Origin of the sequence: Peribacillus acanthi (genome assembly GCF_003073175.1) — a bacterium.
GTDB lineage: Bacteria > Bacillota > Bacilli > Bacillales > DSM-1321 > Bacillus_BN > Bacillus_BN acanthi.
The window spans coordinates 254,786-299,603 of sequence record NZ_QBBX01000002.1 but is presented as its reverse complement, the minus strand read 5'-3'; the positions used below and the strand labels follow the sequence as shown (position 1 = coordinate 299,603).

Here is a 44,818-nt window from a genome sequence, read left to right as displayed (position 1 = left end):
AGCAGCTGGATGCCGTTTTATGGCTGCATACCCAATTACTCCTGCATCAGAAATTATGGAATATCTTATTAAAAAGCTCCCTCCAGTTGGTGGAACAGTAATCCAAACTGAGGATGAAATCGCAGCAGTTACTATGGCTATCGGTGCAAACTATGCGGGTGTTCGTTCTCTGACTGCTTCTGCTGGGCCAGGTCTTTCATTGAAAATGGAAGCTATAGGCTTAGCTGGTATTACTGAAACGCCAATCGTAATCGTAGATACTCAACGTGGTGGTCCTTCTACTGGTTTACCAACAAAGCAAGAGCAATCTGACTTGATGGCTATGATTTATGGAACACACGGTGAAATACCTAAGATAGTTATGGCACCAAGCACTGTAGAAGAGGCTTTCTATGATACGACTGAAGCGTTTAACCTAGCTGAAGAATATCAATGCCCAGTAATTGTCTTATCAGATCTACAGCTGTCTTTAGGAAAACAAACTGTAAATCCACTTGATAATTCAAGAGTTGAAATCAGAAGAGGGAAGCTTGTAAAAGGTGATTTACCTGAAACTGATGAGTATTTCAAACGCTATGAAGTAACAGAAGATGGAGTATCTCCACGTGTAATCCCTGGCATGAAGGGTGGAATCCACCACGTGACAGGTGTTGAACATGATGAGTCAGGAAAACCGTCTGAGAGCGCTGCTAATCGTATTGCACAAATGGATAAGCGTATGAGGAAAATTGAAAACATCCGTTTCAATACTCCAGTGCATAAAGATGCAAAGCATGAAGAAGCTGACCTATTAATCGTGGGCTTTAACTCCACTCGTGGTGCTATTGAAGAAGCAATGACTCGATTAGAGAATGATGGTCTAAAAGTGAATCATGCTCATATACGATTGATTCATCCTTTCCCTACAAATGAAATCCTACCATTAGTGACGTCTGCTAAAAAAGTGGTAGTGGTTGAAAATAATGCGACAGGGCAGTTAGCCAATATCATGAAAATGAATGTTGGTCATGTCAATAAAATTAAGAGCCTCTTAAAATATGACGGAAACCCGTTCTTGCCGCATGAAATTCATTCACAATGCAAGGAGTTGTTCTAAGATGGCTACGTTTAAAGATTTTCGCAATAATGTAAAACCAAATTGGTGTCCTGGATGCGGAGACTTTTCAGTACAAGCAGCCATTCAAAGAGCAGCTGCTAATGTAGGTTTAACGCCTGAAAACTTAGCGGTTATTTCAGGGATTGGTTGCTCCGGACGTATTTCTGGTTACATTAAGTCATATGGTTTCCATGGAATTCACGGACGCTCACTTCCAATCGCACAAGGTGTGAAAATGGCTAATCGTGACTTGACGGTCATTGCATCTGGTGGAGATGGTGATGGTTTCGCAATCGGTATGGGTCATACCATCCATGCGATTCGCAGAAATATTGATGTCACTTACATTGTAATGGATAATCAAATCTATGGTTTAACTAAGGGACAAACATCCCCTCGTTCTGCTGCTGGTTTTAAAACTAAATCGACTCCTCAAGGTTCTGTAGAACAAGCTATTTCTCCAATGGAATTGGCTCTTTCTGCAGGAGCTACATTCGTGGCACAAAGCTTTTCAACAGATTTGAAGGATTTAACAGCCATCATTGAAGCTGGATTAAATCATAAAGGCTTCTCATTAATCAATGTATATAGCCCATGTGTTACATACAACAAGGTTAATACGTATGACTGGTTTAAGGAAAACCTTACAAAACTAAGTGATGTAGAAGGATATGATTCTTCAAACCGCGAACAAGCTATGCAAACACTAATGAAGTACAATAGCCTTGTCACTGGTATCATCTATCAAAATCAAGACCAAAAATCCTATCAAGAACTAATTCATGGATACAGCGATCAACCTTTAACAGAAGCAAACTTGGATCTTTCACAAGAAAGCTTTGATAAATTAGTTGCTGAGTTTATGTAAAACCAAAACCCGTCAGACTAAGTTTGACGGGTTTCTTGCTGTATTTATAGAGTATATCTATTCTACAGCTATCGGTTTATCTTTCAGAACTTTCGACGATTAGATCCAGCTCCAGCAGCATCTGCGGCGTCTGTCATCTCTTCTGTCGTCTCTTCTGTCATCTCTTCTGTCATCACGAGCACCAGCGACTAAATCCTCACGTACGCAACGATTAACAGCGCGGCAGAAATCGTTTCTGTTGATTGAAATTCTAGCATCAAGGACAACATCTCTGTTTCTGTCTCTGTCAGTAACGCCTAATACATCGCCATTATCACTGTTTCTCCAGCATCTATCAGAAACTCCTAATACGTTGTTCCCGTTTCCATTGTTACGGCAGCATCCCATTTCATTCACTCCTTTTTGTTCTTATTTAACTACACAACATCATATGTAACTGCGGGACAAGCGTGCGAGGTAAAAACCTAATTATTAATAGAATGTGTGTTAAACTAAATTATGAAAAAAACGATGTGTGAACAATTTCTAACAATTACTATCATAGAGGCGGTTCTATTGTTTCTTGTTACTAAAAGCTTTATACTATTGTAATGTGTACGTATTTTATTCACAGAAGTTAAATAGAGTAACAGATAAATCTTGAATTCGTAATGTCCGTTGCAGGAAGGGGTATATGAATGAACGAAAAGCAACGTTTAGAAAGCCAACAGGCTCAAACTATAAATTCATCAAATCAAAAATCTGAAAAAGATTTCAGTAAATACTTTGAAAAAGTCTACGTTGCACCTTCTTTACAAGATGCAAAAAAACGTGGAAAAGAAGAAGTAAAATACGAAAATGATTTTGCAATTCCAGTAGAGTTCCAGGGCATGGGGAATGGAAGAAAGTTTTTTATCCGCACCTATGGCTGTCAAATGAATGAACATGATACGGAAGTAATGGCTGGAATTTTTATGGCCCTTGGGTATGAAGTGGCAGAAAGTGTTGAAGATGCTAATGTTATTTTACTTAATACATGTGCCATTCGAGAAAATGCAGAAAACAAAGTGTTCGGTGAACTTGGACATCTAAAAACCTTAAAGAAAAACAGACCTGATTTGCTATTAGGTGTATGTGGATGTATGTCTCAAGAGGAATCGGTTGTAAATCGGATTTTGACGAAACATCCATTTGTAGACATGATTTTTGGAACACACAATATTCATCGTTTGCCCAATATCTTAAATGAAGCCTACCTCTCTAAAGAGATGGTCGTAGAAGTATGGTCAAAAGAGGGAGATGTCATTGAGAACCTTCCTAAAGTTAGACGAGGTAATATTAAGGGTTGGGTAAACATTATGTATGGTTGTGATAAATTCTGTACGTATTGCATTGTCCCTTATACCCGAGGCAAGGAAAGAAGTCGTCGACCTGAAGAAATAATTCAAGAGGTTAGGCAGTTGGCAGCTCAAGGATACCAAGAAATAACGTTATTAGGTCAAAACGTGAATGCTTATGGAAAAGACTTCTCTGACATGAAATACGGTCTTGGTGATTTAATGGATGAAATTAGAAAAATTGATATTCCTAGAATTCGATTCACTACAAGCCATCCTAGAGATTTTGACGATCATTTAATTGAGGTCCTTGCAAAAGGTGGAAATTTAGTCGAACATATTCACTTGCCAGTACAGTCTGGTAGCAGTGAAACATTAAAAATCATGGCACGTAAATACAGTCGTGAACGATACTTAGAGCTCGTACAAAAGATAAAAGCAGCAATTCCGAATGTTGCTTTGACTACAGATATCATTGTAGGTTTCCCGAATGAAACGGAAGAACAATTCGAAGAGACGATATCTTTATATCGTGAAGTAGGCTTTGATGCTGCTTTTACATTTATTTACTCACCACGTGAAGGTACACCAGCAGCAAACATGATAGACAATGTACCAATGGAAGTAAAAAAAGAGCGCCTTCAGCGTCTTAATGCAGTTGTTAATGAATTATCTGCCCTAAAAATGAAGGAGCATGAAGGACAAATCGTTGAAGTATTGGTTGAAGGGGAAAGTAAAAATAACCCGGATGTCCTTGCAGGATATACAAGAAAAAGTAAGCTGGTAAACTTTGTCGGACCTAAAACAGCGATTGGTAAATTAGTGAAGGTAAAGATTACAAACGCAAAAACTTGGTCATTAAACGGAGAATTGGTTGAAGAAACTGTAGAGGTGAACTAACATGGCAAAATATACAAAAGATGATTTATTAAAAAAAGCGGAAGAACTTGCAGCAATGATTGCTGAGACGGAAGAAGTAGATTTCTTTAAACGTGCAGAAGCACAAATCAATCAAAATCAAAAAATTCGGGAAATGATCGCAAGTATGAAGAGTCTTCAAAAACAAGCCATCAATTTTGAACACTATGGTAAAGAGAAGGCTTATGGACAAGTGCAACAAAAAATTGAAGCTCTTGAAGAAGAATTAAACAATATTCCGATTGTCCAAGAATTTAAGCAAACGCAAATTGATGTTAACGATATTCTTCAAATGGTAGCATCTGCTGTGTCTAACAAAGTAACTGATTTAATCATTGAATCCACTGGAGGAGACGTTCTTCGTGGAGAAACGGGTTCCAAAGTTAACGCTGGTGGAAGCAGCTGTTCTTAATATTCATAAAAAACCTTGCCCTTGGGTAAGGTTTTTTTTATTTTACTTTCGGATCGGATCTTGTATAAATCGGGTTACAGCCTTGAAACTCTCTACATTCATTCATCGATTAATATTTTTCAACGGAATGTAAAGAGTACTTTTGATTTTTAAGCACTATGCCCAGGCTATATGCATAAAATGTTTACATAAATACTTTTCTATTCCTTTTAAGTGCACAAATTCTTATCACACTAGTTATTTGTACCGCATAAGATGAATTGAAACTGAATGAGGAGGGTTCGCTCACATGTCATATTATAGAGAAATAATCACCCGGGCTGTGGTAGCAAAAGGACGTAAATTTACAAAGTCCACTGATATCATTTCCACGGATCATCATCCTTCCAGCATTCTTGGTTGTTGGATTATAAACCACTCTTACACAGCAAAAAAGGTCGGTAAAAAAGTTGAAGTATGCGGCAGTTATGAAGTGAACGTTTGGTATTCTTACAATAAAAATACTAAAACAGCCGTAAAATCTCAAAGAATCCACTATAAAGACGAAATAAAGCTGAAGTATAGAGATCCAGAAGCATTTGATGACCAAGAAATCATTGCGAAGGTAGTACAACAGCCAAACTGCATTGAAGCATGTATTTCAACATGTGGCAGCAAGATTGAAGTACAGGTAGAAAGAGAATTTTTCGTAGAAGTAATCGGTGAAACGAAAGTCTGTGTAGCAGTAAATCCAGATGGATGCTGTGATGACGATAATTGGTTCAACGATTTAGATGACGAAGAATTTGAAGATATTAATCCTGATTTTATTGTGGAATGTGAAGATGAATAAAAGTGCCATTAAAGACTAGGAATTATTCTTCCTAGTTTTTTTCTATTCTATTATTTACTGGAATATTTGCTTACCTGTTTAGAAAATCGGTACTATGTTATAATGGACAGGATATGAATTTTGTATTGAAAGGTTTGAATTTATGGCAACTTATACGCCTATGATACAGCAATATTTAACGATTAAGGCAGACTATCAAGATGCCTTTTTATTTTTTCGATTAGGTGATTTTTATGAAATGTTCTTTGATGATGCACTTAAAGCTTCACAAGAATTAGAAATAACATTAACAAGCCGTGATGGTGGTGGTGTCGACCGTATCCCGATGTGCGGGGTACCTTACCATTCAGCTGCAGGCTATATAGAGACATTAATTGAACGTGGATATAAGGTTGCGATCTGTGAACAAGTGGAAGATCCTAAGCAAACTAAAGGGGTCGTAAAGCGAGAAGTCGTCCAATTAATAACACCAGGGACTATCATGCAAGGAAAAGGAATTGAGGATAAAGAAAACAATTTTATCGCCTCCATTTCACTTTTTGATAATGGTTCAATCGGATTAGCCTATAATGATTTATCGACTGGCGAGAATAAAGTAACAGCTCTCACTGGTGGTTTTAATGAAGTAGTCAATGAATTGGCGTCGATCGGTGCTAAGGAAGTGGTAGTCGGTGACAACCTTCCAGATTCATTTATTACTGAATTAAAAGAGAGGTTCTCAATGGTCATAAGTATAGAGAATAACGATAATGTGATGGATCGTTTTTCTCCTATTTTATCTAAGATACACGATGACTCACTAATTAGGACAATGAGTAGGCTTCTAAATTACCTCTTTAAAACACAAAATAGGAGCTTAGATCACCTACAAGAGGCTACAACTTATGAATCTAATCAATTCTTAAAAATAGATTATCATTCGAAAAGAAACCTAGAAATAACAGAAACAATACGTACAAAAGGCAGGAAAGGCTCATTACTGTGGTTATTAGATGAAACAAAAACAGCCATGGGAGGGAGAATGCTAAAAAGTTGGATGGACAAGCCACTTGTTAATCTCCGTGAAATTGAGAGACGACAATCCATCGTTGAAAGCTTGATAGCACATTACTTTGAGCGTCAAGATTTAAGAGAAGCATTACAAAATGTTTATGACTTAGAAAGGCTTGCAGGAAGAGTCGCATTCGGAAATGTGAATGCCAGAGATTTGATGCAATTGAAAAAATCTTTATTACAAGTCCCTTATTTAATTGAGAATTTAAGGCTGTATGATAATCCTAATGTTTCAGAATTGGTAGAAGTGATTGATCCATGTGTAGAGCTTACAGACTTATTAGAAAATGCTATTGTGGACAATCCTCCATTATCTATAAAGGACGGAAGCATTATTAGAGATGGCTTCAATAAGGAGCTCGATCAATACCGTGATGCTAGTCGAAACGGAAAAACCTGGATAGCTGCACTGGAACAGCAGGAACGTGAACGTACTGGGATTAAATCATTGAAAATAGGATATAACCGTATTTTTGGTTATTATATTGAGATTACTAGAGCGAATTTAGGTAATCTTGAGGAAGGTCGCTATGAAAGAAAGCAAACCTTGAGCAATGCCGAAAGATTTATCACACCTGAACTGAAGGAAAAGGAAACGTTAATCCTTCAAGCGGAAGAGAAAATAGTGGATTTAGAATATCAATTATTTTTAACTATAAGAGAAGAGGTTAAAGGCTATATCCCTAGACTTCAAAGGTTAGCACGTACAATTAGTGAAATTGACGTACTACAATGTTTTGCAACTATTAGTGAGACGAGGAAGTATGTTAAACCAACTTTTACAGATGACCGGACCATTTTTATTGAAGAGGGCAGACACCCTGTTGTGGAAAAAGTCATGAAATCACAAGAGTATGTACCTAACGATTGTTATATGGACAGTGAACGCGACATACTTCTGATTACAGGTCCTAATATGTCTGGAAAAAGTACATTTATGAGACAAGTAGCTTTAACTGCGATTTTGGCTCAGTCAGGTTGTTTTGTACCTGCAACTAGAGCGGTTCTTCCAGTGTTTGATCAAATTTTTACGCGGATAGGAGCAGCTGATGATTTGATTGCTGGACAAAGCACGTTCATGGTTGAAATGTTGGAAGCAAAAAATGCAATTATTCATGCAACGAAGGATAGTTTAATTCTTTTTGATGAAATTGGAAGAGGAACCTCAACATATGATGGTATGGCACTTGCACAAGCCATCATTGAATACATCCATCAAAATATTGGAGCAAAAACTTTATTCTCAACTCATTACCATGAGTTGACGGATTTAGAAATTAAATTGGAAAGAGTTCATAACATTCACGTTAGTGCAGTGGAACAAAACGGTACCGTGGTTTTTCTTCATAAGATAAAAGACGGTCCGGCGGATCAAAGTTATGGAATTCATGTAGCTCAACTCGCGGAACTACCAGATTCATTGATTATTAGAGCAAAGGAAATTTTAATCCAACTAGAGCAATCAGAAGGTAAAGAGAAACCTAACATTCCTGCAATAGAAAGCAATTCAATCACGAAGGAAGATCAATCTCAATTATCTTTCTTTGACCAAGAAAAGATACAAGGAAATGAAACGAAGCATGAAAAGAAAATCCTTCAAGAATTAATAAAGCTCAATATTGTAGAAATGACACCAATGGATGCGATGAATACACTATATAAAATTCAAAAGGAACTTAAATCTAGATGACCTGAAAGCAGGGGGTGAAAATTTGGGGAAAATCATTCAACTCGATGATTCATTATCTAATAAAATTGCAGCTGGAGAGGTTGTAGAACGCCCAGCATCCGTTGTAAAAGAACTTGTAGAAAATTGCATTGATGCTAAAAGTACGATTATAGAGGTTTTTATCCAAGAAGCGGGACTGCAAAGCATCAGGATAGTAGACAATGGGGAGGGTATCGAGGATGATGATGTCTTAAAGGCATTCGATCGCCATGCTACAAGTAAAATCAAGGACGAAAATGACCTCTTCCGAATTCGAACCCTGGGTTTTCGTGGCGAAGCCTTGCCAAGTATAGCGTCGGTATCCTGTATTGATATTAAAACAAGTACTGGAAGCTCAGCAGGTGTACATCTTCAAATAGAAGGTGGAAAAGTGCTTCATCATGGAAAGACAACGGCGAGGAAGGGAACAGATATAACGGTTTCCGATTTGTTTTATAATACTCCAGCAAGGCTCAAATATGTAAAAACAGTTCATACCGAGCTTGGGAATATTAGTGATACTATGAATAGATTGGCTTTGTCACATCCCGAAATCTCATTCAAACTTATTCATCACGATAAAGTATTGCTCCACACAAATGGTAATGGAGACGTAAGGCAAGTGATGTCTGCAATATACGGGATGGCCGTGGCAAAGAAAATGGTTAGAATCGAAGGAACTAGCCTTGATTTTACTGTTGAAGGGTATATTTCACTCCCAGAAGTTACACGCGCAACAAGAAATTACCTATCAATTATGATTAATGGAAGATTTATTAAAAACTTTGCTCTAACTAAAGCAGTTTTAGAAGGGTATCATACGCTACTTCCAATTGGAAGATTCCCTATTGGATTAATAAGTATTTCAATGGACCCTATATTAGTAGATGTCAATGTCCATCCTTCTAAAATGGAAGTTAGACTAAGTAAAGAAACTGAATTGAATGGTCTTGTCACATCTATAATAAAAGAAGCATTTTCCAAGCAATCCCTTATTCCTTCTCAAAGGACTGTGATTGAGAAGGTAATCAACCCTGTTTCGGAACAACCTAGTTTTGATTTATCAAGGGTGGAGCCTGTATCAGCCGTAGTGATGGATTCAGCCATTCAAAAAGAATACGTACCAAAAGTGGAAAAACGTTTTGAAACTACTGTATTTGAAGAATGTACTGAAATGGATGAATTAGTTGAACAGTCTATATCACAAGATGGTGAAGTAATTAATTCTCAAGTGGAAGACACAAAGACATGTTCAAGGATTCCACCTTTATATTATATCGGTCAGATGCATGGGACGTATATTATGGCACAGAATGAAAATGGCCTATATATCATAGATCAGCATGCTGCCCAAGAACGCTTGAAGTACGAATATTTTAAAGAAAAAGTCGGTAAAGTGGAAAATAATCTCCAGGAATTACTCGTCCCAATGACATTATATTATTCAAGCGATGAAGTCATTAAAATTAATGAATATACTCATGAGTTGGAAAAAGTTGGTGTGTTTTTAGAGGAGTTCGGGAACAATGCTTATCTAGTCCGATCACATCCACAATGGTTCCCTAACGGAATCGAACAAGAAATAATCGAAGAAATGATTCAACAACTTCTTCAAATGAAAAAAGTAGATGTGAAAAAACTTCGAGAAGAGGCAGCAATTCTGATGAGTTGTAAAGCTTCGATTAAAGCGAATCATTATTTAACGAAACAAGAAATACAAGTGCTATTGGATGATTTAAGAGCTTGTAGTGATCCATTTACATGTCCACACGGTAGACCTATCATCGTACATTTTACAACGTACGAAATGGAAAAGATGTTTAAACGAGTGATGTAAACATATGTAGAGGCTTTTTATCTCAATGTAAAGGTTTGAGATAAAAAGCCTTTATTTGAATTTATTATCATGCTAGGTAAGAGTATAAAATAGGGGTTAATAACCAATAATGGTTAGATGTTCTCCTGTATTTGTGAAAATTATGGTAGTATTAAAAATGGTGTGTGATTTCGTAATGATTTAGAACAATGTTTCAAACAGAACTGATTAAATGTAGCAGGTAAGGCAGTGAAAGAAATGGTGGAAAAACAAAAATTAATTGTCATAATTGGACCAACTGCAGTAGGGAAGACGAAGTTGAGTGTGGAACTAGCACAACGTTTTAATGGTGAGGTTATAAGTGGTGATTCCATGCAAATTTACCGTGGTTTAGATATCGGAACTGCAAAAATCACTACTGAAGAAATGGATGGAGTACCACATCATCTGATTGATATTAAGGATCCCAAAGAGTCATTTAATGCAGCTGAATTTCAAGAGCTTGCATCGAATGTAATTCGTACTATCGCTCAAAGGGGAAACATCCCAATCATAGCGGGTGGAACAGGCTTATACATCCAATCACTCTTGTATCAATATGAATTTTCAGAAGCAGTTTCAGATCAAGAATTCAGACAAGAATGGGAGCAATTAGCTCAAAATATGGGTGAGGAATATGTTCATAACAGGCTTAGCGAAATTGACCCAGAAAGTGCTTCAAGAATCCATCCAAACAATACACGAAGAGTCATCCGTGCCTTGGAAATTTTCCACTTAACGGGTGTTACGATGACGGATACATTGAAAGCCCAGACAATGCAATCAAGATATGATTTTATCTTAATAGGTTTAGATATGAATCGAGACTTGTTATACGAGAGAATCAATAAACGAGTAGATTTAATGATTGAACAAGGGCTAATTAATGAAGTAATGGAACTTTACAACCAAGGAATTCGGGACGTACAATCTATCCAAGCTATTGGATACAAAGAAATTTATGAATACTTGGATGGTAAGTGTACATTAGATGTGGCAGTTGAGAAGTTAAAGCAAAATTCAAGAAGATATGCAAAGCGACAGCTTACATGGTTTAGAAATAAGATGAACGTAAATTGGTTCGATATGTCAAATGTCCAAGACTTCGAAAAAAAAGTTAGTGAAATCTCATATTTTATAGAGGGAAAGCTACACTTGAAATCGAATACATAACATATCACCGAGTAGAATGTTTCACATTCAAAAGGTTGGGTAAATCATAAGATGCTTTCGGATTTGCTATTAAAGATCCGATTATGCAGGTAATAACCTTAGAGATATAGAGGAGGAAGAAAAATGAAACAATCTGTAAATATCCAAGACCAAGTTTTGAACCAGCTAAGAAAAGATAATACATATGTAACGGTCTTCTTATTAAATGGTTTCCAAATTAGAGGCCAAATCAAAGGCTTCGATAACTTCACAGTTCTTTTTGAGAGTGAAGGTAAGCAACAACTAGTATTTAAACATGCGATTTCAACATTCGCGCCACAAAAAAATGTTCAAATCGATTTTGAAGGAAAAGAATAAGGAATTTAACAGGTCGGATTTACCGGCCTGTTTTTTATTTTTTTAATAGGTCTTTAAAAATAACGACTGTAATGCAGGAAAATTGAATATACATAGTTTGAAGGAAATATTTCTTGGGAAAGCGCAATAACTGACAAAAGTCTTAGAACAACAACGTTTTGTGTCGGATAGTGTTACAAAAGGTCGCAATATCCTATTTTTTGTATCGATTGAAATAGAAATATAGAGAATCTATTTTTTCTTAGAGTTCCTAAAAGCAAAGAGGTGACATCTTTGGAGCAACCATTTCACATGAATAGCAATGGAAGTGGAAAAATAAACATAGTCCTGAGTGGACAAAAGCGGAAAAATATAAAAAAGGATCCCCCTCTTAAGGAAATATATGAAAGGGAGATACCGTCCCACCATCTTGCATTGAAAGAAATTGAAGCAGAACTCGAGCAGTTGGTGGGGATGGAAGAAATGAAACAGACCATTAAACAAATATATGCGTGGATTTATGTAAACAAAAAAAGGGAAGAACAAGGATTGAAAGCTGGTAAGCAAGCTTTGCATATGATGTTTAAAGGTAATCCTGGAACGGGTAAAACCACAGTAGCAAGATTAATTGGCAAACTCTTTTTAAAAATGAATGTGCTGTCTAAAGGTCATTTGATTGAAGCTGAAAGGGCTGACCTAGTAGGAGAATACATTGGTCATACCGCACAAAAAACAAGAGATCTAATTAAAAAGGCGATTGGCGGAATACTTTTCATTGATGAGGCCTACTCATTGGGGAGAGGGGGAGAAAAGGACTTTGGAAAAGAAGCAATCGACACATTAGTAAAGCACATGGAAGACCGTCAGCATGAATTTATTCTAATTCTAGCAGGCTATTCAAGAGAGATGGATCATTTCTTAACCCTCAATCCTGGATTGCATTCCCGATTTCCGATTGTTGTTGATTTTCCGGACTATTCCATTCCGCAACTAATGGAGATTGCACAACGGATGTTAAAAGAAAGGGAATATGGTTTCAGTACAGATGGAGAAAGAAAGGTAAGGGAACATTTAGCCTATTTAAAAACAACCTGGAGTCCTATTAGTTTTTCGAATGGACGATATATTCGTAATTTGATTGAAAAGTCAATTCGTGCTCAAGCAATGCGGCTATTATTGCATGATGTGTATGATCGACATGATCTTATTACTATAAGAAGCCAAGATATATTATTTGATGAAGATGAAACAACTTTGCCATGATAAGGAGGAATTTTTTATGAATAACATAACAATATATACAACAAACACTTGCCCCTATTGTATACAAGCGAAAAACTTTTTAAATTCACAAGGTTTAAAATTTCAAGAGATTAATGTCCAACAGAATCAGGATGCTGCCCAAAAATTGGTCGAGGAAACTGGACAATTAGGTGTCCCTCAAATCAATATAAACGGAAACTGGGTCCTGGGTTTTGATCCTCAAGCTATTTTAACCTTTACAAATCAAGGAAATATTTTTAAATAATAAAAGGAGGCGAATAATTCGTCTCCTTTTGTGTTGACTTTAGTTTTCAAGTTTTCTTAATGGTCTATTTGGCAACCGCCATTTATAAGTATACGATAGGATTCTTAAAAGTGTAATGATGATAAATAGGCTATACATCTCTAATTGAGTATCCGTAAATCCCCACCCGACAAATAATCCACAGAGTATTGCCCAAACGGCATAAATTTCATCTTTAAAAACGAGTGGTTTTCTTCTAGCAAGTAAATCACGTACAATTCCACCACCGCTTCCTGTAAGAAGAGCTGCAAAAATCACAGCACTAATGGGATGATTCATTTCCGCAGCATATAGGGCACCTTGGATTGCAAATGCAGACAATCCGATTGCATCAAAGAAGTTCCCCCATTTATTCCAATGCTTCAAAAGGTTATTTGGAAAAAGAAAAACGGCTGTTATAGAAAGAATCGCAATGGTAAAGAACATACTTTGCCCCCATAGGGCTGAGACAGGAACTCCAATTAATAGATTTCGTATCGCTCCACCACCAAAAGCTGTAACGAGTCCTAGAAAATACACACCTAAAATATCGTATTCCTCTTCCATCGCAACAATTGCACCACTGACTGCAAACGCGATAGTTCCAATAATTGTCATAAGTTCCCAGCTAAATTCAGTCATAGTTAAAACACCTTCCATTAATGCTCTACAATGATGTTTGTAAAGGTTTACACAATAGGATATTGTATCATGCTAGAGGTTAAAAGTGATGATTTTTTTAAAATATTTTTCTTTTAATTTATTGCTAAACACATAACCATTAATAAGGAAGCATCTTAACATTCTGTTCAGAAATTCAGAAGAATGGTATGATTTCAATTGATATTGAAAGTAAAGCTAAGTTTTACACATCCATGAGATTTAATATAAAGGAGAATCAACATGTTTCAAAAATTATCTAACGGAGACTTGCTAAAACAATTAACGGAAGAAATTGAGTCGAAAATTGCCCCATTTCATAAAAAAACAGATCAAATGATTGAGACGAACCAATATCGGGTATTGGAAAGCTATAGAAAACATCGAGTGAGTGATTCACACTTCATTCCTACTACAGGATATGGATATGATGACAATGGTCGAGATACTTTAGAAAGTATTTATGGAGAAGTATTTGGAGGAGAGGCAGGTTTGGTGAGGCCTCAAATTATTTCAGGTACACATGCCATTTCCATTTCCTTATTTGGTGTGTTACGACCAGGAGATGAATTGATCTACATAACAGGAAAGCCGTATGACACCTTAGAAGAAATTGTTGGTATTAGAGGCACGGGTAACGGCTCTTTGAAGGAGTTCAATATTGACTATAAAGCGGTTCCTTTGACGAATGAAGGAAAAGTGGATTTTAATGCTGTAAGCGATGCAATCTCTCCAAAGACAAAAATGATTGGGATTCAACGGTCAAAAGGTTATGCTAACAGACCATCTTTTACGATATCGGAAATTAAAGAAATGATTGATTTTGTAAAAGAGATTAAATCTGATGTAATAGTATTTGTCGACAATTGTTATGGAGAGTTTGTTGAGGAACAAGAACCATGCCATGTTGGCGCTGATTTAATGGCAGGATCGCTTATCAAAAACCCTGGTGGTGGACTAGCTAAAACGGGTGGATACATAGTAGGGAAAAAGAAATGGGTGGAATCGTGTTCTTATAGATTGACATCTCCAGGAATAGGCAGTGAAGCTGGGGCATCTCTCTATAGTCTTCAAGAAATGTATCAAGGATTTTTCTTAGCACCGCACATAGTTGGTCAAGCATTAAAAGGTGCTATGTTTACATCAGCATTGCTTGAAAGGGTAGGAATGAACACGCACCCTAAATGGAATGCCTATCGAACAGATTTAATTCAATCCGTTGAATTCAACGACAAGGACCTTATGGTTGCATTTTGCCAAGCTATCCAGTTTGCATCACCGATTAATTCACATGTTACGCCATATCCTGCTTATATGCCTGGGTACGAAGATGATGTCATTATGGCGGCAGGAACATTTATTCAGGGAGCGAGTATGGAATTGACGGCAGATGGACCGATTAGGCCACCCTATGTAGCCTATGTGCAAGGTGGATTAACATACTCACATGTGAAAATAGCAGTTCTAACAGCTATTAGCCATTTAATGGATAAAGGATTATTGAAGTTGTAAGCATAAAAAGAAGCCTCATTTTGAGGTTTCTTTTTTATAAGCTACGTTAATGCACCATTATTGACTGAAGTGGGAAGCCAATGTCTCTCTGAAAACAAGAACAAACCTATTACATCGTATTAAACCAACAATCTATGCGAAAAAAGGTTTGAAAATAGAAGTTAAAAAATCATGTTAGAAAATATAACATTAGTTTGACATTATTTCTGACATTGCATATAATGTGTCTATAGAGTTAAAGGAGGATGTGCTGATGAGCGGCAGTAATATTCGAAGATCCATGCCACTCTTTCCAATGGGGATTGTCATGCAGCTAACAGAATTGACAGCAAGGCAAATTCGCTATTATGAAGAGCATCAATTAATCACTCCAGCTAGAACAGACGGTAATCGAAGACTTTATTCTCTAAATGATATTGATATATTGCTAGAGATTAAGGAATTGATTGAACAAGGTGTGAACCTTGCCGGCATCAAAAAAATATTTACTGTTAAACAAGAAGCTACATTAAGTGCATTAGCACCTGAGATGCAAAAAGATAAAGGCAAACCCGAATTAACTGACTCAGAATTGCGCAAGCTACTTCGGTCAGAACTAATTCATAATAATAAAAATCGTCCATCTTTGCGTCAAGGTGATATGTCACGCTTCTTTCATTAAAAAAAATAATAATCAATGATTAACAGGGAGGAATTTTTGTATGGGTAAGTATACTCGAGAAGACATTACACGTTTAGCTAAGGAAGAGAATGTTAAGTACATCCGTTTACAGTTCACTGATATTCTAGGAACAATTAAAAACGTTGAAATCCCTGTTAGCCAATTAGAAAAAGCATTAGATAACAAAATGATGTTTGACGGTTCTTCTATTGAAGGATTTGTACGTATCGAAGAATCAGATATGTTGTTATATCCTGATTTAGACACTTGGGTAGTATTCCCTTGGACTGCAGAAAAAGGAAAAGTTGCTCGTTTAATCTGTGATATCTACACTCCAGAAGGAACTCCATTCGAGGGAGATCCGCGTGCAAACCTTAAGAGAGTTCTAAAAGAGATGGAAGAGCTTGGATTTACAGATTTCAACCTAGGGCCTGAGCCAGAATTCTTCTTATTCAAACTTGATGAAAAAGGCGAGCCTACTCTTGAGCTGAACGATAAAGGTGGATATTTTGACCTTGCTCCAACGGACTTAGGGGAAAATTGCCGTCGTGATATCGTATTGGAGCTTGAAGAAATGGGCTTTGAAATCGAAGCATCTCACCACGAAGTGGCACCAGGTCAACATGAAATTGACTTTAAATATGCTGATGCTATTACAGCTTGTGACCACATTCAAACATTTAAGCTTGTTGTTAAGACAATTGCTCGTAAACACGGCTTACACGCAACATTCATGCCAAAACCATTATTCGGGGTAAATGGATCTGGAATGCACTGTAACGTTTCTTTATTCAAAGGTAAAGAAAATGTATTCTATGATACTCAAGGACAATTAGAACTTAGTGATACTGCTCGTCAATTCATCGCGGGTATCATCAAGCACGCTCCAAACTTTACAGCAGTAACAAATCCTACTGTAAATTCTTATAAGCGTCTTGTTCCTGGTTATGAAGCTCCTTGTTACGTAGCTTGGTCAGCTCGCAACAGAAGTCCACTAATCCGTATCCCTGCATCTCGTGGTTTAAGCACGCGTGTTGAGGTTCGTAGTGTAGACCCTGCAGCAAATCCATACTTGGCAATGGCTGTATTATTAAAAGCTGGTTTAGACGGAATCAAAAACAACTTGACTCCACCAAAACCAGTTGACCGCAACATCTACGTTATGACTAAAGAAGAGCGTGTAGAAGAGGGAATCGTTGATTTACCAGCTACTCTTTATGCGGCACTTGAAAACCTTAAGTCAGACGAAGTAATCAAGAGCGCACTTGGAGAGCACTTATTAGAGCACTTCATTGAAGCGAAAGAAATTGAATGGGATATGTTCCGTACTCAAGTTCATCCATGGGAACGCGAGCAATATATGAGCATGTACTAATCATGGGGAACCCTCGACACTTTTAGTGTTGAGGGTTATTTTTTTACTTTTTTAAAAAATTGGACAGAAATGAGGATATTCAATATAGTGGCTAATTTTAGGAATAAAGCGCATAACTGCAACTAGGAAATTGCTGGGTGCTTAGGCATAGTACTGGTTAAGATTTATTATGTATAATTTTGTGTTAAAGATATTTTAGTCAGGAGATTTAAATAAATCGAGAATGTTTGTCCGAAAATACAAAAAAAGCGCCTAGGGCGCTTTTTTAATGGATTTCTCTATATAATCCTATAACCTTACCTAAAATCGATACATTTTGAAGAATGATAGGTTCTAGACTTGAGTTTTCAGGTTGTAGTCTAAAATAGTCCTTCTCTTTGAAGAAACGCTTTACTGTTGCTTCGTCTTCTTCTGTCATGGCAACAACGATATCCCCATTATTAGCGGTTTTCTGTTGTTTAACGATGACATAATCTCCATCATGAATGCCTGCTTCAATCATACTATCACCCATAATTTCAAGCATGAATACTTGCTCATCATGACCAGCAGCCAAGTGTTCTGGCAAAGGAAAGTATTCTTCGACATTTTCAATGGCTGTAATGGGTTGACCGGCAGTTACCTTCCCAATGAGAGGGACATTAATGACGTTTGGTCGAGGAATAGATAGCTCTTCTTCCAATTCTAAAATTTCAATCGCTCTTGGTTTTGTTGGATCTCTTCTAATCAGGCCTTTGCTTTCCAATCTGGCAAGATGACCGTGAACAGTAGAGCTGGAAGCCAGGCCAACTGCTTCTCCAATTTCTCGAACGGAAGGTGGATAGCCTTTTTTTCTAACTTCATCCTTAATGAATCCAAGAATGTCCTCCTGACGTTTCGACAATTTGTTCATAGTCGCACCCCATCTCTTAATCTTAAGAAAATTATAGCATGTCTATAAAAAAGATACAAACATATGTTTGAATTTCTGTTGACACAAACAAATGTTCTTATTACAATGAATTTATAAAACAGAACATATATTCGCGAATTAGGAGATGACATAAAATGTTAAAATCTTTATTAGATCGCTATTCTTTCACATTAATATTATTAGGTGTTTCTTTTGTTTTATCAATTGTTACTCTATTTCATTTAGCAAAATCACCAAATGAAGAGTTTCTATCAGTAACGGTTGCTAAAGGTGATACCATTTGGGATTTAGCAAATCAATATGAAACGGAAGATTTATCAAAGCAAGACATAATCTCATGGATTGAAAAACATAATGAAATCAACATCAATGAAATAAAGCCTGGACAATCCATTGTGTTACCGATAAAGTCATCGATGTATGAAAATCAATATGCGAGTAAATAAAAAGGGATGAAAGATATGAAAGCTGTCATTTATTGCCGAGTGAGTACTGAGAAGGAAACACAAGAAACCTCATTAGTTCGACAGGAATTGGAGCTTGTGGAATTGGCAAAGGCTCGAGGGATGAATGTCATTCAATCAATTAAAGAAAAAGCGAGTGGGTTTGAAATAGATAGGGAAGGAATCCTTGAGGTATTAGATTTAATTAAGGACCAAAGTGTTGACGCCTTATTAATACAAGATGAAACAAGACTTGGAAGAGGAAATGCAAAGGTAGCACTTCTTCACTTTTTGCTGAAAAACGGTGTAAAAATCTATACAATTTCCCACAAAGGTGAATTCGAGCTTTCTGAATCGGATAGTATGGTCCTTCAAATAGTAGGAATTGTTGAAGAATATCAAAGAAAGCTCCATAACTTAAAAATAAAGAGAGGAATGAAAAGAGCAGTTGAACAAGGTTACCGCCCTGAAAAAAATATAAAGAACCAAGGGGCCTACGGCGGAAGAGAAAAGATTGTTGTCCCCACTGAAGAAATAGTGCGTTTGAGGAAAAATGGACTTACTTTTCATGAAATTGCAGCCACTTTAAGAGGGTTCGGATATGATGTGTCCAAAGCTACTGTCCATAGAAGGTATGTAGAATTTGAACAAACTACCAATGAGAAATAATGCTTTTATCTTGTAAACTATTTCATTTTTATATAACATGACAGTATTGAACTATCTCTGATAAGGAGCGTTAACATGCTGTCAAAAGAAAAATTAGCAAGAATAAATGAGTTATCAAAAAAATCAAAGTCCGTTGGCTTAACTATAGAAGAAGCTAAAGAGCAAACAAAACTTCGTAGTGAATACTTAACCACTTTTAGAAAATCTATGTCAGATACAATCGAGCATTTGACTGTAATAGACCCAAACGGTAACGATGTTACACCAGAAAAACTAAAGGCAATTAAAAACAAAAATAAGTTACATTAAAAGGATGCTATGAATTGCATTCTTTTTTTTATACATACTAAAAATATGTTTGTGTTTGTCCATATTATGAAAATAGTTTATAATTTGATGTCTCATAAGGGTTTTAAGTTGTCAACTTTCCTTAGTATCTATAATATTAAATCAAAGTAATTTTCATTAATGAAAGGATGTATGAAATGACAGACAAATTGGATGTATTATCCATAAATTCTATTAGAACATTATCCATTGATGCAATTGAAAAGGCTAATTCTGGTCATCCAGGTATGCCTATGGGTGCAGCGCCTATGGCATATACCCTATGGACAAAGTTTATGAACCATAACCCTAATAATCCAACTTGGTTCAATAGAGATCGCTTTGTTCTTTCAGCAGGTCATGGATCGATGCTTTTATATAGCTTGTTACATTTATCTGGCTATGATTTATCAATGGATGAGATTAAATCATTCAGACAATGGGGCAGTAAAACACCAGGTCATCCTGAGTATAAACATACTCCAGGTGTAGAAGCCACTACAGGTCCACTTGGACAAGGTGTTGCCATGGCCGTTGGAATGGCTATGGCTGAAAGACATTTAGCGGGCACATATAATAAAGAAGGTTTCGAAGTGGTTGATCACTTTACATATAGTATTTGTGGTGATGGCGATTTAATGGAAGGCGTATCAGCAGAAGCTGCATCACTAGCTGCACATCTTAAACTTGGTCGCTTAGTTGTATTATATGATTCGAATGATATTTCTCTTGATGGTGATCTAAATCAATCGTTCAGTGAAAGTGTGGAAGGTCGTTTTAAAGCATATGGTTGGCAATACATTCGTGTGAATGATGGTAATGATATCGAGGAGCTTTCAAATGCATTAAGCCAAGCAAAATCCGATTTAAACCATCCAACTTTAATTGAAGTCAAAACAGTGATTGGGTATGGAGCTCCTACCAAATCTGGAAAATCAGCAGTACACGGTGCTCCACTTGGCGCAGATGAATTAAAACTAACAAAAGAGTATTACAAGTGGACTTTCGAAGAGGATTTCCATGTGCCAAATGAAGTGTATGAGCACTTTAAGAAGGCATGCGTTGAAGCAGGAAAATCTAAGGAAGAAGAATGGAATACACTTTTTGAAAAATACAAAGAAGCGTATCCTGAGCTTGGTAATCAGCTTCAAGCTGCTATTGAAGGAAAGTTGCCAGAGGGATGGGATTCTGAAATACCAGTTTATGAAGAAGGAAAGAGCTTAGCAAGCCGTGCATCAAGTGGTGAGGTATTAAATGCAATCGCTAAGAACCTTCCAACATTCTTTGGTGGATCAGCTGATTTAGCAGGGTCGAACAATACCATGATTAAAGGTGCGAAAGACTTCCTTCCACAACATTATGAAGGCCGTAACATATGGTTTGGAGTTCGTGAATTTGCAATGGGTGCTGCATTAAATGGAATGGCACTTCATGGGGGCTTAAATGTATACGGAGGGACATTCTTCGTATTCTCTGACTATTTACGTCCAGCTATACGTTTATCAGCATTGATGCAACTTCCGGTTACGTATGTGTTTACACATGATAGTATCGCAGTAGGTGAAGATGGTCCGACTCATGAACCAATTGAACAATTGCCATCCCTTCGCTCAATGCCAGGATTATCTGTTGTTCGTCCTGCAGATGGTAATGAAACTGCAGCTGCATGGAAGCTTGCAATCGAGAGTACAGATCGACCGACTGTTTTAGTTTTGACACGCCAAAACCTTCCTACGATTAAAGGTACGAAGGAAAATGCATATGAAGGTGTTTCAAAAGGTGCATATGTAATCTCTGTTTCGGGAAAAGAAACTGCAGATGGTCTTTTACTTGCTTCTGGTTCAGAAGTAAATTTAGCGATCGAAGCTCAACAAGCCCTTGCAGCAGAAGGTATAAATGTTTCAGTTGTAAGTATGCCTTCGTTTGACAGATTTGAACAACAACCACAAAGCTATAAAGATTCTGTTATCCCTCCTAATGTTAAAAAGAGATTAGGGATTGAAATGGCTTCTTCTTTTGGTTGGCATAAATATGTTGGAGATGAGGGTGAAGTATTAGGAATCGACCAATTCGGTGCTTCTGCTCCAGGTAATAAAATCATGGAGGAATATGGTTTCTCAGTTGCAAATGTTGTTGCAAGAATGAAAGCGATTCTTCAAAAATAAACAAACAAAAGAGGTATCCGTGCGGATATCTCTTTTTGTATTTTAAGAAATTATTTAATGGTAGTAGGGGAGTGAGTTTCTGGTAAATCAGAATATATATAACTTATTCTCTCGTTGGGAATCTATTTAATTGAATAGTGATGAGTAAAAATATTTTTTTCGACAAAAAAATCGAATATCCTCTACATCTTTCAGCATATCTCTCTAAATATGGAATATATAATAGGGAAAAGAGGCTTGATAGGGGGAATCAATTTGAGACGTTATCAAATTTATTTGATTGAAGATGAATTTGCTGCTCATTATTTTGGCAAAGAACGAATGTTTCATCAATTATTTCATGAATACGAGAATTCCAATGGCGACCTCTCTCATTTATTAAAAAGACAAATCCAATTCATCACAAAGCCGATTCCCATTTTCCGTTTACAACAAATGATAGAACAAAAGTTAAGACGAAATAAACATTTTCATGAAGATAAAGGGATATACTATTTAAATATGCATAATGGAAAAAGTACTGCAGAACTCACAGTAAACCAACATATGATGACGCTATTTGCAAATGGGACCTTAGAGGCAGAGACCATTTTCTTTGAATGCATTAGACAATGTGAAGATTCATTCCTTGCAATTGACTTGCATAATGAAAGATTTGGGTGGTTAAAGCCTATAAAGGAAAGAAAATTTGTGTAAAAAGACCAATGAATATTGTATAATATCCTTTGGTCAAGTACACTGATGAGTAGACAACATGAAGGAGGAATAAGGATGATCTGGCTAGTTGGAATACTTGCATTAGTTGCTGGTGTTGCGATCGGATTTTTCATTGCACGTCAATACATGATGAGCTATTTAAAAAAGAACCCACCAATCAACGAACAAATGCTAAAAATGATGATGATGCAAATGGGTATGAAACCATCCCAAAAGAAAATCAATCAAATGATGAGCGCCATGAACAAACAAACAAAATAATGGCGGACAAGCACTTCCCATGCGGAAGTGCTTTTTATTTGTATTGCGAGATTTCAAAAAATTCTAAAAACATCTGTTCGTATTTGTGGTTTTTTGATACACTTAATACACATATTGGAAATGAAGTGGGGTGTCATCTTGAAGTTATTTATAGATTTAAAATGGTTTTTTATTCAAGAAAAGAAGTCTTACATAAGCGGTACTTTATTATTGTTATTTGTAGCTCTACTTACTCTTGTCCCTCCTAAAATCATAGGGAAGACTGTAGATGCAATTAGTAGAGGTGAATTAAGTTTAAAGGACATTTATATATATATGTCCATTCTTGTAGTTACTGGGTGTGTTATGTATGTATTACGGTATTATTGGCGAATCATGATCTTTGGATCTGCTGTTAAACTTGCAAGGCAGTTAAGATCAAAATTGTTTCATCATTTTACAGAAATGCCCCAATCCTTTTATCAAAAAAGAAGGATAGGAGACTTAATGGCGCACGCCACGAATGACCTTCAAGCGATTCAGGCAACAGCCGGTTCTGGAGTACTTACCCTGGTTGATTCTCTTGCAACGGGTGGCTTTGTTATAATGGCAATGCTTTTCATTGATTGGAAACTAACATTGATTTGTTTAATACCTATGCCATTTATGGCATTACTAACGAATTACTATGGAACTTTACTCCATAAAAGATTTCATAAGGCACAAGAAGCGTTTTCAAACTTAAATGATAAAACCCAAGAAAGTATAAGTGGAATCCGAGTTATTAAAACTTTCGGGCAAGAGAAAGAAGATATTGGGTCATTTACGAAAAAATCTAAAGAAGTTGTTGAAAAAAATATTGCTGTTGCTAAGGTTGATTCTTTATTTGATCCCACGATTTCTATCATAGTTGGAATATCTTTTTTCCTTTCCATTGCATTTGGCTCTAGATTGGTCTTGAATAATCAATTATCGATAGGTGAACTTGTATCATTCTCAACATATTTAGGATTACTAATTTGGCCAATGCTTGCATTTGGTTGGTTATTCAATATTGTAGAAAGAGGTCGCGCATCCTACGATCGAGTGATGGACCTCCTTTCAATAAAACCTGAAATTATAGATAAAGAGGAACCTGTAATAAACTCTCCAACGGGTCACATCCACTATCAACTTCAAGAATTTAGGTATCCAGGTGAAGATGAACCGGTACTAAAGGATATCCACTTTACCATACAACAAGGTGAAACTTTAGGTATTGTCGGAAGAACGGGGGCAGGGAAGACTACTCTTATGAAACTCCTAATCAGAGAATTTGAAGGATTCTCAGGGACGATTCAGTATGGGAAACATGAAATTCAAGCATATACATTAGATGCACTAAGGCGTTCTATTGGATATGTTCCACAAGACCATTTCTTATTTTCTGCTTCGATAAAAGACAATATTGCGTTTTCCAAAGCAGACATCGATACAAGTAGAATCGAAAATGCAGCCATGCTTGCACATATACATGATGATATTATTCATTTTTCTGAAGGCTATCAAACTTTAGTTGGTGAAAGAGGTGTCAGTTTATCAGGTGGGCAAAAACAAAGGATTTCTATCGCTCGGGCTTTGTTAATGGATCCAGAAGTGTTGCTATTAGATGATTCGTTGTCTGCTGTTGATGCGAAAACTGAGCGAATCATTCTAGACCATCTAAAAAGGGAGCGTGATGGGAAGACCACGATGATAACTTCTCATAGATTAAGTGCAATTAAGCATGCAAACCTTATACTAGTCTTGGATCAAGGAAGGATTATTCAAAGAGGAACTCATGATCAGTTAATGGCTAACGAGGGATGGTACAAAGATATGTATACTCAACAACAGCTAGAGCTGCTAGTAGAGCATGGAGGTTAAACGATGGAAATGAACGAGCAAGTAAATGAAAAAAAACATCAGCGTGCTGTGCTAAAAAGGCTTCTTTCCTATACGAAACCTCATAAAAAGTTAATATTCACAGCCTTTTCCTTGTTATTACTAACTACCATTGGAGATATTTCAGGTCCCTTTTTAATCAAGGTCTTTATTGATGATTATTTAACACCGAAAAATCTTGTTTGGGGTCCCATTGTCGGTTTGGCAGGTGCGTTCTTGACGATACAAGTCCTAAATGTATTTATCAGTTATAACCAATTATATATCTTTCAAAAAATTGCCCTTTTAATCATACAACAATTAAGAGTGGACGTCTTTACCAAAATACATAGTCTAGGTTTAAAGTATTTTGATTCGACACCGGATGGTAGTATAGTTTCAAGAATTACAAACGATACAGAAGCCATTAAAGACATGTTTGTCAGTGTTTTGGGAACCTTTGTTCAAAGTTTCTTTTTAATAACCGGAATATTCATCGCCATGTTTATTCTTAATCCTAAATTAGCATTATTCTGCTTGCTCATACTGCCTATTATCTATTGGATCATTTCCATGTATCGTAAATATAGTTCTAAGTTTTACCGCGATATTAGGGAATTGCTGAGCCAGTTAAATGCTAAAATGAATGAATCTTTACAAGGAATGTCAATTATTCAGGTATTCAGGCAAGAAGAGAGATTAAGGAAAGAATTCGATTCTATTAACGAGAAGCATTATTTAGCAGGTATGAGAAATATCAAATTAGATGGTTTACTTCTTAGACCTGCCATCGATCTCGTTTATTTCTTGGCCTTAATCCTAATTCTAAGCTACTTTGGAATTTCATCATTGAACAGTCCGATAGAAATTGGCGTACTGTATGCATTTATCAACTATATAGATAGATTCTTTGAACCAATCAATCAGGTGATGATGAGGTTGTCTATGTATCAGCAATCCATCATTGCAGCCTCAAGGGTATTTCAAGTATTAGATGATCAAACTCTTGTCCCAGTTCAAGAAAATCAGCCAGTGTCTATTGAGAGTGGTAGCGTAGAATTCCGAAATATCAGTTTCTCCTATGATGGGAAGCATAATGTTTTAAAAGATATCTCTTTTTCAGCAAAGCCTGGGGAAATGATAGCCTTAGTAGGCCACACAGGGAGTGGAAAGAGTTCTATCATAAACTTATTAATGAGGTTTTATGATTACGAACATGGTGAAATTTTATTGGATGGTAAATCGATTAGAGAATATAGGAATGAAGAATTGAGAAGTAAAATAGGGCTTGTCCTTCAAGATCCATTTCTTTTTTATGGGAATATTTCGGATAATATTCGTTTATATGATGATTCCATCACTCAAGAAGAAATAGAAGAGGCGGCAAAATTTGTGCAAGCTCATGATTTCATCGGGAAATTGTCAGACGGATATTCACATCCCGTTGTAGAAAGGGGTTCAACCTTTTCAAGTGGTCAAAGGCAACTTATCGCTTTCGCAAGGACAATTGCAACTAATCCTAAGATTTTAATATTGGATGAAGCGACTGCGAACATCGATACAGAAACTGAAGAAGCGATTCAAGTAGCCTTAGAAAAAATGAAGAAAGGTAGAACGACGATTGCTATTGCTCACCGACTTTCTACCATACAAGATGCAGATCAAATATTAGTGCTCCATCACGGACAAATAGTTGAAAGAGGAACACATCACGAGCTATTAAACAATAAAGGGCTTTATTATAAAATGTACTTATTGCAAAACGGTTTAGTTGAAAAGATGGAAGAAGTAGTCGGTTAAGTCTAGAGTTCAATGGTTTATAAACAAAAAGAGAGACCTATCCTTTATAGTGATAGGTCTCTTTGTATTCAATGAGATGAATCTTTATTGAATAGAAGAATTATTGTCGAAAAATAATTTTCTATCGGGAAATTAGCGCTTTTTCTTGTATTATTCGATTATAATAGTCATTGTAGAGGTTTAACAGATGATCAAGTTCTTGGCTTATTCTTAATGTGGTAGAAGAGGCAAGCCCATATTTTGATACGCTTTGATTTAATTCTCCACGCTTTCTTTCAATGGTTTGCAGCAATTCGTTTTTGTTCACGTTCAGAATCCTTTCAATCATTAACAGATAATGTAATTTTTTTATTAGTATAATCCCTTATGGGAAAAAATACAATCTTTTGTATGTAATTTATCTGGGAATTTTTTAATATGCTATTATAATTATAGTAATCCTCACAAAGTTTCTACTAGGAGTCTTCTACTATAAATTCTCTATAATAATACCATTTTAGATTGGCTTTTTTACTATTAAATAACAGCTGACATAAAATATTCACAAATCGATTATTATCTTTTTTTTACCCATTTTGTTAGAATAACAATAGATTGATTTGATTAGGAGATGTAATTCATGAGTGATGTGAATATTTTTATTGCCTTTGGAGCTGGGTTTTTAAGCTTTATTTCTCCTTGCTGCTTGCCGTTGTATCCAGCCTTTTTATCCTATATTACAGGAATGAGTGTTGGTGAACTAAAGTCAGAGAACGCTATGCTTCAAAAAAGAAGTCTTTTACATACGATATTCTTTTTACTTGGATTTTCAGTGATTTTTATTGCGATTGGATTTGGAACATCCTTTATAGGTGACTTTTTTCAAATTTATAAAGATTTAATACGTCAAATTGGTGCTATAATTATAGTGTTTTTTGGATTTATCATTGTAGGGTGGTTGAAACCAGGATTTTTAATGAAAGATCGTCGATTTGAATTGAAAAATAGACCAGGTGGCTACGTTGGATCTGCTATTATCGGACTTGCCTTTGCTGCAGGATGGACTCCGTGTACAGGGCCAATTTTGATGAGTGTGATTGCCTTAGCTGCTACCAATCCAGGTTCTGCGATGGTTTATATGATTTCATATACTTTAGGCTTTGCCATTCCATTTCTACTATTAAGTTTCTTTATTGGAAAGATGAAGTGGATTAGAAAAAACAGTCATAAAATAGTCAAAGTCGGAGGCGTTGTCATGATATTAATGGGTGTGGTCCTTTATTTTGATTGGATGACAATGTTCATATCTTACACGACGAATTTATTTGGAGGCTTCACAGGTTTTTAACATGATAATGAAATACAGCCGTCTATTGGTTTGTAATGCATTCTCTTATTTTGTCGGAAAAATAAGTTTGAAAGTGTTCGCTAATTAAGATATATTACTAGATGTATTTATAGAAAATTCAACTGTTTATTTCGCATAGACATTGAACCATTGTCTCAATGCGGGGAGGAATGATTTATGGCAAGAATTTTAGTTGTAGATGATGCGAAATTTATGAGGATGACTCTTTCCCATATATTAGAGAAGGCCCAACATGAAGTGGTTGGGGAAGCTGAGAACGGAAAAGAGGCAATTCTATTATATAGGGATCAAAAGCCAGATATCGTGACAATGGATATTACAATGCCAGAAATGAGCGGAATTGATGCGGTACGTGAAATCAAAAAAGAGTTTCCTGAGGCAAAAATCATTATGTGTTCTGCTATGGGTCAACAAAAAATGGTAGTAGAGGCTATTGAGGCTGGCGCTAAGGATTTTATCGTTAAACCATTCGACGAGTTAAGAGTTTCTGAAGCAATTAATCGTGTCTTACGCTAACCGCTTGAAAAAGCGGTTTTTGTCTGTTTATTGCTATTTCTCAAGGTAGTTAAGGTGTGTAGAAACATACGATTAAAAAATGTTCGTAAGATTTTGAGCTTGAGATCCTGAATGTTTACCAAGTAAGTTTTGTTTAGTAAATTGTAATATGACTATGATGTTTACTTTTCTAAGAGGCTGGCATAAGATATAATGAAGATTGCAATTTATCAATAGATTAAAGGACTGAGCTGATTGTTTTATCTTTCAACTGCAATAGCTATTTTTATGGGGTTTCTTGTAATTGTCATTCGTATGAAGGCTTCCAAGCATCCTGTTAATGCAAAGAAAATCATTTTACCACCTATATTTATGAGCACCGGTGCGTTAATGTTCATTTTTCCTTATTTTAGAGTTACACCAATGGAGATACTGGAAGCATTTTCAGTAGGTATGTTATTTTCCGTTTTACTAATAAAGACATCTAAGTTTGAAGTTAAAGACCAACAAATCTTTTTAAAGAGATCCAAAGCATTTGCGTTTATTCTCATTGGATTATTAGTAGTTCGGATTGTTGCTAAATTAATTTTAAGTTCTACGATTGACGTTGGGCAGCTTGGAGGGATGTTCTGGATATTAGCATTCGGAATGATATTACCTTGGAGAATTGCGATGTTTGTTCAATATAAGAAATTACATAATCAATTGAATAATGATCTTACAGTTGTTTAAAGCACCCAATCTAGGGTGTTTTATTTTTTTCTTAAGTTTATATTATCTTCCTTACTTTTTTCTGATCTGTACCTTTTACAATTCATTTTCAAACATACTCCTTGGACATGATCTCCATACTGCTTCCTAAAGATTTCTAAACAGTAGCATTTATCGAGTTGATTTTGCTTTTCGTTATTCATAAAATCACCCTACATCGTGTAATGAATTATTATATGGTTTATTAGATAGGTTTTTTGACAAGATTGGAAGAAGGAACCTCTAAAATAATGTGGAAGAGTATTGATGGGGTTATAGGAGAATAGAGAGAAGTGTATGTATATGATTAATAAAGATGGCGGGACCGTGTGGGAATCGAACCCACCAGAGACGACACGCGCCTCTCAAGCAGTTTTGAAGACTGAGGAGCGCACCAGCTACCCTTCCGACCCCATCGTAACAAAACATCTAAACGTATTTTAGGCATTTACCCCTACATATTTTAGCTTGTCCTGCACGTATTATTGTAGTTGGTATTGGCGCTTAATACAAGAAGTAACTAACTAGGATTTCATGAAAATTTCTAATCAACGATTATTTAAAGTATTAAGTTCTGAATGCTTTTAGATGCTTTTTTTAGCCTTCAATAAGACTATATAAACTATTAAGTTGAAATCAATTCAACATAAGGTTCTGAATAGGTCATTATGTACATGTGGTGTTGGTATAGGTGTGTTTATCCTTGAAATTGATGTGGGATTGTTCATTTATTAAATGTGGGAAAATGTGGATATAACAAGGATTATTGTCCATTTTCATGTGTACAGGATATTGATATTCTAACGTGTAAGAACGTAAGTTTGTTAGTTCTGTTGTGTGATATTGCGTGTGTGTAGACACAAGATGCCATAAACATCAAAGTAAGTTAGTGATGCTGGGGGTGTGTGACGTATTTACGGTAAAATGTGTCTTTATTGTTCTTGATTCCAATAATAATTTAGTTTCATGAAGGGGTAGTAGGTCAAAAAAGGTACTGTTACAAGGTGCGTCATGATACGCCTTTTATTTAAAATTCCCTTTCTGTTTAAACCATCACTATTCTAATCAAAGCATATTTCACTGCACATCAAAAGGGGTAATAAAAAACACTTCTTTTAATTTGAAAGTTTAATACATTGCAAGTACGTAAATTAAGCATAACTTGAGTACATTAAGGTCTATTTGTTCCAAGTAATTATCCTTGATTCGCCAATTGGATTTGTGTAGAACGAAAAGAATACCTACATAGTAAGTGTATGTTCAAAAAGTAAGAAGCACAAATGATCGTATCAGGTTAACAACCAAATTGCATAAAAATTTGGTTCGGCTTTCTTTTCGTGATATGCGAATAAAAATATAATAGGTATTGATAAATACATTTTCCTATTAAATTGGAAAAAGTTGTTGCCTTTTTTTTTCATAATGTATCATAATTGGAAATATGGAATAATTAACTAATTTTATAGGTGGTGATATTTTGAAATTAATTGTAGCTTTAATAGTTATCGGAATTATTTTTAAATTATTCAAGAATTACAATCGAGCACGTGAACAAAGGGAACTACTTGGATTATTTGAAAAAGTAACGCAGAAACATACAGTTGAAGAATTTGATGAAATTGTAAATTGGGAACTAAAACTTAGGTCACAATTAGCCGAATTAATAATGTTGAAAAAGTCAGGAAGAATTACCGAAGATAAATACATTGAATCGTTAGATTACATAAATAAATTACACACTGTAATAGAAGCAAAATATAACATTACAGCCGAAGAAATGGCGGAATATTACTTGCAGGCTACGCGTTCATCTTAATAACTAAATAGAATTGATTATTAAAGTCCTTATTCGTTTTGTTTGTTAAACACTTAACAAATAATCAAATAAGGGCTTTTTATGTGTGAAGAACATTTCAACTAATCATTTTGTCTAATGTAAACTAATAGCCAAAAGTTTACTTTCATTTCGTTGATTTCATTGTGTTGATTCGCTTTTAGTGATAAAATTAACTTATCAGAAAAAAGTATACATTCAAAACAGCGTGTTTATTACGTTAAACCAAATCAATCTAAAACAAAGGATGGTACACGTGGAAACCAAAACACATGAAATTGATGTTCAACCAATTAGAAGTCAGGAACAAATCAAAGATATGTTATGGGCGTTAGACAGGCATTGTAGTCAAAGGGATTACATAATGTTTCTGATGGGCATAAACACTGGATTACGTGTTAGTGATTTACTATCGTTGGAAACACATCAGATACTAGCATTACGTAACAAAAAGCAAAAGAAAATTACCGTTAAGGAAGGTAAAACAAAGAAACAACGTGAAATAAACTTGCATTCAATCTATGCGGAAGTTCTGAAATACGCTGAATCAAACACATCAAAGTACTTATTCCCTTCACGCAAAGGTGATAAGCCAATAACAAAAATACAAGCGTATAGACAGTTACAGAAGGCGGCAGATTTTGCAGGTGTCGAATCAGTTGGCACACATACAATGCGTAAAACGTTTGGGTATTGGCTGTACAAGCAAACTAAGGACATAGCGTTGCTTCAAGATATACTAAACCATAGCAAACCTTCTATTACGTTGACATATATAGGTATTAATCAGGAAGAAAAAGATAAGGTGCTTGATAGCTTTTGTTTAGGGCTATGAAATAACATTTAATAAGTGTGGGTTAAGGGTGTAACGTTCCGTTACATTCTTTTTTTGTGCTTTTAGTTCTTTCTGATGTGGTATGTTCCGTGTGCGTTCACGTGTGGAAAGCGTGTATTGATGCGGTTTTACACTTGGCTGAACAAATTAGACGGGTATTTGGGGTCATTATATAATAGATATATAGGTTATCAGTTATAACGATCACCTACACCACACAAAGAAGGGTTGTCGAATCAATGGAAAATGTAAAGATTACTATTGGCGTGAAAGTAACACCTGATTACATGAAGGATATTGATACTATTGTAGACTTCTTTCAAAGTCGTATTGAAATGGGGAAGGTTACACGTGCTGAAGTGCTGTTGAAAGCGTTGGATGCGTACAAAGAACGTGTGACTACTACACCTGATTATCTGGATTACTTGGCGTATCAGGAATAAGAAATATCGTTTTTATTATTTGATGCGAAACAAACCAATCTAAACTAAACCAACGCATCCACACATTAGTTAAGGGGTGGAAAGATATGTTGGAATATTTGATTGGTGGGTATTTTAGTGCGTGTATGTGGGTTGTGCTTTGTGTGGTGACGGCACGTGTCAAAACAAAAGGTTAGTTTCAAGAAAACACAAAAGATAAGCGAATCAATGGAAAAGCAACGTAACGGTTTCTTTCATTTGATGTGCCAAGAACGTCAGGCTGATGAAGTGTTACACCTTGCGTACAACGAAAGTAGGATATCTGCTATATTGGAACACGCTAGTGTTGATGTATTGTGTTATGATAGCTTTAAAAAGCGTACATATGCGTTTGAATGTAAGTACGTATCAGCTACACGTTCACCAAATGTAACTTTTGAATTATCACATCAGAATGGAAAAGTAGGTTGGGCGTTGGATGAATGTACAATGAATAATTACATTGTGTTCTTCCTGCAAGGCGTAGGTGCAGTGTTATGCGGTATGAAGGTGTTTCAGGGCGCTGTGAAGCGTAACCTTGATACGTTCAATGTATGGGAATACAACGACAGCAACATTGTACAAGTCCCCTATGATTGGCTTATCAGTGAAGCAGGTGGCGTGTTTTACACGGAAGAAAAGCTGTTACACGCTAATGCGGTGTTTAACGATATGATAAAAAGAAAGCTTCTTTCTACTGCTAGTGAAGTGGGTGCGCAAGCCTACAAATACACAGTACAAGGAATGGTAGAAATGGTATGTGCAAACCAGGTACAAGCAAAACAAAAAACACTAGACTATGTGCAGTAGCCTAGCGTTGTGAAAGGTGGCAAAAATATGTTGATACGTTTATTATACCATTCTTCACATTTTTGCTTCAATAGAATTGATAAATAATCAAGTGCGTTTAAAATAAACCAAACTAAACCATCCCAACGCGCCATTTAACGGTGAAGGGAATTGGTTAAATTGACGAATCTAGCAGTAATTAATACAGATACAGACGAAATAGTTTCTTCTGATGTGTCATCTTTTCGTACATCAAGGCAAGATAAAGAATGGAAACGCATCAGGGAACAACAGTTAAAAGAAAAGTACAGCACACGTACAGGTGGCGATAAGTTCACGAATGGTAATATGGATATGATTAAACAGCTTAGAAGTAAGTTAGATGATACTACGTTAGGCTATGTGCTTTACCTGCAAACAGCGTTACAGTATGACGGTACGTTAGGCACATTAAAACGATCATTTACAAAGGTTAAGGATTTCGAAACGGTACTAAACGTGAAGCCACTTCAAGCTAAAAAGGTAATTAAAGCATTACGTATTGCAGCTGTTCTTAATGTTAATGATAAAGGTGTGTATTGCATGAATCCAACGTATCATTGGAAAGGCAAGGGGCATTCATCTGATGTGCAGAAGAACGTAAAACTTATGGATACAGGTTTAAAGGCGTTACGTGATGCAGGCGTGAAGGCAAAGGACTTGGGAACGATATACGCATTATTACCATACATCAATTATAGTAAAAACCTTATCGTGCATAATCCATATGAATATAACGTAGACAAGGTGCTACCGATGAACTTAGATGATGTTGCAGGTGTTTTGAATTACGAACACCCACAAAGGGTGTCATCCAAGCTACGTAAAATCACGTTTACTGCACCTGATGGACGTGGAATGTATGCGTTCGGTATCGTATCAATAGGTAAGGAAAGTAACGTTATTATTAATCCGCTACTTGTACGAAGATTAGCGGAAGACAAGGCACTGGATTTGTTAAGCAACGAATTTTTAACGCTATTTCAAATCAATAGACCATAATGTTTTATCTGATGTGAAAGTGTGTTGGGTACGTAAAGCGTGTACTTATCCTTTTTTTTTATGTTGATGCTTTTATTGTGCGTGCTGATAGACGCTTTACTGTACGTGCTTAACATATCGCAAAAAAGTGCTTTATTTGGAAAGGCGGGCGTGATAGACTTGTTTGTCATGCGATGCCTTGTTTATTAGAAGGTATCGCCCAATCGCTAGTAATCATGCCCGCAAAGGTTCCATGTCAAGCACTTTTTTTCACAAATCATGGTGCGTTGGTTTACAATACACACGTTTTTGCATATCTTTTTTTGTTGATGGGAAAAATAACACATGCAATTTTGCATACTTTTTTGGCTTAATAGGTGCAATTTCGCATACCTTCTAAAAAACGCTGTATCCCTTGTGGCAGTAAGTGTGAAGGCGCTTTTCGGGGTGTTCATCCCTTCTTATATCTTATAAGTACCTTCACATCAAAGGAAAAGGTAAAAACAACGTGCATTATTAAAGTACAGCAGAACGTGTAATAAACGTGCTTTACGTACAGTAGGTGTTATGGGAATCTGCGGGCTAACGCCCTTGATTGTTCTACGCTTCGCTTGAACGAAGGAATAACTAATATAATACTTTAAAATCAGAATAAATATAACGTGTTAACATGTACAGTATGGCGTTTAGATTAGCGTGTAATTGGTGTTATTCATTCCTTTGATTCGGAAGTTTTAAAGGTTTTATCTTCGGAGCGTTAGCGACTAGCCGAAGGCTACCCTATACTTGTGTTGCTTGGAACAATTGATGTGTTGATGTGTGCAGTACGTTCTATATAAATGCTTGTACGTGTTGTGTATGGTTGTATGTCATATATTAAAGCAAAGCAACGCAAGCTAGGGATGTGTTACTGTACGTGCTATGTGTGGTGGCGTTCTTCTGTCTGTTTTTCTATTGATGCGGAATATTCAAGGCAATCATTTACCCAAATCATAAACCCCTAACCCCCCTGAGGAGCAAAAAGGTACAGCTAAGGAACTGCGGTGTACGTGGCATAAATAATAATAATTCATTCACACGCATCACACCCCCCCTACAAGAAAAAGGTACCCTAAATTGCAGAAGTACTTGCAAGTACACCCACCCTACACAGTGCATGCCCCACCTTTTAAAGAAACCTTTCCCTGAGGTGTGCTTTACGTGTGTTACAAGTTTTAGTGCGTGTTCTAAGTGTTAGATATGCGTTTTTGAATCAGGGAAATAAAAGGTATTAGCACGTGCATAGAACGTAAATTCACGCATCCCTACATGCTAATACCTGTTTACATGTTTTTTTCTGATGTGCTGATGTACGTGCAGTTCTGTGTTATTTACTTCCTGCTGTTCTTGTTAAATATCGCATTTAAAGGTGAATATAATTCGTGTTGGTCTTTGACGTTGGTTTGTGTCATTTGTACGTATCTACGTGTCATACTTATATCTTTGTGTCCAAGTATTTTCTGTAAACTGAACGGATCGCCAGCGTTCAATAGGTATAGTAGCGCACCTGTATGTCTGAACACGTGTGGTGACACTTGTTTTTTAATTCCTGCTTTTTCTGCATATTCACGTAGCTTAATTCTAAATGTACTTTCGTTTAGTTGTCGCCCATCATAAGTAACAAATAAATATTCAGAATTAAAATCTGACGTTTCTTCTATGTATTCCCCAAGTAGTTTTGTTGTGCGGTAGCTTAAAGGTAAAGTACGTCCTTGTCGTGTTTTAACCGTATCGCCTTCTAAATAAATACTTCCATGCTTTAAATCCACGTTTGTTCTTTTCACTGCAAATAGTTCGCCTATACGTGCCATTGTATCTAACATTGTAAGAATAATTACCTTGTCACGGTATTGTGTAAACCAATCATCGTCTAACACGGCTAGTAGGGTCTTTATTTCGTGTGGTTCAAGTGCATCTACATTATCAATAGGTGCTTTAATTGGTTTAATTTTGATGTGAATAGGTTCTAGTATGTAACCTTCTTCGAAGCAAAACTTTAAGAATGTGTGCAGGGTTCTGATTCGAACATTAACTGTATGTGGTGAATAGCCCTTATCGTTTATCATGAAGTCCTTGTATGCAACAAATAAATCAGTAGTCATTTCCTTTTTAGTTAAGTTACGTCCTAAATAGTCAAGTAGATAACCAAACGTTTCTTCATAACCATCTATTGTACGTGGTGCAAGTCCTTCTGCGCGTTTGAAACGCATAAAGTTAAGGTGCATTTCTTTAAGTGTTAGCTTTCCAATTATGTTACTAACTGCTGTACGCTTTTCACTTTGTTTTAGCGTGCTATTACGTTTTAGCTTTCTTGTGTTTTGGTTGATTTGATTTCCTGCCATATAAACGCCTCATTTACTTGTTATTGGCAAGACAAGATATACGTTGGAAAAGGGTATGTTTTCGATGTGGTACACAACGTATTTGCACAATCAGTTACGCACATATTACATGAAAATGATGCGAAATACGTTTATGTTGAAGGGTGAGTTGGATGTTTTTATATTTGTTGTGATGGGAAACCAACACGCGTTTTAAAACGTATGGTCGGTGTTCGGTTTTGAAGACTGAGGAGCGCACCAGCTACCCTTCCGACCCCAGATGAAGACGATTCCTATTATAAATTAATTTGTGTCTTATGACAATGATTGAGCGTTCAAGTGTAATAGTATTAAGTCACTTCTTGCCGAAATCCTGATTTATTGCTTATAATTGAATGGACAAATGTAATTAGCAAGTTGAGGTGAAAGAGTTGTTAGAAGGCTGGTTTTTATGGTTCATCTTATTTTGGGTCGTTTTCTTAGCTTTTTCATTTTTTGTAGGCGGTTTTTTTATGTTCCGGAAATTTTTAAAAAAACTACCTAAACAAGATGGAAAGTCAGATATGGATTGGGAAGAGCATTACGTCAACCAAACAAGGAAGCTTTGGAAACAGGAAGAGAAAGAGTTGCTGGAAGATTTAGTGAGCCCGGTCCCAGAATTATTCCGTGATGTTGCAAGGCATAAAATAGCTGGAAAAATAGGGGAGCTTGCGTTAAACGAAAAAGCGAATTGTATAAATGAAGACCTTGTTATCAGGGGTTATATTATGGCAACACCTAAACGGGATCATAAATTTTTAAAGAAGAAACTTGTAGAAAAGAACATAGATATGAAACCGTATGAGTACTTATTTTAAGAATATATGATAGGATGATACATTGGGTCAAAACGATCTATGTATCATCCTTTTTATTTTGCAAAGAAGGAAGTTGACGTAGTGACCAATCCCAGGAATAAAGTGTAAGTGCAACTAGGCAAGCTCTGAGTCTTTAGGACTAGAAGTCGAGTTTTCCAATCCAGTTTTTATGAGAACGAATGTTTCAATAATGAAGTCTTTGAGGGTTCATCTGGTATAATAGATTATATTTATAGAGTAATTGGAGGGGTTAAAAAATGAAATTTATCCATACAGCCGATTGGCATCTTGGAAAAATCGTACATGGGATTCATATGACTGAATCGCAACGCAGTGTTTTACTTGAGTTTGTCAAGGTAGTAGAGGAAGAAAAGCCAGATGCGATAGTAATTGCAGGCGATTTGTATGATCGTTCTGTCCCTCCAACAGAAGCGGTAGAGCTATTAAATGAAATGCTATTTACATTAAATATAGATATGAAGGTTCCTATTGTTGCAATATCAGGTAATCATGATAGTGCAGAAAGACTTGCATTCGGTAATTCTTGGTATCGACAAAGTAATTTTTTTATGGAAGGAAAGCTTAGCCTTCCACTTGCCCCAGTTGAGATAAATGGTGTTAATTTTTATATGCTTCCTTATAGCGAGCCAGGATTGGTTCGATATGCCTTAGGTAAAGAAGGTATTCATTCACATCAAGATGCTATGAAGGCCATTGTTCAAGAAATTGAAAAAAATATGGATACTTCCATGCCTAATGTATGTGTCGGTCATGCGTTCGTTTTAGGTGGAAAAGAAACAGAGTCTGAACGAATCCTTTCTGTAGGCGGTTCTGGATGTGTAACGTCCGATTTGTTTGACGCCTTTAATTATACGGCATTAGGTCATCTTCATAGTCCAGACGCAATTAAACATCCTACCATCTATTATTCTGGATCTCTATTGAAATATTCCTTCTCAGAAGCTAAACAAAGGAAATCGATCTCCATTGTAGAAATGCAAACAGATGGTCAATTCTCTTTAAGGTACCGTGAGTTATCACCAGAAAAGGATATGCGAATATTGGAAGGGTTTATGGAGGAACTTTTAGACCCATCCTACTACCAACAGCAAAAAATCGATGATTATCTGAAGGTTATTCTCCATGATGAAGGAACGATCTTAGATCCTATCCATAAGCTACGACAAGTGTATCCCAATGTTCTACACTTGGAAAGAAAATGGGATGCAGTAGATTTAAAAAGGAAAACATCTTTCTCCTCTGAAAACCTCCAAACCAAGTCACCATTAGATTTATTCGAAAATTTCTATTCGGAAATGACAGAACGGACTTTTTCTGCAGAAAAGAAAGCGGTCATGAGTGGAATTTTGCAAGATGTAAAAGGTGAGGTGGAAAATCGATGAGACCATTAAATCTTATAATGAAGGGCTTTGGACCTTATGCTGGTACGGAATCAATAGACTTTACAGAACTGGGTAATCGAACTATGTTTGTCATTTCAGGTAAAACTGGGGCTGGTAAAACTACTATTTTTGATGGGATTAGTTTTGCCATTTATGGGAAAGCAAGTGGCGAGGATCGTTCTGGACAGGAAATGAGAAGTCATTTTGCAAATGAGGATTTAATAACAGAAGTGTTCCTCCAATTCCAGCTTAGAGGCAAAGTCTATGAAATACAACGTTCACCTCAACAAGATCGTAAGAAAAAAACAGGTGAGGGAGTCACGACCATTACAGCTAAGGCTGAATTACATGAATTGGATGAGGAAGGAAATAGAGTCCTATTAGGTAGTAACGTTCGGGAAGTGGATGAAAAAATTAAAGAAATCATTGGACTGGATGCTAACCAATTTCGTCAAATATTAATGATTCCACAAGGTGAATTTCGAAAACTTTTAGTTTCTGAAAGCAAGGATAAAGAAGGAATCCTTCAAAAGCTTTTCCATACGAAGTTTTATAAATTAGTAGAGGATAAATTAAAGGAAAAATCAAGTCTTTTAAAAAAAGATGCAGAATACCTACAAGAATCCATTCATATGCAAATGGATCGTATCAAAGCCGATTTCTCAGAGGATTTGGCCCATGAACTGGACCAAGATATTCGTAATATACAAAGGGTTGCAGCCTGTCTTATAGAGGAGTTAGAGCGCTCAGAACGGTTTATTGGTAGCTTAAACGACAAGATAACGGATTCAGAAATTCGAACAGATGCATTGAAGAAACAGTTATTTGAAGCCGAAGAAATCCTGAATAAAATGAATGAATTGGAAAAACTTCTTTCGGAGCAATCTAAATTGAATGCAAGAAAAGAAGAAATTCTTCTGTTGAAAAACCGAATCAAAGCAGCTCAAAAGGCAGGACACTTAGCGATACTTGAAGAGAACTATTTGAAAATTGGAAAACAAAATAAACGAACTGAAGAAGAGTTAGCGAATCAAAAAGTAATTCAAGAAAAGTTATTGGCTTCACTTAATAAATCAGAATCGGACTTTAAAAACGAAGAAGCGAAAAAACCGCTTAGAGATGAAGCCACTAGCAAGTATATCAAGCTAGAACAGTTAAGAGAGCAAGTCTTTTCACTATCTCAACTTAGACAATCAGTAGACGAATTGAATAAACAACAAAGTCAGAAAATAGCTCAAAACAAAGCACTTGAAAAGCAAATACATGATCTGATCCAAGAAGAGAACCAATGTAAAACAAAGCTACTTCAGTTCGAAGATATTGAACGAACACTTATTAATGCAGAAAAAAACACCGAGAAATTTACCGTTTTATCAAAAAAAATTGAAAAGTGGATTCAATCCTCAAAGGAAGTAGACGAAGCCGAAAAAGAAAGGGCACTATTGGAGTCTATTTTCAATACTAGATTAACCGCCTTTCAAGATTTGAAACTGACCGTAGAGCATCTTGAGAATCAATGGAATTCCTCCATCGCCGCTGTTTTAGCTTCATCTTTAAAGGATGAGCAGCCTTGTGTAGTTTGTGGTTCAATTCATCATCCTAATCCTGCGCTAAGTCAACATGATTTACCTAGTGAGAGCGATTTAAAAGAGGCAAAACAACAGCTTGTGAAAAGTGAAACGGAAAAAACTGATGCGGAACGAAAAGTAATTCAGGCTAGTTCCATACACGCTACTAAACGAGAAATCTTAAAAGAGAGAGAACTAGAACTACAGCAATATGAAGATATTAACTTGGATAACCTGACGGAAGAGCATGAAGAAGCTTTGAAGCAATCAGAATTTTGGTCGAAAGAAGTGTACCCTATTAATGAACAGAAGAGGGAATGCCTTCTCATAAAAGAACAATTAGAGGACCTAACTAAAAAATCTGTGGAATTAAAATCTCAATTAGAAGCAGGAACCCTAGAAGAAAGAAAGGTTTCTTTGTTATATACAGAGAAACAGACACAATTAAACGGACTGCTAGAGACGATTCCAACAGAGGTAAGGGATGTTCACGCTTTTGAAAAGGAGATTAAGGAAGCGGAAAAAAATAAATTGGCATTAGAAGAAGCGTTGGAGAATAAAAGGGCACTTTATCAGGAAGCAAAGCAGGCTTATTTAACGGGAAACGAAAAAGTCAAAAGCTTAAGTGTAAGGGTTGCAGAGCTAAACAATGATTTAACTATTGCTCGTAAAGCCTTTACTGATGACATGGACAAACTTGGTTTCCAGTCATATAAAGAGTACAATGAGGCAAAAATGACAGATGAAGAGATAGCTAGTAATGAGGCTATTATAGAAAGCTTTGAAACTTCCTTGCATAAGGTCAATGGTCTTGTCCAGGAATTGCAATTAAAATTGACTAATGTTGAAAAGCCTGATTTGGAGCTAATGAATCAAAAGCTACAGCAATCAATAGAGCAGCTTAATACTGATCGTAAAGCACTTACAGAACGAAGAACAGTGCATAATGCTAACGAAGAAATCCTGTGTAATATGCAAGAGCTTACCGAAAAACTTAAGGTTATTGAAGAAGAATACAAAACCATTGGGCATTTATATGAAATCACTAAAGGACAAAATCCTTACAGAATTACATTTGAGAGGTACGTGCTAGCTTCTTTTCTGGACGATATTTTAGTGGAAGCAAACCTGCGTTTAATAAAAATGACTAGTGGTCGCTTCCAGCTTTATCGTAAAGTAGATCCGACACGTCGTAATGTTCAAAGTGGTCTTGAATTGACTGTATATGACCAATATACAGGAACAGAGCGCCATGTTAAGACATTGTCAGGGGGTGAAAGCTTTAAAGCATCACTTGCCTTAGCTCTCGGCCTTGCCGCAGTAGTGCAGCAATATTCTGGGGGAGTTAGTCTTGAAACAATGTTTATTGATGAAGGGTTCGGTACACTTGATCCGGAATCATTAGAACAAGCGATAGAAGCTTTAATGGATATTCAAAGTTCGGGGCGTTTGGTCGGAATCATTTCTCATGTCCCAGAATTGAAAGAAAGAATTGATGCAAGGTTAGAAGTCATTTCAACACAGACAGGAAGTACCACTCAGTTTGCCTTTTCGAACTAAAATACGAACGGATTTAACCCGGAATAGATTCAACAGAGCAATAGCTCCAAGTCTTGAGAAAATGAAGGTTAGCCTATAATAGGTGTGTGAACATGATGAAAAAACATTATACAATTGGTATGGCAGGTCACATCGACCATGGGAAAACTACGTTAACCAAAGCTTTAACCAATATAGATACTGATCGATTAAAAGAAGAGAAAGAAAGACAAATATCCATTGAACTTGGATTTGCACCGTTATTAGAAAATGAAGAGATGCAAATTTCATTAATTGATGTACCAGGACATGACCGTTTTATTAGACAAATGATTGCTGGAGTTGCAGGCATTGATCTTGTCATTTTAGTGGTTGCTGCAGATGAGGGGGTCATGCCGCAAACTAAAGAGCATCTCGAAATATTAAACTTTTTAGGTGTTAAGGGTGGTATCGTTGCTATCACTAAAATAGACAGAGTCGAACAGGATTTTATAGAGTTAGTGAAGGATGAAATTACTTTAGAGCTACAAGAGAGTATATTTAGAGATTCACCAATCATTTTGGTCGATAGCATATCACAAATTGGTGTAGATGAATTAAAGCAATTAATTGTAAATACTCTTGAACAACTCCCTCCACGTGTAACGAGTGGGGAGTTCAGGCTCCCTATCGACCAAGTTTTTACTATTAAAGGTCAAGGTACCATTGTAAGGGGAACAGTCTATGAAGGAGTGGTTTCAGAAGGTGAGGAGCTAACAGTCCTACCTAAGAAGATTGAAACAAGGGCAAGGCAAATTCAAGTTCATAATAAACCATCAAAAAGGGCTTATGCAGGGCAACGCGCAGCAATTAATGTATCTGGACTTTCAAAAAGTGATGTGAATAGAGGAGATGTTATAGTTTCCTCTAATCATTTTTTCGTTACTCGTACTATAGATGTAGCGGTCAATTGGGTAAATGAGCTGGACTTCTTAGTAAAGCAACGTATGCCAATTAAATGCCACATTGGTACTTCAGAAGTGATGGGGAGAATCGTATTCTTTGATCGGAATGAAATTAAAAATGAAACCACAGAAGTAGTCTGCCAACTAAGATTAGATGAAGATATCGTTACTAAACGAGGAGACAGATTTATTCTACGAAGACCGAGTCCTTCTGAAACGATTGGTGGAGGATGGGTAATTGATCCGAATGGCCAAAAATACAGGTTTGGCAACAAAACTTTGGAGGCACTCGAAAAGAAAAAGCTTGGGACCCCTCTGGACAGGGCAATTGATGCGCTTTTACAAAATAAAGCACTTAGCATGCAGGAATGGTTGCTTCATACATCTTTATCAGAAACTGAATTAAATGAACTGAAGAAAGATGAGCAGTTTATTGAATTTAGCAAGAACCTTTTTACACATTGGTCCATTGTGCACGAAATCACTGAAAATATTCAAGACAAGTTAGTCGATTTCCAACAAAACTATCCAATGAAGGAAGGGATAAATAAAGCAGAATTGATTCAGGAGTTTTCGTCACATTATCCTGTGGGTGTTATCCAGTTCGTATTGGAGAATGAAGTGAGAAAAAAGACTTGGAAAAGAAACGGACAGTACTTTGCAACGAGTGATTTTTATCCTCATGTCCCACGAAATTGGGAAAAAAGAGTGATAGGTATGCTTGAAAGGATAAAAGAAGACGGTTTTGAAGTAAAATCACTTCAAAATTATCTAGACGATGCTGGCTTACCTGAAAATCTACATAAAGAACTAACATACTTTTTAATAGAACAGAAAAAGTTGGTAGAACTTGATGAAAAGTTCTTTTGGACCTCTGAAATCTTTAAACAAGCTGTCGTAAAGCTAAAGGATGAGAAAGACAATGGTTTTACTGTAGGAGAAGCAAAAGACATCCTTGGTCTATCTCGTAAATATATGATTCCATTCTTGGAAAAAATGGATCAACTGAAGCTGACAAAAAGGGAAGATAACCTGCGATACTGGAATGACTTCGAGCTATCTTGATATAATCAGGATTGAATTCAAAACTATAGAGTACTTCTCCCATATAACGAAAGAGTACTTGCATACAAAGACTTAATTGCCTTTATTTCTGTAAAGGATTATAAATATGAAAAAATCCGATAGGGCAAAATGTTGAGCCCATCGGATTTTTTATTCTTCTACTTTTATTACAAATTCCATCTTTGATTCAACTCTACCAATAATAGTTGCAGCAGCATCACCTGTCGCGTGCAGTGTGTTTACATAGTCAATTGCATCTTTTTCATTAAGACTAATTAAAAGTCCACCTGAAGTGATAGCATCACTTAATATGAGCTGTTTAAACAGCGGCATATTTTCGGGAAACCGAATCCGACTCTGTAGCCAGTTAAGGTTAGATTTAGAGCCTCCAGGTACGACTCCGTCTTTGGCAAGTTTTTCAGTTCCATCTAAAAGTGGTACTTGATGATAAGGTATGATTGCAGTAGTCTCACTTCCTTCCATCATCTCTGAAAGGTGACCGAGCAATCCGAAGCCTGTAACGTCTGTAACAGCATTTGGTGAAAAATCCATTAGGACAGCAGCTGCTTTTTGATTTAAACATGTCATAGTTTCGGTCACTATGCGTTCTTGTTCTTTAGTTACAACACCTCTTTTAATCCCGGTAGTCATAATTCCAACGCCAATTGGCTTGGTTAAAACTAAAGCATCACCAGGTTTAGCGCCAATGTTTTTCCAAACTTTATCTGGATGGACTATGCCTGTTACCGCTAATCCAAATTTCGGTTCTTGGTCATCAATACTATGTCCTCCAACCGTAATTGCTCCTGCTTCTTGCACTTTATCTGATGCACCACGAAGAATTTCCGCCAACATTTCGTATCCTAATTTTTTGATAGGGTATCCTACAATATTAAGGGCGGTTTTAGGAGCTCCACCCATGGCAAAAACGTCACTAAGCGCATTTGCTGCAGCTATTTGACCGAACATATAAGGATCATCCACAATTGGTGTGAAATAATCGACGGTCTGAATGATGGCGATGTCATTTGTCAGTTGATACACTCCTGCATC

General features: G+C 36.4%; 39 protein-coding genes and 1 tRNA gene. 34 read left to right on the top strand and 6 right to left on the bottom strand.

The window, feature by feature from the left end:
• From DBX25_RS21125 to DBX25_RS03140, 11 genes are all read left to right on the top strand, one after another.
• Nucleotides 1-1,096: 2-oxoacid:acceptor oxidoreductase subunit alpha (locus tag DBX25_RS21125; RefSeq protein ID WP_240620130.1), on the top strand; the 1,096-nt coding region annotated here is incomplete at its 5' end.
• 1 nt (nucleotide 1,097) lies between these two features.
• Nucleotides 1,098-1,964 carry a 2-oxoacid:ferredoxin oxidoreductase subunit beta gene (locus DBX25_RS03190; protein WP_108669323.1) on the top strand — a complete coding sequence of 289 codons (867 nt, stop codon included), beginning with the start codon at nucleotides 1,098-1,100 and terminating at the stop codon, nucleotides 1,962-1,964.
• 677 nt (nucleotides 1,965-2,641) lie between these two features.
• Nucleotides 2,642-4,180 carry a tRNA (N6-isopentenyl adenosine(37)-C2)-methylthiotransferase MiaB gene (miaB, locus tag DBX25_RS03180; RefSeq protein WP_108669322.1) on the top strand — a complete coding sequence of 513 codons (1,539 nt, stop codon included), beginning with the start codon at nucleotides 2,642-2,644 and terminating at the stop codon, nucleotides 4,178-4,180.
• Nucleotide 4,181: 1 nt separating this feature from the next.
• Nucleotides 4,182-4,610 (top strand): YlbF/YmcA family competence regulator, encoded by a 429-nt coding sequence (locus DBX25_RS03175; RefSeq protein ID WP_108669321.1) that lies wholly within the window; start codon nucleotides 4,182-4,184, stop codon nucleotides 4,608-4,610.
• A 289-nt stretch (nucleotides 4,611-4,899) separates the two neighbouring features.
• Nucleotides 4,900-5,442, top strand: coding sequence for an outer spore coat protein CotE (gene cotE, locus DBX25_RS03170; RefSeq protein WP_108669320.1), 543 nt, complete (start codon nucleotides 4,900-4,902; stop codon nucleotides 5,440-5,442).
• A gap of 142 nt (nucleotides 5,443-5,584) precedes the next feature.
• Nucleotides 5,585-8,185, top strand: coding sequence for a DNA mismatch repair protein MutS (mutS, locus tag DBX25_RS03165; protein WP_108669319.1), 2,601 nt, complete (start codon nucleotides 5,585-5,587; stop codon nucleotides 8,183-8,185).
• 22 nt (nucleotides 8,186-8,207) lie between these two features.
• On the top strand, nucleotides 8,208-10,040 hold the full coding sequence (gene mutL / locus DBX25_RS03160; protein WP_108669318.1) for a DNA mismatch repair endonuclease MutL: 1,833 nt from the start codon (nucleotides 8,208-8,210) through the stop codon (nucleotides 10,038-10,040).
• A gap of 237 nt (nucleotides 10,041-10,277) precedes the next feature.
• Nucleotides 10,278-11,231 carry a tRNA (adenosine(37)-N6)-dimethylallyltransferase MiaA gene (gene miaA / locus DBX25_RS03155; RefSeq protein WP_108669351.1) on the top strand — a complete coding sequence of 318 codons (954 nt, stop codon included), beginning with the start codon at nucleotides 10,278-10,280 and terminating at the stop codon, nucleotides 11,229-11,231.
• A 123-nt stretch (nucleotides 11,232-11,354) separates the two neighbouring features.
• Nucleotides 11,355-11,588, top strand: a complete 234-nt coding sequence (hfq, locus tag DBX25_RS03150) for an RNA chaperone Hfq (RefSeq protein ID WP_108669317.1) — start codon at nucleotides 11,355-11,357, stop codon at nucleotides 11,586-11,588.
• Between the two features lie 273 nt (nucleotides 11,589-11,861).
• Nucleotides 11,862-12,830, top strand: a complete 969-nt coding sequence (spoVK, locus tag DBX25_RS03145; protein WP_108669316.1) for a stage V sporulation protein K — start codon at nucleotides 11,862-11,864, stop codon at nucleotides 12,828-12,830.
• A 16-nt stretch (nucleotides 12,831-12,846) separates the two neighbouring features.
• The gene (locus DBX25_RS03140) at nucleotides 12,847-13,095 is read left to right on the top strand and encodes a glutaredoxin family protein (protein WP_108669315.1); all 249 of its coding nucleotides are present in this window, start codon (nucleotides 12,847-12,849) and stop codon (nucleotides 13,093-13,095) included.
• Between the two features lie 39 nt (nucleotides 13,096-13,134).
• On the opposite strand, the gene DBX25_RS03135 is transcribed toward DBX25_RS03140, so the two are convergent.
• Complete coding sequence (locus tag DBX25_RS03135) at nucleotides 13,135-13,755, bottom strand: trimeric intracellular cation channel family protein (RefSeq protein WP_108669314.1); 621 nt, start codon at nucleotides 13,753-13,755, stop codon at nucleotides 13,135-13,137.
• Nucleotides 13,756-14,016: 261 nt separating this feature from the next.
• On the opposite strand from DBX25_RS03135, the gene DBX25_RS03130 reads away from it, so the two are divergent.
• The 3 genes from DBX25_RS03130 (at nucleotide 14,017) to glnA (ending at nucleotide 17,321) form a co-directional block, all read left to right on the top strand.
• Nucleotides 14,017-15,285, top strand: coding sequence for a methionine gamma-lyase family protein (locus DBX25_RS03130; protein WP_108669313.1), 1,269 nt, complete (start codon nucleotides 14,017-14,019; stop codon nucleotides 15,283-15,285).
• A 253-nt stretch (nucleotides 15,286-15,538) separates the two neighbouring features.
• Nucleotides 15,539-15,946: a MerR family transcriptional regulator gene (locus tag DBX25_RS03125; protein ID WP_108669312.1), complete on the top strand. Its 408-nt coding sequence runs from the start codon at nucleotides 15,539-15,541 to the stop codon at nucleotides 15,944-15,946.
• 40 nt (nucleotides 15,947-15,986) lie between these two features.
• Entirely contained in the window at nucleotides 15,987-17,321 is a 1,335-nt protein-coding gene (gene glnA, locus DBX25_RS03120; protein ID WP_108669311.1) for a type I glutamate--ammonia ligase, read from the top strand.
• A gap of 265 nt (nucleotides 17,322-17,586) precedes the next feature.
• Here glnA and lexA read toward each other — a convergent pair whose 3' ends face one another.
• The gene (gene lexA / locus DBX25_RS03115) at nucleotides 17,587-18,213 is read right to left on the bottom strand and encodes a transcriptional repressor LexA (RefSeq protein WP_108669310.1); all 627 of its coding nucleotides are present in this window, start codon (nucleotides 18,211-18,213) and stop codon (nucleotides 17,587-17,589) included.
• A 155-nt stretch (nucleotides 18,214-18,368) separates the two neighbouring features.
• Here lexA and yneA point away from each other — a divergent pair, with 155 nt between their 5' ends.
• The 8 genes from yneA (at nucleotide 18,369) to DBX25_RS03075 (ending at nucleotide 26,497) form a co-directional block, all read left to right on the top strand.
• Nucleotides 18,369-18,680, top strand: coding sequence for a cell division suppressor protein YneA (gene yneA / locus DBX25_RS03110; RefSeq protein WP_108669309.1), 312 nt, complete (start codon nucleotides 18,369-18,371; stop codon nucleotides 18,678-18,680).
• A 15-nt stretch (nucleotides 18,681-18,695) separates the two neighbouring features.
• Entirely contained in the window at nucleotides 18,696-19,346 is a 651-nt protein-coding gene (locus tag DBX25_RS03105; protein ID WP_108669308.1) for a YneB family resolvase-like protein, read from the top strand.
• Nucleotides 19,347-19,421: 75 nt separating this feature from the next.
• The gene (locus DBX25_RS03100; protein ID WP_108669307.1) at nucleotides 19,422-19,655 is read left to right on the top strand and encodes a DUF896 domain-containing protein; all 234 of its coding nucleotides are present in this window, start codon (nucleotides 19,422-19,424) and stop codon (nucleotides 19,653-19,655) included.
• A gap of 176 nt (nucleotides 19,656-19,831) precedes the next feature.
• A complete protein-coding gene (gene tkt, locus DBX25_RS03095) occupies nucleotides 19,832-21,838 on the top strand; it encodes a transketolase (protein ID WP_108669306.1) in 2,007 nt (668 codons plus the stop codon).
• A 255-nt stretch (nucleotides 21,839-22,093) separates the two neighbouring features.
• Complete coding sequence (sirA, locus tag DBX25_RS03090) at nucleotides 22,094-22,534, top strand: sporulation inhibitor of replication protein SirA (protein WP_108669305.1); 441 nt, start codon at nucleotides 22,094-22,096, stop codon at nucleotides 22,532-22,534.
• Between the two features lie 75 nt (nucleotides 22,535-22,609).
• Nucleotides 22,610-22,816: a YneF family protein gene (locus tag DBX25_RS03085; protein WP_108669304.1), complete on the top strand. Its 207-nt coding sequence runs from the start codon at nucleotides 22,610-22,612 to the stop codon at nucleotides 22,814-22,816.
• Nucleotides 22,817-22,954: 138 nt separating this feature from the next.
• Nucleotides 22,955-24,700: an ABC transporter transmembrane domain-containing protein gene (locus DBX25_RS03080; RefSeq protein WP_108669303.1), complete on the top strand. Its 1,746-nt coding sequence runs from the start codon at nucleotides 22,955-22,957 to the stop codon at nucleotides 24,698-24,700.
• Between the two features lie 3 nt (nucleotides 24,701-24,703).
• The gene (locus tag DBX25_RS03075; protein ID WP_108669302.1) at nucleotides 24,704-26,497 is read left to right on the top strand and encodes an ABC transporter ATP-binding protein; all 1,794 of its coding nucleotides are present in this window, start codon (nucleotides 24,704-24,706) and stop codon (nucleotides 26,495-26,497) included.
• Between the two features lie 121 nt (nucleotides 26,498-26,618).
• Here DBX25_RS03075 and DBX25_RS03070 read toward each other — a convergent pair whose 3' ends face one another.
• Nucleotides 26,619-26,804: an aspartyl-phosphate phosphatase Spo0E family protein gene (locus DBX25_RS03070; RefSeq protein ID WP_108669350.1), complete on the bottom strand. Its 186-nt coding sequence runs from the start codon at nucleotides 26,802-26,804 to the stop codon at nucleotides 26,619-26,621.
• Between the two features lie 312 nt (nucleotides 26,805-27,116).
• Here DBX25_RS03070 and DBX25_RS03065 point away from each other — a divergent pair, with 312 nt between their 5' ends.
• The 3 genes from DBX25_RS03065 (at nucleotide 27,117) to DBX25_RS03055 (ending at nucleotide 29,072) form a co-directional block, all read left to right on the top strand.
• Nucleotides 27,117-27,824: a cytochrome c biogenesis CcdA family protein gene (locus DBX25_RS03065; protein WP_108669301.1), complete on the top strand. Its 708-nt coding sequence runs from the start codon at nucleotides 27,117-27,119 to the stop codon at nucleotides 27,822-27,824.
• A 177-nt stretch (nucleotides 27,825-28,001) separates the two neighbouring features.
• Complete coding sequence (locus DBX25_RS03060; RefSeq protein ID WP_108669300.1) at nucleotides 28,002-28,361, top strand: response regulator; 360 nt, start codon at nucleotides 28,002-28,004, stop codon at nucleotides 28,359-28,361.
• 234 nt (nucleotides 28,362-28,595) lie between these two features.
• Nucleotides 28,596-29,072, top strand: a complete 477-nt coding sequence (locus DBX25_RS03055) for a CcdC family protein (protein WP_108669299.1) — start codon at nucleotides 28,596-28,598, stop codon at nucleotides 29,070-29,072.
• 335 nt (nucleotides 29,073-29,407) lie between these two features.
• On the opposite strand, the gene DBX25_RS20470 is transcribed toward DBX25_RS03055, so the two are convergent.
• Nucleotides 29,408-29,504: transfer RNA gene (locus DBX25_RS20470), tRNA-Sec, on the bottom strand.
• 1,063 nt (nucleotides 29,505-30,567) lie between these two features.
• Between DBX25_RS20470 and DBX25_RS03050 the strand changes: the two genes are divergently transcribed.
• The 5 genes from DBX25_RS03050 to DBX25_RS03030 all read left to right on the top strand — a co-directional run bounded on the left by DBX25_RS03050 (nucleotide 30,568) and on the right by DBX25_RS03030 (nucleotide 34,050).
• Nucleotides 30,568-30,906: a hypothetical protein gene (locus DBX25_RS03050; protein WP_108669298.1), complete on the top strand. Its 339-nt coding sequence runs from the start codon at nucleotides 30,568-30,570 to the stop codon at nucleotides 30,904-30,906.
• Nucleotides 30,907-31,180: 274 nt separating this feature from the next.
• Nucleotides 31,181-31,759 carry a tyrosine-type recombinase/integrase gene (locus DBX25_RS03045; RefSeq protein WP_108669297.1) on the top strand — a complete coding sequence of 193 codons (579 nt, stop codon included), beginning with the start codon at nucleotides 31,181-31,183 and terminating at the stop codon, nucleotides 31,757-31,759.
• A gap of 239 nt (nucleotides 31,760-31,998) precedes the next feature.
• On the top strand, nucleotides 31,999-32,202 hold the full coding sequence (locus DBX25_RS03040) for a hypothetical protein (RefSeq protein WP_108669296.1): 204 nt from the start codon (nucleotides 31,999-32,001) through the stop codon (nucleotides 32,200-32,202).
• 237 nt (nucleotides 32,203-32,439) lie between these two features.
• The gene (locus tag DBX25_RS03035; RefSeq protein WP_157950863.1) at nucleotides 32,440-33,030 is read left to right on the top strand and encodes a hypothetical protein; all 591 of its coding nucleotides are present in this window, start codon (nucleotides 32,440-32,442) and stop codon (nucleotides 33,028-33,030) included.
• A 150-nt stretch (nucleotides 33,031-33,180) separates the two neighbouring features.
• On the top strand, nucleotides 33,181-34,050 hold the full coding sequence (locus tag DBX25_RS03030) for a hypothetical protein (protein ID WP_157950861.1): 870 nt from the start codon (nucleotides 33,181-33,183) through the stop codon (nucleotides 34,048-34,050).
• A gap of 1,349 nt (nucleotides 34,051-35,399) precedes the next feature.
• On the opposite strand, the gene DBX25_RS03025 is transcribed toward DBX25_RS03030, so the two are convergent.
• Entirely contained in the window at nucleotides 35,400-36,410 is a 1,011-nt protein-coding gene (locus DBX25_RS03025; RefSeq protein ID WP_108669293.1) for a tyrosine-type recombinase/integrase, read from the bottom strand.
• Nucleotides 36,411-36,820: 410 nt separating this feature from the next.
• Between DBX25_RS03025 and DBX25_RS03020 the strand changes: the two genes are divergently transcribed.
• The 4 genes from DBX25_RS03020 (at nucleotide 36,821) to selB (ending at nucleotide 43,765) form a co-directional block, all read left to right on the top strand.
• Nucleotides 36,821-37,246 carry a DUF2621 domain-containing protein gene (locus DBX25_RS03020; protein WP_108669292.1) on the top strand — a complete coding sequence of 142 codons (426 nt, stop codon included), beginning with the start codon at nucleotides 36,821-36,823 and terminating at the stop codon, nucleotides 37,244-37,246.
• A 257-nt stretch (nucleotides 37,247-37,503) separates the two neighbouring features.
• Nucleotides 37,504-38,649, top strand: a complete 1,146-nt coding sequence (locus tag DBX25_RS03015) for an exonuclease SbcCD subunit D (protein WP_108669291.1) — start codon at nucleotides 37,504-37,506, stop codon at nucleotides 38,647-38,649.
• Nucleotides 38,646-41,777 (top strand): AAA family ATPase, encoded by a 3,132-nt coding sequence (locus tag DBX25_RS03010; protein ID WP_108669290.1) that lies wholly within the window; start codon nucleotides 38,646-38,648, stop codon nucleotides 41,775-41,777. Before DBX25_RS03015 ends, DBX25_RS03010 begins: the two co-directional genes overlap by 4 nt.
• Nucleotides 41,778-41,869: 92 nt before the next feature.
• Nucleotides 41,870-43,765, top strand: coding sequence for a selenocysteine-specific translation elongation factor (gene selB / locus DBX25_RS03005; RefSeq protein WP_108669289.1), 1,896 nt, complete (start codon nucleotides 41,870-41,872; stop codon nucleotides 43,763-43,765).
• A gap of 150 nt (nucleotides 43,766-43,915) precedes the next feature.
• Here the strand turns inward: selB and selD are convergent.
• Nucleotides 43,916-44,818 (bottom strand): selenide, water dikinase SelD (gene selD / locus DBX25_RS03000; protein ID WP_240620129.1); only part of this gene is annotated, 903 nt, incomplete at its 5' end.

Bases quoted from the DNA above. Each gene is read 5' to 3' on its own strand.
- DBX25_RS03175 (WP_108669321.1), top strand. From the start codon at position 4,182: ATGGCAAAATATACAAAAGATGATTTATTAAAAAAAGCGGAAGAACTT.
- yneA (WP_108669309.1), top strand. From the start codon at position 18,369: ATGTTAAAATCTTTATTAGATCGCTATTCTTTCACATTAATATTATTA.
- DBX25_RS03025 (WP_108669293.1), bottom strand. From the start codon at position 36,410: ATGGCAGGAAATCAAATCAACCAAAACACAAGAAAGCTAAAACGTAAT.
- miaB (WP_108669322.1), top strand. From the start codon at position 2,642: ATGAACGAAAAGCAACGTTTAGAAAGCCAACAGGCTCAAACTATAAAT.
- miaA (WP_108669351.1), top strand. From the start codon at position 10,278: ATGGTGGAAAAACAAAAATTAATTGTCATAATTGGACCAACTGCAGTA.
- DBX25_RS03130 (WP_108669313.1), top strand. From the start codon at position 14,017: ATGTTTCAAAAATTATCTAACGGAGACTTGCTAAAACAATTAACGGAA.
- DBX25_RS03105 (WP_108669308.1), top strand. From the start codon at position 18,696: ATGAAAGCTGTCATTTATTGCCGAGTGAGTACTGAGAAGGAAACACAA.
- DBX25_RS03135 (WP_108669314.1), bottom strand. From the start codon at position 13,755: ATGACTGAATTTAGCTGGGAACTTATGACAATTATTGGAACTATCGCG.
- DBX25_RS03010 (WP_108669290.1), top strand. From the start codon at position 38,646: ATGAGACCATTAAATCTTATAATGAAGGGCTTTGGACCTTATGCTGGT.
- glnA (WP_108669311.1), top strand. From the start codon at position 15,987: ATGGGTAAGTATACTCGAGAAGACATTACACGTTTAGCTAAGGAAGAG.
- lexA (WP_108669310.1), bottom strand. From the start codon at position 18,213: ATGAACAAATTGTCGAAACGTCAGGAGGACATTCTTGGATTCATTAAG.
- DBX25_RS03140 (WP_108669315.1), top strand. From the start codon at position 12,847: ATGAATAACATAACAATATATACAACAAACACTTGCCCCTATTGTATA.
- tkt (WP_108669306.1), top strand. From the start codon at position 19,832: ATGACAGACAAATTGGATGTATTATCCATAAATTCTATTAGAACATTA.
- selB (WP_108669289.1), top strand. From the start codon at position 41,870: ATGATGAAAAAACATTATACAATTGGTATGGCAGGTCACATCGACCAT.
- DBX25_RS03085 (WP_108669304.1), top strand. From the start codon at position 22,610: ATGATCTGGCTAGTTGGAATACTTGCATTAGTTGCTGGTGTTGCGATC.
- DBX25_RS03065 (WP_108669301.1), top strand. From the start codon at position 27,117: ATGAGTGATGTGAATATTTTTATTGCCTTTGGAGCTGGGTTTTTAAGC.
- DBX25_RS03100 (WP_108669307.1), top strand. From the start codon at position 19,422: ATGCTGTCAAAAGAAAAATTAGCAAGAATAAATGAGTTATCAAAAAAA.
- DBX25_RS03075 (WP_108669302.1), top strand. From the start codon at position 24,704: ATGGAAATGAACGAGCAAGTAAATGAAAAAAAACATCAGCGTGCTGTG.
- DBX25_RS03190 (WP_108669323.1), top strand. From the start codon at position 1,098: ATGGCTACGTTTAAAGATTTTCGCAATAATGTAAAACCAAATTGGTGT.
- mutS (WP_108669319.1), top strand. From the start codon at position 5,585: ATGGCAACTTATACGCCTATGATACAGCAATATTTAACGATTAAGGCA.
- DBX25_RS03015 (WP_108669291.1), top strand. From the start codon at position 37,504: ATGAAATTTATCCATACAGCCGATTGGCATCTTGGAAAAATCGTACAT.
- hfq (WP_108669317.1), top strand. From the start codon at position 11,355: ATGAAACAATCTGTAAATATCCAAGACCAAGTTTTGAACCAGCTAAGA.
- DBX25_RS03040 (WP_108669296.1), top strand. From the start codon at position 31,999: ATGGAAAATGTAAAGATTACTATTGGCGTGAAAGTAACACCTGATTAC.
- DBX25_RS03125 (WP_108669312.1), top strand. From the start codon at position 15,539: ATGAGCGGCAGTAATATTCGAAGATCCATGCCACTCTTTCCAATGGGG.
- cotE (WP_108669320.1), top strand. From the start codon at position 4,900: ATGTCATATTATAGAGAAATAATCACCCGGGCTGTGGTAGCAAAAGGA.
- DBX25_RS03060 (WP_108669300.1), top strand. From the start codon at position 28,002: ATGGCAAGAATTTTAGTTGTAGATGATGCGAAATTTATGAGGATGACT.